This is a genomic window from Clostridium algidicarnis DSM 15099 (assembly GCF_002934235.1).
In the GTDB taxonomy this organism is placed as follows: Bacteria; Bacillota; Clostridia; order Clostridiales; family Clostridiaceae; genus Clostridium_L; species Clostridium_L algidicarnis.
Genome location: NZ_PTIS01000019.1, coordinates 1 through 52,085, shown reverse-complemented (window position 1 = coordinate 52,085; position 52,085 = coordinate 1). Strand labels below are relative to the sequence as shown.

The window sequence follows — 52,085 nt, the reverse complement described above, 5'->3', positions numbered from 1 at the left end:
ACTTTGAACCATTAAACCCCATCCCTGAGCTTGAAAGAATTTCTACCATGCCAGGAAAATGGCAAAAGTTAATTGAACTTTCACAACAACTTATAGTAAAAAATCAAGTTGTATAGATATAATCAAATTATTTTCACCTATCAGCATTTTGTTAAAAGTAAACAGTCTGAAAAGGTGTATTCTTGTTGCTCTTTTTTAATTTTCCAGAATAAATTTAAAAGTTCTGGTGAAAGAAAAAGTAATACCTCATTATTTTAGAGCACATTTTCACTTTTCAAAGTGTAATTTAAAACTAAAAAGTTTTAATCTGTTTTTTCATAGATTAGTTAACACTATCGTGGATTTACATCAACCCCATTATCTTTTCGAAAATCAACACCTTCTTTTAGGTTACCTTTTGTTTGTAAATCCTTATTTATAACACTATCATTTTGCTTTAACTTTTCACTTAATAGCTTTAATATAATAATAATAATAAGTTCCTTCTCTGTTATTATATTTGGATTTTTATGTTCTAAATTTTGATTTACACCTAGATTTCTAGCGTCTACATCTTTATACTTTCTTCGCCTTTCTCTTTTTCCCATATAATAATCTCCTTATTATTGATAATTACAATATATGAAATAGCTCCCCCGTCGTTCCACTTTCAACTTGAAAATAAGTGGAAAGACCTCAAAAGAATCTTCCCACTTATTGTAATATTAAATTTAATGTGATGATTTAGCTATAACTGAAAGTGAAGGATCACTTATTATTAACGTATCTCCATTTTCGTTTACAGCCTCTATTATCTTAACAGTGTATACACAACATCCTGGACAACTACCACATTCGCAATGACTAAAGCAAAATGCAGTTGTAAGTTCTTCATTAGCTTGATTGAATGCTATTGTATATTGCCAGGTTCCACAAGGTATTTCTTGTTTATCATCACAATTTTTAAATAATCCAAATAATAATGTTGTCGGTTCAGTGTTTGAGTTATCTTTATATTTAATAGTACTCGAAAAGTCTACCTTCACTACTGGATTCTTTAAGCAGCTTGTATCTATAGTAATGCATCCTAAAGATCTTGGTTGAAAGTTTTCATTAGTTTTACTTATTGAGGTACCTGTTCCTTGAGTGCATTCAAAAAGTATTGGATATGGGCATGGGCTCTTTGGACAGCAATGTGCATATTTATGCTTATCACAGCACTCATTGTTCTCATCGCATCTATTATCATCATGTCCTTTATTGCAATCGCATCTTTCTTCCTCTTCTTGTGATCCCTTATAGTATAATTTCATAAATAGTTTCCTCCCTTATTATCATAAACTTTAACTTTCTAGCCTTCTTACAGGATAAATCCATTACTGTAATATACAAGTATTAAAGTAACCCCTTGTAAACAATTAATAACGCTTTTGCCCTCGAAGTCTTCCTACAACACCCATTCCAGAATTACATCCTATTTCAATATCATCATTACACACATCGTATTGTTTTTGATTATTACAACTACATCTTTCAGCCTTATGGTGTTTTCCACATTTACAATTACAATCTTCTATCATATCAACCTTACATTCAGGTTCTCCTATATATACAGGTTGGTTTTGTAATAACTTAATGCGTAAATATACTACCATTTTCTCAGTTATATCTCTAAAACATCTCTCTTTACTAAAATCTCCACCACATCTTCTATCACCATGGAAGATATCTGTTTCTAGAATATTTGACCACTCTAACTCACAAAAAATACGCTCATAATAATCATTGTAATGTTGCCAGCTCTGTTCTTTATTACTTTCACAAAGCATACTTTTATCTAATACACTTGATTCTCTTTTACAATAGGATCCAAATATTGGTTCCTTATCAAATTTAACTGCTGTTACACACTTAAACGGAATATTAAATGTTGAGTGCAACACACTTCCACTTACACTTGTAGCATTGTCACAATCTACAGTAGAGTATTGAATATTTTTCTGTACATGTCCAGATATGAAAACCTTATTTGTATGAGGCACTAGATGACACTGAGTAATACATACATGCTTATCTATTGTCTTTACATCAAAGGCTTCCTTTTCTAGTCTAATATCAGACTCTATATCAATTTGTATTTTACAATCTGCTAACACTACGGGAACTTTAACCACCATAGGACCTGGTCTTCCAAATGGTGTATAACATTCATTACTACATTCACCTAAATGATTTGAACTCACTACTTTTGAATTATTGCAATTAGGAGATATATTTGGATCATTACATCCATTAATTAAATTACTTTCAAACATAAACTCATCCCCTTTATAGTCCTTTGTATATAAACTCTTAAGATCTTTTTATGAATTCTAAGATTTTATATCTAATAGCATATTATTCTTGAGAATATAAGTTGTTACATATTATTACTTAAATATACTAAATTCATTTTAATTCACTATAACCATTTGTCATTATTCATTCATTTTCGCCAAATGCTACAGTTACATTGCTTTTATCTTTATCATCATTTCTAGTATATTTATGAATAGAGTTATTGTTACAACTTTCTATAGCCATTACATCTCCATGGAATTCTGGTATAAAGACTTGTTGATTTTGAATTACTTTAAATCTTATAAATATAACCATTTTCTCTAGTATCTTTTTACACCCTTCCTTTTTATCTAAACACTTCATTCCATTATCTTTACTATCCAAGGCATCTATTTCTAATATCTTCGCATATTCACACTCACAATAAACCGGTTCATATAATTTACTGTAATGAATCCATGAATCTTCCTTATTATTTTTGCAAAGCGTATTTTTATCTAAACCATTTAATCTTTCTTTATAGCTTTCGCCATATAATGGGTTTCTAAAAAATTCAATTTCTGTTACACATTTAAATGGAGAATTAACTACTGTATATTCTATCTTGTTACCTTCACTTGCTTTATTAGTACAATCATTATTAGAAACTTGTATGTTCTTTTCCACATAGCCTTCTATAAATATCTTGTTTGTATAAGGAATAAGCTTACATTCCTTTACAAAAACCTCTTTATCAATATTTATTACATTTATATCTGTCTTTTCTAATTCTATTTCAGACTCTACATTGATCTCTACTTCTACATCAGATAAAATCACAGGAACTTTAGCTATTAGTGGCCCTGTAGAGCCCGTTAGAGCATGACACTTACTATTACATGTACTTAAAACTTCTGAATCTATAACCATTGAATCACACCTTTTTTTACCGTCAATGTTTTCTTTATCATTGCTACTAATATCTTTTTCCCCCATATATATCCCTCCATATTACTTCTAAAACATTATGTAATACTATATTATTCACAATGATTGCAATTGGCACTTATAGTAATGTTGCTATAAATTAAAAAAGGAACCACATTGAATGTAGTCCCTTTTAAATCTTATCCTTTATATCTTAATATTTATTCATACCTTCAAATCTTCCAATACATATATTAATTAAAAACCAGATCTTATTCATTAAATAGCCTCTTCTTCTAGCCTCGCACCTTTAAATTGACTATTGTAAAGATCTGCATAAAATCCATTATCTTCTAACAGTTCTTCATGACTTCCCTTTTCTATAATACTTCCATTATTCATAACAAGTATTAAATCTGCACCACGGATAGTTGATAATCTATGTGCTATAACAAAACTTGTTCGTCCTTGCATAAGCTTTGTCATGGCCTTTTGTATATATATTTCTGTTCTAGTATCTACGCTACTTGTAGCTTCATCTAATATCAATACAGATGGATCTAATAGTATTGCTCTTGCAATAGTTAATAGTTGCTTTTGTCCTTGAGATATATTAGACGCTTCTTCATTAAGAATAGTATCATAACCTTCTGGCAATGTCCTAATGAAATGATCTGCATGAGCTGCCTTTGCCGCTAAGATAATTTCATCTTCTGTAGCCCCAAGGCGTCCATACCCTATGTTATCTCTTATCGTTCCATTAAATAACCAGGTGTCTTGAAGCACCATTCCAAATATATTTCTTAAATTTCCTCGTTTTAAATCTCTTATATCAATTCCATCAATAGTTATTTTTCCTTCATCTATTTCATAAAAACGCATAAGTAAATTTACAATAGTTGTCTTACCTGCTCCTGTAGGCCCTACAATAGCAATGGTTTGCCCCGGTTTCACATCTATGTTCATATTCTCTATAAGCATAGCATCTTTTTCATATCCAAAGTTTACATTTTCAAATTTCACCTCACCTTTAGGTGACTCAATAACTTGTGTAATATCAGCATCTTGAATTTCTTCAACTTCATCTAAAACTTCAAAAACACGTTCTGCCGCAGCCACAGTAGATTGTAATATATTAACTATATTAGCTGTTTGAACTATTGGCTGACCAAATTGCCTTGAATATTGAATAAATGCTTGTATATCTCCTAGATTAATTCTCCCTTTTGTTACAAATATACCACCTACCACACATACAAGAACATATCCTATATTGTTTATAAAATTCATAAGTGGCATAATTATACCCGAAATAAATTGTGCCTTCCATCCTACATTATAAAGTTCCTCATTTATATCGTCAAATTCTCCTATGGATATTTGTTCATGTCCAAAAGCCTTTACTATCTTATGACCTGTATACATTTCTTCAACATGCCCATTAAGGCGTCCTAAAGCATTTTGTTGATCTGCAAAGTATTTTTGTGAACGCTTTGCTATATTTGTTGTTACAAAAATAGATAATGGTAAGGTTACAATTGTAACAAGAGTTAGTATAGGGCTTATAGTTAACATCATTACAATAATACCAATTATAGTAACTACCGATGTAATAAGTTGTGTTAAACTCTGTTGAAGCGTACTAGAAACAGTATCTATATCATTGGTTACACGACTTAATATTTCACCATGAGTGTGAGAATCAAAATACTTAAGGGGTAGACGTGAAAGCTTCTCATCTACGTCTTTTCTCATATTAAAAACAGTCTTTTGAGCAACCCCTGCCATTACATATTGTTGTACATATGCAAATATAGCACTAATAGCATAAAGACCTATTAATATAAAAACTATATGTGCAATATAATCGAAATCTATTTTTCCGCCATTTAAACTCATTATTTCAGATATCTTTTTATTAACTGCTGATATACTATTTGCCACATCTGGAGTAGCCGTTGCTGGATTCTTTGATAATTTAGTAAGTGTATCTAACTGTGGCAATAGCTTTTCTAGTGCCATTTTCCCCATAATTCCTTCAAATAGCTTAGTTGTAGCCTTTCCCATAACCTTTGGACTAACTATACTAAAAACTGTACTTAATATAGCAAATATAAAAACTACTATAAGACTTACTCTTCGAGGTCTTAAATAAGTAATAAGCCTCTTCATTGTACCTTTAAAATCTTTTGCCTTTTCTACTGGTCTACCCATGGCAGGCCCACCACCCATAGGTCCTTTAGCTTGAGTCTTATGTCTTTTTTGTCTATCTTCCATCATGCTATTTCCTCCTCTGAAAGTTGTGAGGATACAATCTCATGATATACATCACAACTAGTTAAAAGTTCTTTATGAGTACCCATACCTACTATGTTTCCCTCATCTAAAACTATAATTCTATCTGCATCTATAACAGTACTTACCCTTTGAGCTACAATTATTACTGTAGATTCTTTAGTTTCATCTTTTAGTACAGCTCTAAGCTTTGCATCTGTTTTAAAATCAAGAGCAGAAAAACTATCATCAAAGATGTATATTTCAGGTCTTCTAACCAAGGCACGAGCAATAGATAAACGTTGCTTTTGTCCACCAGAAACATTAGTACCTCCTTGAGCTATCACTGAATTAAATCCCTCTTCCATATTTGATATAAAATCTGTAGCTTGAGCTATATTAGCTGCTTTCTTTATTTCATCTTCTGTAGCATCCTCTTTACCATATCTTATATTATCTGAAATAGTACCTGTAAATAATACTGCTTTTTGAGGTACAAATCCTATTTTAGATCTAAGTTCGCCTTGAGACATATCTCTTAAATCTACTCCATTAATTAAGATACTTCCACTGTTAATATCATAAAATCTTGGTATAAGACTTACGATTGTAGATTTACCTGAACCAGTACCACCAATAATTGCAGTGGTTTCTCCAGGTGCCGCACTAAAAGAAATATCTCTTATAACAGAACTTTCTGATCCTGGATAATTGAAACTTACATTTTTAAATTCAACATAACCTTTCTTTGATACTGCCTTTTTAATATCTTTAGGATCATTTATCACTGGAACAATATCTAAAACTTCATTAATTCTTGATGCTGAAACTGAAGCTCTTGGTATCATAATAAACATCATAGAAACCATAATTAATGAAAACATTATTTGCATAACATATTGTATAAATGCCATCAAGTCTCCCACCTGCATATTCCCAGCATCAATACGTTTTGCTCCAAACCATATAATTGCAATTGTAGTAAAGTTCATTACCAGCATCATTAACGGCATTAATATAGACATAAGCTTATTTACCTTAATAGCTGTACTTGTAAGGTCATGGTTTGCTTCATTAAATCTCTCTCTTTCATGATCGTTACGGTTAAAAGCACGTATTACTCTAATACCTGTAAGACCTTCACGTAATACTAAATTTAGCTTATCAAGTTTTATTTGCATTGATTTAAAAAGTGGCAGTCCCTTTCTTGCTATAATAGTTATAATTCCAATTAATACTGGTATAACTACTACAATAATAATAGAAAGCTTCCTATCCTTTGAAACCGCCATAATAATACCACCAATGCACATCATAGGTGCACTTATCATCATACGCATAATAATTACAAGAACCTGTTGAACTTGAGTAATATCATTAGTAGTTCTAGTAATAAGCGATGATGTTCCAAGCTTATCGAACTCTTCTATGGAGAAACCTTCTACCTTAGTAAAAAGTCCTTTTCTAAGATCTCTACCAAATCCTGTAGCTACCTTTGATGATAAAAAGCTTGCAGTAATAGTACATATAGTTCCACCTAGTGCAACTAATAACATAAATCCCCCTATTTTTAATATATAGTCTGTATCTCCGTTTACTATCCCATTATTTACTATATCTGACATCAATGTAGGTAAATATAACTCAGAAAGGGACTGGAAAAATACCAATACAAGTACCAAAATTATGGGTACTTTGAATGGCTTTAAATTTTTAAATAACTTAATCATAAGTAATCATCTCCAACAATTTAAATTTTTGTATTATTAACATTTAGCTTTATATCACAGGAATCCATAAGATTATCCCTTACTTGCATTAATAACCGTCTTAGTAACATCTGCTCTTCTTGTGTAAAATTACTAAAACATTCTTTGTCTATGGTTCTCATAACTTCATGAACATCTTTCCAGGCTTCTTCCCCTTGCTCAGTTATATATACCCTTGATATTCTTTGATCTAATGAATCTTGACGACGTTCCACAAGTTTAGCTTTTTCCATTCTTTTAAGCATCACAGTAATAGTCGCAGGTTTAATATTAAGTTTCTTAGCTAATTCTTTTTGACTTTGGCCATTTTCCTTGGATAATGCTAATAACATTGGTGGTTGACCAGGATAAATTCCAATTTCATCAAGTAACATATGTGTACGATGATAGTGAAATCTTATGACTTGGTAAAATGTGTTGTATAAAGAATCGTGATCATAACTATCCATTTAACTCCTCCTAACTAGTTAGTCGACTAACCATAATAAATATTATCACCTATATATATATATTAGTCAATAACCTTTTATTATAAATCTTTTAACAAGTTATTACCATTAGTAATTTGTTATTAATGTATACGTAACCATTCTATGGCGCATTCTGCACACTTAGCTTTAACACTTACTTTCTTTTTATTATTGCAAATATTTATCTTTGTATTTTTGTATAGCCTTTAATTTAAAAGTTTCTCCCTAATCTTTGATTAGTCCCCTAACTATAAATTTATATTTTTATACTATATTAAGTTACCATAATTTATCCCCTGGTTGAGCTTTAATATTAATAAATGTACTCTGTAAAGCAAAGAACTCTGCTAATATAAAGACACTCCTAATCAAAATAGCCTTGCTATATAAATGATTAAAAAACTACAAAATAAAAAGAGAAAAGCCTAAACTTTTCTCTTAGTTCTTTCTTGTAATTTAGTTAAATACCTATCTTAAATCCCTCACCTATAGCTTCATGAACACTTCTAACTATTATAAAAGCATCCTTATCTATTCCTTTAATATATTTATTTAATTTTATTACCTCTCTTCTATCTAGAACTGTAGTTATAACCTCTTTTGTTTCTTCTGTATATCCACCATTTGCAGAATATATTGTAATTCCTCTTTCTAATTCATCCATAATATATTTTTTGACTTTATCACCACTTGAACTTATAACCACAACTTCTTTACATATATTAAAGCCTTCAATTACTGAGTCAATTACAAAGCTATTTATAATAACTCCAAGTAATGCATACATACCAATTCTTAAACCAAAGGTAGCCCCAGCCATAAGAGTTATTGTGAAATCTGATATTAATAAAGCTACCCCCATATTAATGTTAAAAATCTTATTTATTATTTTAGCAATTATATCAGTGCCCCCAGTAGATGCATTTTGATAAAATATGATGCCCATACCTATACCAGTCATTAATATACCAAATATTAATTCTATAATCATATCATTTACTAAAGACCCACTTAAAGGCCAAAGCTTTTCCATTATCCATATCATGCCTGAAAGTTCCAAACTTGTATATATAGTTTTTGCTCCAAAGGCCTTTCCTATGATTAAGAAACCTACGATAAATAAGATTAAATTCATCATCATCATCAAAGCACCAACAGGGAGCTTAGGTAAATAATAATTAATTATTAAACCAAGTCCATTAACTCCTCCAGTAGCTAAATTATTAGGCATAAGAAAAAAGTACATACCTGATGCCACCATTAAATTACCTATACTTATAAAAATTAATTCCTTTACCCTCTCTCTCATAATAACCCCCCTATAATTTTACTATATAACCGATCGTAAAAATCCATTTCCGTGAACATCTGCCGCTTCCGAAACTGAAATAAGAGCTGACTCATCTATTTCTTCTACTAATTTTTGGACCATATTTAATTCATTTTCACTAACTACACAGTATATTATCTTCCTTTTGACACCAGTATATGCACCCTCACCGTAAAGGAAGGTAGTGCCTCTTCCTATCTTTTTAATTATGCAATCTGATACCTCTTCTTCCTTAGACGTAACTATTAATAATATCTTTTTCTTATTAAAGCTATTTAAAACCTTATCTATAACCACTGATTTTATATACATCAATAATAAAGTATAAAGTGTTAATGTAAGATTTGTAACTAAGATTCCCATCATTGCAATTACACCATTTAAAGCAAAGTATAAAGTGGACATTTTCATTCCATTTCTTTTTCGAAGTATTATAGCTACTATGTCAGTCCCTCCTTGAGAGGCACCTTGTTTAAATATCATTCCCATTCCTACCCCACTCACAACGGCTCCTGCTAAAGTTGATATAAAAATATCCTCTATTTTAAGTACACTTACCATATCTTTTGTTAAAACTAAAAATATAGACATTGATACCATTCCAATAAAACTTAAAACTACAAACTCTCTATTTACTAACTTATACCCTATAATAAATACTGGTATATTAATAATAAAAACCCAATACCCTGAAGGTATATTTGATACATATTGTAAGATAAGAGATATTCCCGCAGCTCCTCCACTTAAAAGTCTATGAGGTATTATAAATGCATTGATTGCAATAGAATAAAGGAAACTTCCTATTAAAATATTAATTACCTTAACGTACCATTCCTTTTCCTTTTCTTTTTCTTTTCTGATTTCTCTGTGACTCTTGATTTTACTCATTTAGATATTCTCCCCACATATTTTTTTTACTAAGCTATAGTATCAAAAATTCCCATGATGCTAACATCTCCTAAAAGACATAACCTAATCTCTATACTTTCTTACCACTAATGCTTAAATTGAAAAAGTTATTAGTTACATTAATGATGATAGATACTGAATGACTCATAAAAATTAAATAAATAAAACCTCCGTAAAACGGAGGCATAAAGTATCTAATATTATGAATCAATAAGCTCAATAATTACACAACAAAAAAATCAGTATTATTAATACTTATTATTCATGGCTTTGCTTCCCTCCGAAGTTCCATACATTGTTTAAGGCAGGTCTCCTGACTCACGGGTCACCCTTCACCACCCTTCCCAGAGAAAGAGATAATCTCCAGTGGATTTGGTTTTGTCGCCGTATACAGTAGCGGGGGCTGTAGTGGATCTTCACCACTTTCCCTATTAAACCTAAAAAGGTACCTAAAACAATTATTATTTTATTATGCTACGCTTTAATTATATCAGTTATTTATGCTCTATTCAACAGGTTACAATCAGTGAAGTCTTTATATTTAATATCCTATTAACCCCCAAGAGTTATATCTTGAGCATCATACCAATTTATTGCATCATAAAAATGTTTTTCTTTAAAATTTGGCCAATAATCTTCTATTATATAAAAATCAGAATAAATAGACTGCACTGGAAGAAATCCACTTAATCTTCTTCGACCTCCCCATCTTATAATTAAATCCATTTTTGAAACATCGCAAGATTGAATTTGATTTGTAATGTTATTACTTACACTTTTAGACCTCTTTAGATGCTCAAGATCCCACTTCCAACTATAATTAACAAGAAAATTAACCTTCATTCCTCCCTTCCCAAAGACCCTCCTTGTAGTATAAGGAAGCAATTCTTTTGGAAACATTGGAGATTTAGTATTTCCTACTACAAGAAGTTCAGCATCCTCCTTTAAAAGTATGTTTACAGAATTAATACAAGCCTCTGTAAATGCCTTTATTTGTTCCCTTGGTCTTTTAGTATTATCTACTGTAAATCCATAATAGGTTATCTCTTTAATTCCTAGTTTTTCACATAACTTAAAAAGTAATAATCCAGGATCAATACCTGATTCATATCCGCTTTCTTTAGATAAGCCTTTATCTATAGCCCATCTTCTATTGCCATCTGGAATTATTCCTATGTGATTTGGTATTCTCATTGCTTTCACCTCAAATGTTCCATATATTACACAAGTATAAATTAATAGTTACTTTTTATAATAAATACTCTGCCTTTTATATTATTAACACCTATAGAAAATTTAACCACATAAGTTGTGTATTATTTAATATATTTTAGGGAAATCCATTAGTTTGTGTTATTATATTAAAGTCGTAAAATATTATCATCCTTATAAAAATACAAATATAAATATCTTTTACTATAATTAAATATTATGATTTTTAAAACTGTAAATTTTATTGATATTTATCAACAATAATATATACTAAAATACGTAATTAAAAAGGAGAAAAAATGTTATTTGAAAACTTAAATATTATAACCCCAATAAAAAAGGCTTTAAAACTTGAAGGATATGAAAAGCCAACCCCTATACAAGAGCAGTCTATTCCCCCTATACTTAATGGAAGAGACTTTCTAGGTTGTGCACAAACTGGTACTGGTAAAACAGCTGCCTTTGCTATACCTATACTTCAGCTTATGATTAATAAAGAAAACCCTAAGTCAAAATCCAACCATATTAAGGCACTTATACTTGCTCCTACTAGAGAACTTGCTATTCAAATTGGTGAAAGCTTTGAATCTTACGGGAAATATATAGACCTTAAAACCTTAGTTATCTTTGGTGGCGTATCTCAAAATCCACAAACTAATGCATTAAAATCTGGAGTAGATATTTTGGTTGCAACACCTGGAAGATTAATTGACCTGGTTAATCAAAAGTTTATTGATCTACATCGTGTAGAGTTCTTTGTCCTTGATGAGGCAGATTGCATGCTCGATATGGGTATGATACATGATGTAAAAAAAATCATAACAAGATTACCTGTAACTAGGCAAAACATGTTGTTTTCAGCAACTATGCCAAACGAGATTAAAAAATTAGTGGATTCCATCTTAAAGGATCCAGTTAAAGTTGCAGTAGCACCTGTTTCTTCTACTATTGATACTGTTGATCAATCAGTATACTTTGTTTCAAAAAAGAATAAAAGATCATTACTAATTCACTTATTGGAAGACAAATCTATTGTTTCTGCTCTAGTATTTTCAAGAACAAAGCACGGAGCAAATAAGATAACTGAAGACCTAGTTAAGGCAGGAATAAATGCTCAAGCTATACATGGAAATAAGTCACAATCTGCAAGGCAATTAGCTTTAAGCAATTTTAAAGAAGGCAAAACAAGAGTTTTAGTTGCAACAGATATAGCCGCAAGAGGCATTGATATAGACCATTTATCTCATGTTATTAACTTTGATTTAACTAATGTACCAGAAACCCATGTCCACAGAATCGGAAGAACTGGTAGAGCTGGTTTAAATGGAATAGCAATATCCTTTTGTGATGAGGAAGAATTTGCATATCTTAAAGATATAGAGCATCTTATAGAAAAATCTATCCCAGTTGTAAAAGACCATCCTTATGCTATAAATATAACAGCACCAATAATTAATAATGACATTAAAAAGAAGACCTCAAATAATAGGCCTTCCACTAAAAGATCTAATTCAAATAATAGCTTTAGAAAAAATACAAGAAAGCCAAGGCCTAAAAAATAAAGTTATATTAACATTATGCATCTAATTATAGTTTAACTTCTCTGGTAAATTATAATTAGATTTCATATATATCTTCTGCTATGTCATCTAAAGCCCCTCTATCCAATATAATTATAGAACCCTTCTGCTTCTTTATTATATTTTGTTCTTCAAGTTTATGAATAATCCTAATTAAATGTCTATAACTAGCTCCTAGAAGTTCTGCTACTTCTGTAAGCTTATCTGTATAAATTTCATGAACCTTTGAATAATCATTGTTTTCAGGGGTAGTGGCTAGAAGATAACTTGCAAATCTACTTTCCAAAGGATATAAGAGATTTATGGCACTATGTTTAGATATACTACTTAATTTATTTCCAAGCTCTTTACATATATATCTTAAAAACTTACAGTCATCTATAGCATACTTTCTTATGTTTTCCATAGTTATACCTATACATAAGCACTCCTCTATTGCTTGGATATTAGAATCAGCTTTATATTTATCAATAAACTCTACATCACCTACTATTATTAGAGGTTTATAGAACTTCAATAATAGGCTTTTGCCATTTTTAAGAAGATTGTAAACCTTAGTTTTACCCTTTACCAAAAAATAAAAATACGTCATATCATCTCCAGCCTTATAGATATGTTCATTTTTTTCAAATAAAACTAAATCCATATAAGGAACCATGTCTTTTTGAAAAATATCGTTTATGTTATATCTTTGTACATAGTAATTGAGCTTATATTTATCCTTTATTTTAACCATAATAAAATCACCCCTATCTCTTAATTATAATACATATTTTACACTCCTTGTGACATATGTCATATTACTTTTTGATGATTTTATGATATAAATTAGTTAAGAATATTAAAGATAGGAGATTAATTATGAATAATCTGTTAGCAATAGTAGTGGGTATCCTTATTTCTATAATGATTACCTTTAATGGAGGATTATCTACTTATTTAGGGTATTATATTTCAACCTTACTAGTTCATATAATAGGTTTAATATGTGTATTAATTGTATTAGCTATAACTAAAAATAAGATGAAGTTAAAAAAAGGCACTCCTCTTTATTTCTTCACCGGTGGAGCCATAGGTATATTTATTGTAATTTTCAATAGTATATGTTTCAAAAACTTAGGAGCTTCTTTAACTTTATCTCTGGCTCTATTTGGACAACTTGTGTTATCAATATTAATAGACCACTTTGGCTTATTTAATATGGCAGTTCATAAATTCAAAAGTAAAAAGCTTATAGGACTTTTATTTATTTCCTTTGGCATAGTTATTATGCTTATATACTAATTTAAAAGGAGGGATATTATGTTATATATAATTTTAGCATTTATAGGCGGAGCTCTAGTTACCTTAGCCTCTATAATAAATTCAAGACTAGGCAAAGAAATCGGCGTTATCCAGGGTACTGTTATAAACTATACCGTAGGTTTAATATGTATACTTTTAGTCTGTATATTTAATGGGTCGCTTTTTAAAATGTCGACTGAGGGCTTTTCAGGAATACCTTTATGGGCTTATTTAGGCGGTATGGTAGGCGTTGCTGTGGTAATACTTTCAAATGTAATAATACCTAAGATACCTGTAATATATTCCACATTATTAATTTTTATAGGACAAATTGTTACAGGCATAATTGTAGATTACATCTTTGGGAACCCTATTTCAAAGGGAAAATTTATAGGGTGTACATTTATCATATTAGGATTAGTATATAACTCTAATATAGATAGAAAATCTTTAAAGGTTAATGATACCAGCAATTTAGTTTAATATATATTACAAAATACATTTTAATGTTATTAAGTAACATCTACATAAAAGGCGCTAACTTTTCATCTAAAGTTAGCGCCTTTTTACTCAATATCAAAGTATGAAAGTTATATCTTCACTTATCTTATTTAAGTTTAATTTATTAAATTGAATTTAATAACAAGTCCGCTACAAATTTTGATGCCTTTTCAATTTTCTTTATATCTTCGTTCTTTGGTGAGAATCTTACCCTTATTGGAAATTCTATATCTGTCATCCCTGTTGACTTTATTATATTTGAAGTACTTAAAACATTCATATTCGTTTCATTTAAATAATCTTGAGCAACTTCAATTCCTTCTCCACTCCATCCATATGATCCAAATACCCCTGCAATTTTCCCTTGTAAGTTTATATCTTTAAGTTCTTTTATTGTATCCTCTAAACTTCCTATTGCATCTCCGTATTTTGTTGATGTACCAACTAATAACATATTTGTTCCTTCAATTGCCTTTAAAGCCTCTTCTTTAGATACCTTATTTATATCCATAATTTCAGTTACTATATTGTCTTTTTCAAGACTTTCTTTCATAATTAAAGCAATCTTTTTAGTATTGCTAGTCATTCCAGAGTATACGAACAACGCCTTTTTATTAGATTGTGTATTTTTACTCATATCGTCATATATGTTTATAAACTTTTTAACATCTTCTCTTAGAATAAACCCATGTGAGGGTGCTATAACTTTTATGTCTAAATCCTTTATCTTTTCTATCATATCTTGAACATATCTTCTATGTGGGTGCATTATTAACGTATAGTATCCAATGAAATCCGGTGTAATATCTTCCTTTGCTTCATCATTAAAATATTCATAATTAGCTACATGAGTACTGAATATATCGCAAGGGAATAAAATCTTATCTTCTTCGCAATAAGTTATCATTGTTTCTTCTGTATGAAGGTATGGTGTTTCTATAAACTTAAGTGTCTTTCCACCTATATCTAAACTATCTCCATCACCAACTACTAAAAATTCTCTAGTATGAAGCTTGTACATTTCTTTTAACTCTTCTACTGCGAATTTAGTACATACAATAACTGCATTTTTAGCCTTTGAAGCAAGACTTCCTAATGCTCCTGAGTGATCTGGCTCTGTATGATTTATTACAATGTATTTAATATCTTCTAAGTTTATTATGCTATTTAAGTTTTCAGTATACTCTCTTGCAAAAGCCATATCCACAGTATCAATTATTGTTGGCTTTTCTGTCATTAATAAATAACTATTATATGTTGTTCCCTTTGTTAGAGTTAATCTATGAAAAGGTACATCTCTATCATCCACTTTTCCTACCCAATAAGTTTTTTCATTAATCATTTTGAAATTTTCCATATTAAATACCTCCTAGTGTATTAGTTATTTATATTTATTTATCAAAATTCTTATTTATTTATCTTGTGTCTTACTATGTCTTAATTCTATATCTGTTATTGCTTTTAAAATATGATTCAAGTCACAGTTTTAAAAACTTAAAAAGCAGTCCACATAAATTGTATTTAAATACAATTTGCGTGGACTGCCTTTTAATATATCTCATTTTATTCTACGTATTCTCTAAGTGACTTCTCATCTTTTATTATTAAGATCTTATTCCCAATAAAATCTATTATATCTAATTCTTCAAATCCGCTAAGCTTTCTACTTATAGTTTCCCTTGTTATTCCACAGTAGTTTGCCATCTCTTCTCTATTTATAGGAAGTTCTATTTTTACTCCCTCTTTAGTGACTTTACCATATTTTTCACTAAACTCTAGTATCATATGAGCAATTCTTATTTCTGCGTCATTTGTAGCCAAGTTTTGAGCTAAGTTCTCTGCACTTGTTAGTTTTTTTGCGACTTCTTTTAATATTTTTAGAGAAATCTCAGGATTCCTTATTAAAATATAGTCCATATCCTTTTTTGAAAGAGTACAAATCTTTACATTAGAAATAGCGTATCCAGAGAAATTATACCTTTCTTCATCATTAAATAGGTTTAACTCTCCAAAAAAATCACCGCTAGAAAGTATATGAACTATTTGTTCCTTCCCATCTTTAGTCATCTTTGAAAGTTTCACCTTTCCTTCATTTATAATAAATAAAGTATCAGAACTTTCTCCTTCATAACAAAGGGCCTCACCTTTTTTAAACTGAAGATGACCTGTCATTGATATTATCTTTCTTAACTCATCATCGGATAAAAATGAAAATATAGGTACCTTTTTAGCACATAATTTACTCATGCAACTATCACAACTGTACTTACTCATTAAAGCATCTCCTACCCTTTTACATTCATTTCGTTTTATATATCACTTTCTATCCATTTAGTTAAACTGTCTGCTGATTTTCTACGTACCATGGCTTTCTTGGCGTCAGGATATCCTAAATATATTAAAGCTAACACTTCATCTTTAGATTTCAATCCAAAAAACTCTTTCATTTTATTGCTATAGCAAGCCTTTCCTGTTTTCCAGTAGGAAGAAAGACCTAATGAATGAGCTGCTAAAAGCATGTTTTGAATAGCAGCATAAGTAGCACCTAATTCCTCTAACCTGATTACCTTTTTATCTTCAGTAACTTCTGCTGCTACAGCAATAATTACTGGTGCTCTAAAGGGTTTATCTTTTTGCTTTTCTATGTTCTTTTTACCTTCCTCACTATTGGGATCAATGCCTGAATCTAATGCAATGTCTTCCATAAGCCTTGAAAGAGCTCGCCTTCCATCTCCACTTATAACAAAGAATCTCCAAGGTTCTGTAATATATCTATTAGGTGCAAAAGTTGCTGCTTCAATTACTTTTTCTATAAGCTCTTTTGGAACCTTTTCATCTTTAAACTTTCCTATAGATCTTCTAGTTTTAATTGCTTCCATTACATCCATAAAACTTCCTCCTTTGAACCTCTATTGTTGTTATCCTAAGCTTTATTATAATTGTATCTTAAGCTCTACAGGGCAGTGATCTGATCCTAAAACTTCACTGTGTATATCTGCTCCTACTAATCTTTCTTCAAGGCTTTTTGATACACAAAAGTAATCAATTCTCCATCCTGCATTATTTTCTCTAGCTTTAAATCTATAAGACCACCAAGAATATGCTCCTTCTTTATTTGGATAAAAGTATCTATAGGTATCTATAAATCCACTTCCAAGAAAACTTGTGAACTTACCTCTTTCTTCATCACTAAAACCTGGATTCTTACTATTATTTTTAGGATTCTTTAAATCTATTTCTTCATGTGCAACATTTAAATCACCACAAATTATAACGGGTTTATTTTCATCAAGATGCTTTATATATTCTCTAAAGTCATCCTCCCATTGCATTCTGTAATCAAGCCTTGCAAGTTCTGGCTTTGAATTTGGAGTATATACTGTTACCATATAAAAATCATCATATTCTAATGTTATGACCCTTCCTTCTGTATCGTGCTCTTCTATACCTAGTCCATAAAATACTGAAATAGGCTCTTCTTTAGTGAAGATAGCTGTCCCGGAATACCCCTTCTTTTCGGCGTAATTCCAATACTGATGATATCCTTCAAGATTTAAATCTATCTGACCTTCTTGAAGCTTACTTTCTTGTATACAAAATATATCTGCATCCATTGCATTAAAGTAATCTAAAAAACCTTTCTTAACACACGCTCTTATTCCATTAACGTTCCATGAAATTATTCTCTTCATTTAAGTTACCTCTCTTTTCTTAATACTACGCTATATTAACGCTTTACAACTATTAAATATATTGTACCATTAATCTTAAGTTCCACCTAGATAGTAATAATAATTTTTAAAAAGTAATTGATATTAATGTATTATTATCAATTTAAAAATATTAAAAAGAGACTATCGCCAAATAATATTTTGAGATAGTCTCTTAAATCAACTAAATTATTAATCCTATAATTATCTCATATATTAAATATGTTATAATTTCTAAAAGATAAGTTTTAATATAACACTAGCTAATATCATTATAAATGCTCCACCAAGTCTTGAGGATATCTGAGCAAAAGGCATAAGTTCCATTCTTTTTGAAGCAGATAGTACTGCTACATCCCCTGTTCCTCCCATGTTAGCCATGCAAAGTCCAGCAGTTATTGAAGCTTCTATTGGGTAGAACCCTACAAGCTTTCCAACAATTCCGGACCCTAGAGCGGCTCCAATAACTGTTACTCCTACAAGAAGTAAATATTGAAGTGTCATTGCATCTATTACTTGCGCTAAGTTAGTATATGCAACACCTATCCCTACTAAAAGTACCCCTGTAAGATTTCCCATTACAAATTGAAACCATTGGAAGCATGCAAGTTCATATTTTCTAGGCATAATACCAAGTGCTTTTACTGCAGCTACAGATATAATCATCCAAGCATAAGGATGAATAGCTGGGAAGAACTTGCCTATTATATTTCCCCATAGAAAGAATATACCAGATATTAAAAGTCCTATGGCCATAAGTTTATAATCTATAGGATTTTTCTCTTCCTTTTCTACGATAACGTCTTCATTTATACTCATAAGCTTACCATTTCCAGTAAGTGAAGGTTTGACTTTTCCAAGTTTATCAAGAAGACCACCAACAACTATTGCTAATGAGTTTCCAAGGGCTACAGCTGGAACCATAATGGATAGCATCTCCTTTGGATCCTTTTGAAGAGTTGATCCAAATATCTTTGCTAAAGGAACCGCACCCGCTCCCATACCGCCTCCCATTATTGGTATTCCTATATAAAGTATTGCTTCCTTTGCCCCATACCCTATAATCGCTCCTACAATACCTACAAAACTGATAGCAACCACTACACCACCTAAGATTGCTGGTAGATACCTTACTGCAGCCTTAATTAACAATTCTCTGTTCATGCCTAGTATGCTGCCTGTTATTAACGCTGCGATATAAAAATCAAGAAAACCTTCTCCTGTCATAAAGTTTGTCATAATATCCGTAGCATATTTCGGAAATACGCCATACATCACTAAAGCCGCTGATCCAAAAATTATTACAATTGGGCCCCCTCCAAAATAATCTTTAATGATAGGTAAATGATTACCTATCTCCCCAAGCAAAGCTCCTACTATTATCATTAATGGGAACGCCCCCACCATGCCTTTAGGCAATACTTCTAAGTAAGTAGCAATAAGTACAACCACCGATAGTAATAAAAATACAGGTACACTTAATCCCATAATCCTGTATTCTGATTTAAAGCTTGTAACTTTTTCTTTCATTTAGCATTCCTCCTGTTGTATATGTTTTCTTATTTTATTATAAAACATATCCTATCAAAAATGTACCTTTATAAATAAAATAATGACATATCATTTTAGTTTTCTTTCATTCCTAATTATAGTATACACTTCTAAAAAGTAAAGTTTTAATGTTTTACTCTTAGTTTAGTAAATTTATATAACCTTTTTTATAAATACATCCATCTTATTCTTTTTATCTTTAATTTATAGGATAAATTTATGTTATAATAAATATAATCTTCTGAAAATTTTTATAACTTTGGAGGTGCTTATATTGACGAAAAATATTCTAACAGGTAATGAAGCTATAAGTAGAGGATTCTATGAGGCTGGTGGCTTAGTTGCATCTAGTTACCCAGGTTCCCCTACAGTATCAATTTTAGACAGCATGAGATCTTACAATGAAATCTATGCCGAGTGGGGAACTAATGAAAAGGTAGCTATAGAGATATCCATGGGGGCAAGTATCGGTGGTGCAAGGTCAATAGTTTCTATGAAACACGTAGGGATAAATATCGCATCAGATCCTTTTATGACATTTACACAGATTAAAACTAAAGGTGGATTCTTACTAGTAGTTGGCGATGATCCTGGCCTTACCTCTTCTCAAAATGAGCAAGATAGTAGATTTTGGGGTAAATTTGCTAACATCCCAATCTTAGATCCATCTACACCACAAGAGGCTAAGGAAGCTGTGAAAGAAGGATTGAAGCTTAGTGAAGAGTTTAATACCCCTGTAATGATAAGGCTTACTAGTAGATTATGTCACGCAAGAGGTATCGTTGAATTAGAAGATAGAATAGAACATATACCAGAAGGGTTTGTTGAAGATCAATCAAGATACTGTATGCTACCACCCTTTGCAAATGCTGCTCAACACTTTATGAAAGAGCGCATGGTAAAGCTTGAACAATATAATAATATCAATATAAATAATAAATTAGAAAGTAAAGGATCCTCTACTTTAATAATTACAAGTAGCTTATGTTATGAAAATCTTAAGGAAATTGATACAAATGTTGATATCTTAAAATTAGCTATGGTATGGCCACTTCCTATTGACTATATAAAAACCTTATCTGAAAAATATGAAAGATTAGTTGTAATAGAAGAGACCTTAGGATTTATAGAAGACGAGCTTAAAATAAGAGGCTTAAATGTAGAAGGCAAAGTATATTTTCCTTTCACAGGCGAAATAACTGTAGAGTCTATTAAAATTGGACTTAAAGATGCTAATATTTTAGATATTGAAATGCCTCTTATAGAAAAAGAATATGCAGTTAGAAGAACTCCTATGCTTTGTTCTGGATGTCCTCATAGGCCTATATTTCATATATTAAAAATGGCTAAAGCTACTGTAATTGGTGATATAGGTTGTTACTCCCTAGGCATCCAAGAACCCTTTGAAGTTCATAAAACAAATATAAGCATGGGTGCATCTTTAGGCATGGCACTTGGAATCGTTAAGGCACAAAACCTTTCAGGAAATAAAAAGCCAATTGTAGCTACTATAGGTGATGGGACTTTCTTCCATTCAGGTATGACAGGCTTTTTACAGCTATCAAGTTCTAAAGAAAACATAACAGTAATAGTTATGGATAACAGAACTACTGCTATGACCGGAGGACAAATTACTCCAACCACTAGCGAATACTTTAAGGACCTTGGTACTCATAGTGTTAATATTCCTAAGGTATTGAATTCTTTTGGCATAGAAGATGTAACTGTAGTTGATCAGTTTAAATACAATGAAACAAAAAAAGAAATTTTAGATGCCATGAAAAGAGATGGACTATCAGTTATAGTAACTACAAGACCTTGTGCTCTAAACTTTAAAGTAAAAGAACCTCACTTTTATGTAGATTCTAGTGTCTGTATATCCTGTAGGAACTGTATAAAAACAAACTGCCCTCCTATATCTATGAAACTATATAAAGGTAAAGAAAAGAAAAATTCTTATATAGATCCGAGCAGTTGTGTTGGATGCTCTGTCTGTTCACAAGTATGTCCTGTTGGAGCCATAAAAAGAAGCAATATTGAAAAATAGGAGGTATTAGAATATGAGTACTACGAATATCTTAATTAGCGGTGTAGGTGGACAAGGCTTAATTTTAGCCACCAGTATATTAGCAGAAGTAGCCTTTAAAGAAGGCTTTGATGTTAAGACTAGTGATGTTATTGGACTATCTCAAAGAGGTGGAATGGTGTTTGGCAATGTTAGGTTTGGTGAAAAGGTCTATTCCGCCATGATACCTGAAGGTGAAACTGACATATTACTTGCAATGGAAGAATTAGAAGGATTAAGATGGTGTCATACGGTAGCACCAAAGGGCAAAGTTATAATAAATAATGAAGCTGTTTTCCCCAATAGGGTTTTAATCGAAAAAGAGGATTACCCTAAAGATATAAAAGATAAGATTGAAAAAAGAGGACTAGAAGTTATTTATGTAGATGCAAAGGAAAAATCTAAGTCTCTCGGAAACATAAAAGCTTCTAATATTTATCTTTTAGGATCCATCGCTAAATATTTACCTTTTAAAGACAGCACATGGGAAAGTGTTATTGAAAAGTACGTTCCATCAAAAACCTTAGAAGTTAATCTAAACGCATTTAATAGCGGAAAAATGGATTAAAGTTAAAAAATCTAATTTATATAAAATATACAAAGGAGAGATATAAATGAATAATGAAGAACTTAGTGTAATAAAACAAGCAATCATAAACGAAATAGAAGGTTATGAATTTTATAAGATGGCAGCTAATCAATCTAGCTCCCCTGAGGTAAAAAGTAGTTATCTAGAACTTGCAAAAGAGGAAGAAAATCATATAGAATGGCTAAACGATTTATTTGAAAAAATAACTACCAGTGATGAAGATAAAATGAATTTAGCTCTTTTAGATAAAGTTCCATCTCCAAATATCTTTTCTTTTAGTAACTTAGATAGAAAAGATGCAGCCATAGCAGTATCTGTATTTGGAATAGGTATCCAAATGGAAAGAGCCTCTGTAGAGTTTTATACTAATGCAGCATCTAAATGTACAAGTAAGGGTGCAAAAGATATATTTAACACATTAGTAAAGTGGGAAAAATCCCATCTTGATCAATTTTCCGCTCAATATGAAAAACTTAAAGAAGGTTGGTGGAATGACCAAGGTTATGCACCATTTTAACTAATATAGGTAATAAATGTGGTGACTATACTTATTAATTTAAGTATAGTCACCACATTTTTAATTTATACTCTTGACAAGTATGATGTTTATTGTTATAAATAGTATAACACATATAATTGTTTTGTCGCATATATAGTATACTATATACACTAATATGTTAGTTTAATATTTATTATACATTATTAATCATATAGGGGGAAGTAATATGTCTATAAAAGTCGCTATTAATGGTTTTGGTAGAATAGGAAGATCCGTGCTTAGAATTGCAGAGGATAGATTAAATAATGATGTTGAAATAGTTGCTATTAATGCAAGAGCTGATAGTGAAACCTTAGCTCATCTTTTTAAATATGATTCTTGTTATGGTAAGTTCAACGGAACTGTTGAAACTACAAAAGATATGTTAATTGTAAACGACAATCACATAAAGATATGTAGAGAAAATGATCCTGAAAACCTACCTTGGAAAGCCTTAGGTGTAGATATAGTAGTAGAATCCACTGGCATATTCAAAGAGAAAAAGGATCTTTTAAAGCATATAAAGGCTGGAGCTAAAAAAGTAATATTAACAGCACCAGGAAAAGATGAAGATATAACTATAGTTATGGGGGTTAACGAAGAAGACTTAAATATTAAAACTCATACTGTAATATCAAATGCTTCTTGTACTACAAATTGCCTTGCACCCTTTGCAAAAGTTTTAGATGATAACTTTGGTATTGTTAAAGGCCTAATGACAACTATTCATTCTTATACAAATGACCAGCAGTTACTAGATAAAACTCATAAGGATTTAAGAAGAGCAAGATCCGCAGGAGAATCCATAATTCCAACTACAACAGGTGCTGCAAAAGCTGTAGGGAAAGTACTCCCAAATCTTAAGGGTAAGTTAAATGGATTTTCATTAAGAGTACCTACTGTTACTGTTTCAATAACAGATCTTGTTTGTGAGCTTTCAAAAGATGTAACAGTTGAAGAGGTAAATAATGCATTAAAGAAAGCTTCAATGGATTCTATGAAAGGTATACTTGGATATTCAGACGAACCATTAGTATCTATTGATTATAGGCAAGATGATAGGTCCTCAATAATAGACGGGCTTTCCACCATGGTAATGGACGGTAACCTTGTGAAGGTTGTTTCATGGTATGACAACGAATGGGGATATTCTTGTAGAACAGTAGACTTAGTAAATTATACTGCAGCTAAAATGGAAAAAGCTAATGAAGATAATGTAGATATAGCAATTTAATATATAAAAATTAAATACCCTATTTAAAAACAAAATAGATAAGTCTAATTTTAGACTGTTCAATTTGTTACTATATTAAAATATTATATAAATCTTAAAATACCACCTTAACTTTGATTAGTCTAAGTTAAGGTGGTGTTTTAACGTCTTTTAAAAATTACTCTTTACTTATTGCTTTCTTTTTCTTTTTCTTATTTTTTCTTTGTATTGAATATCCAAAGCTTCCTAAAGGCTTATTATCAAGTGCAAAATATTCACCATGAGAATATGCTAAGAGGTTAGCTTTTTCAAGGCAAATCTTATCTGTAGTATCTATTACATCTTCATCAACAGAAATAGATACTACCTCTGCTAAAAACAAATCGTGACTTCCTAATGCTGTAATACTCCTAACCTTACACTCTATATTAACAGGACAATCTGATAGAGATGGTGCTAAAACCTTTTGAGATTCTTCTGTATTAAGATTAAGCTTATCTATCTTATCTACCTTACGTCCTGACGTAACCCCACAGTAATCAACTATTCTTGTCATTGAAACATTAGGTAGGTTAATTACAAACTCTTCAGTTTCTTTTATATAATCATAAGATAATCTTTCAGGTCTAATCGCAACGGTTACCATAGGCGGTCTAGTACATGCTGTACCTACCCATCCTACTGTAAAAACATTTGTCTTACCTTCTTTGTTTTGAGTAGTTATTAAAACTACTGGCACTGGATTTAATATAGCGCTGGCCTTAAATATCCTTTTTGTCATATTCCCTTTCCTTTCCCTTAACTTATTAAAAAAGCTTTGATTCTATATTAATTATTATAATATAGATTTTCTGTTGGATATTCTGCTTCACAGGTTATATCAATTCCAAGCTTTATAAATGTTTGCTCATCGCTCTTTCTTAAAATTGTGGTAGAGTGAGCTTGACATCCTTTTATCATGGTTAGCTTTTCCATAGCTGCTTGAGCTGTAGGATTGGTAGCAGCGCATATGCTAAGAGCTATTAACACCTCTTCACAGCTTAAGGCTGTATTTTTAGTATCTAAGGTTTTCATCTTTAAGTTTATAATAGGTTCTAGTATAACAGGGGAAATAAGATGAATACTATCAGATATATTTGCAAGGTACTTAACTGCATTTAATACAACAGCTGCCGTCGCATCCATTATCTCAGAGCTTCTTCCTGTTAATATGGTTGCATCATAAAGCTCAATGGTTACTACTGAACAAATTTCATTTTCTTCCGCCTTTTGCTTTAATTTAGTAGAATACTCTCTTGCAGGCATAACTACCTTTCTATCAGTATCTTTTAAATTAAGTTCTTCCATAATAAGTTTTACCCTTTGAAAGGTTTCCTTATCTACGTATCCTTTTTTATACTCACAACCAGTTTTAAAATATCTTCTTATGATTTCTTGTTTTGAAGCTTCTCTTACTACTTCATCATCAATAATTCCAAAGCCTACCCTATTAACTCCCATATCTGTTGGGGATTTATACACTGATTCTTCTCCTGTTATCTTTTCAATTATCCTTTTAAGTACAGGAAATGTTTCAATATCCCTATTGTAATTTATAGAAACTTTATTATATGCATCAAAATGGAAAGAATCTATCATGTTTACATCCTTAAGATCTGCTGTTGCTGCTTCATAGGCTATATTTAAAGGATGCTTTAATGGAACATTCCAAACAGGAAAAGTCTCAAATTTAGAGTATCCAGCGACCTTTCCTCTTTTATTTTCATGATAAAGCTGACTTAAACAAGTTGCAAGCTTACCACTACCAGGTCCTGGCGCTGTAACTACAACTATAGGCTTCGTAGTTTCTATGTATGGATTTTTGCCATAGCCTTCTTCACTTACAATTGTTTCAACATCAGTTGGGTATCCCTTAGTTGCCCTATGCTTATAAACTTTAATACCTCTACGCTCTAGCTTATTTATAAATACAGTAGTTGAAGGTTGATCGTCATATCTTGTTATTACAACGCTGTTTACTTCTAAATCATAACCTCTTAAGTCATCAATAAGCCTTAACACATCCATATCATAGGTGATTCCAAAATCACCTCTTATCTTATTTCTTTCTATATCTCCTGCATATACACATATAATTATTTCAACTTTTTCTTTTAACTTATGTAATAATTTAATCTTAGCATTTTCATCAAATCCTGGCAAAACCCTTTTTGCATGAAGATCAAATAAAAGTTTTCCACCAAATTCTAAATAAAGCTTATCATAATCATTAACTCTTTCTAATATATATTTAGATTGCTCCTCAAGATACTTTTTGTGATCAAATCCTATCTTCATTTTCTACGCCTCACTTAATTATAATAATTTTTCTTTTTGTTATTTATATTTAATAAATTGAATAAATTTAATAATACACATTTTTATATTATCACATAAAATTCTTTAAAAGTGAATTTTTTTAGGTAAATAATATACTCATTTTAAACCCTTAGTAATTTAACTATACAAGGAGGTGTTATATGATTAGTACTATAAATTCCCTTATAGTAGGTGCCATTTGTGGTTTAGGGCCAATTATACTTGGAACAATAAAAAAGCAAATGACTCTTGGCATTTGCGGGTTATTTGCATGTATACTCTCTGGTTTAGTTTTAAGCATTTTTTTAGCTGGTCCTATGTGTGTGTTTTTTATTTGGCTAATTACAAAAAAGTCTAATACTTAAAATAATAAAAAATTTTTTTATTACTTTTCTATAAATATTTAAGGGAGGTGATGTATAATTTTTATATCTTATAACTTAATTCATTAGTTCATTAACTACTAACTTAATTCTTTAACTACATCTCCTATTATCTTTATGCCCTTTTCTATATCTTCTTTAGTTACTCTTGAAAATCCTATTCTTATGGTTTCTGACCCATTATCCTCATTATAGAATATATCCCCTGGCATAAACACAACACCTTTATCATAACAATCTTTTAAGACCTTCCTTCCACTTACTCCTTTTAGCTTTATAAAAATATGAAGTCCACCTTCACCCCATATATACTCATAGGGTATATACCTTTTTACCTGCTTTAGTGTGAAATTATACTTATCTTTATAATGCTTTCTTATCTTTTTCATATATCTTGTAAAAGCGCCGCTTTCCATATAATTATAAAGTATTGCTTGATCTAAAAAAGAAGAATGAATAGTCCTTGCTCTCTTAACACTTTCTAAAGTATCTACAAGATTCTTATCAGCCAAAATCCATCCTATCCTAAGTCCCGGAAATAAAACTTTGGAAAAGCTACCTACATATATTACTCCATTTCCTTTTACACATAAAGATGCTATAGGAGCTACATGGGAACTAGAATATAAAAGTTCCTCATTAAACCCATCTTCTAATATAGGTACTTTATATCTTTCACAAAGCTTATATACCTTTTGCCTCTTCTCACCTCTCATTACAATACCCGTTGGATTGTGATAAGAAGGTATTAGATATAATAATTTTGGAGACTTCTCTTTAAGTGTCTTTTCTAATAAATCTATATCTATCCCATCAAAGTTCATAGGAACAGATGCTATATTTAGTCCATGTGACCTCATTATCTTTATAGCCGTATTGTGAGTTGGTTCTTCACAGGCTATAATATCTCCTCTTTTAGTTAATGTACTTAATAATATATCAAAGCCCTCTGTAAATCCATTAGTTATTAGTACATCTTTTTGATCTACATTTATGCCCTTATTTGCCATATACATTTTGATATACTCTATTAAAGGTTTGTATCCCTTAGCATAGCCGTAATTTAATAATTTATCACCCTCTGTAGAAAACACATTTAAGAAGGATCTTTTAAATTCTTCTATATCAAACAAACTTTCATCAGGAGCGATGCTTTTAAATGAAATCATACCTTTTTTCCAAGGTAACTCTGTCTTTATTATATCTAAATCTCTACAACTATTACCATAATCATTAACCATATGGCTCCAGCTAATGGTAAGGTCCCCATCTATAGTATTAGCTTCAGTTGCTACAAATGTACCCTTACCCCTTAAACTCTTTATAATTCCTAGGTTCTCTAAGTTCTCATAAGCTATAATCACAGAATTTCTGCTTACATTTAGTACTTTACTTATTTCTCTAGTTGAAGGTAGCTTATCGCCTTTTTGTAAGATCCCTTTTTCTATAGCTTCTTTTATATGATTTTCTATCTGTACATTTATCTTTTCTTCAGCACTAATCTCAAAGGATGAAAAGATCAAGAAATCACCTCCTACTATCTAGTCTCTGACATTTATAACTTCTCCATCTTTAATAAATACCCTGGATATGCTTTCTTTAATCATGCAAATTACCTCATAATTAATTGTTCCCATGATTTCTGCTATATAATTTGCATCTATATTTAAATTTCCCTGCTCACCAATTAGTATTACTTCATCTCCAATGTTTACATTACCTACATCAGTTACATCTATCATACACTGATTCATGCATATCCTTCCTACTACAGGTGCTAACTTTCCATTTATTATAACTTTAGCCTTACCACTTAAAAGCCTTGAATAACCATCTGAATATCCTATAGGTAAAGTTGCTATTATACTCTTCCTTTCAGTTTTAAAGGTCATACCATAGCTTATATACATATCTTCCTCCATCTCTTTAACATAAGCAACCTGAGTCTTTAATGTAAGAGCTGGTTTTAAAGATATCCTTTCTTTATTTACATAGGAGGATGGATAATATCCATATAATAATATACCTGTTCTAACAGCATCTAAGTAAGTTTCAGGTAAATCCATTATAGCTCCACTATTAGCTGCATGTTTTAAAGGTATATTTACACCCTTACTTGAAAGTTTATCACAAAACTCTTGTAACTTTCTAAATTGATTATAAGTATACTCTTTATCTTCCTCATCTGAAGTTGAAAAGTGAGTAAATATACCCTCTACTATAATTCCCTCTAATGAGAATATCTCTAAAACTTCTTTAAGGCTATCTTCATTAGGCAAGAATCCAAACCTACCCATTCCCGTATCAATAGCTATGTGTATCTTAGCTTTTTTCCCCATACTTATGGCAGTACTCGATAATTCCTTTGCATAATCTAATCCATATACTGTCTGTTCTATATTATTTTCTATAACCTTTGTTGCAAATGTTATAGGCATATATCCTAAAATTATTATAGGTGCTTTAATTCCTGCATCTTTAAGTTCCATAGCTTCTCTTATACTTGCCACCGCTAAGTGTGTTGCTCCATTTTCTAACAATGTAGGGGCCACATAGGTAGCACCATGTCCATAAGCATCTGCTTTTACTACTGCGATTATACTTTTATCTTTTAATAGTCCTTTAACTTGCCTCATATTATGCCCAATTGCATCTAAGTTTATTTCAGCCCAAACTGACCGAATATTTGAATCCATATTTACACCTCTAATTTAGTATCTTATTTAATTATACTATTATACAAAGAAACTTGCTATAAATGAAAGAGCCACCCTAGAGTTAAATTCATATTCTAGTGGTTCAAATACCTTTAACATCTATTGTTTATAAATATTTCATTGGAATATAACTAAATCTTCATGTATACTTATGTAATAAGTTTTGATCAGTTTAATTAATTAGCTAAAAAGCTATTAATTAAAACAATACACAATATACAAGGAGGACAAAACTTTGAATAAAAAAGTATTAATATCGCTTACTTCTATATTAATAGTGTGTAATAGTGTTATTACAACACATGTTGCGAGTGCTACTCCGGAAGAAAGTATTGAAAAAGGTACCATTCAAATTCAACAATTAGATAACCAGATTATTGATTTAAATAGCGAGATATCTAGCCTCAACTCAGAAATAAGTCAGTTAAATATTAAGCTTTTAGAAAACAAATCTGAAATTAGTAAAACTGAGGATAAGATCAAAAATACAGAAGTTGAAATTACAAAAAGCAAAAAAGTCTTAGAAGAAAAACAAGAGGTCTTAGGAAAAAGGCTTAGTGTTATGTATAAAAGTAACTTATCTTCTAATCCTTTATTTGTAATATTATCATCAGACAACTTTTCTGATGCGATATCCAATGCCCAAGCTGTGATTAAAGTAATATCTCTAGATAAAAAGTTAATAAGTGATATAGAGAAAGAAAAGGCAGCACTTGATTTAGATGTAAATAATTTGAATAATAAAAAAGATGAGCTTAAAACTTTAGAGTCTTCTACACAAGAGTCTCTTAAAGATATAAACACTAAAAAGGAATCTCAACAGATCGCTTTAGATAAACTAAGCGCTGAAAAGAAAAAAGCTGCATCTATTATAGAAGAAAATGAAAACTCTTTAATATCACATTCAGTTTCCGTAATTAAATCTTCTAGTTCTTCTGAAAGTGAAATTAAAGATGCAATATCTACGTTAAGGTCACTATTTCCACAACTAAATACATCCTCTGTAAAAAACAAGGCTCAAGATGCCATAAATGATGGTACAAGCTCCCTAAGATCAATGAAGGAAACCGCTTCTAATAAGGTAAGTAATACTAATATTGGAAGTATTGACCGGGGATCTAGCCCTGCTAAAAAGACTTATACTATGGAGGCAACAGCTTACTTTGATGGTCTTTTAACAGCTTCAGGATTAAAACCTATAAGAAATGCTTCTGGACTTAGTACCGTTGCAGTAGATCCTTCTGTTATTCCTTTAGGGTCAAAGCTATACATAGAAGGCTATGGATATGCCATCGCTGCAGATACTGGTTCTGCCATAAAGAATCTTAAAATAGATCTATATATGAATTCAAAATCAGAATGCTCTGCCTTTGGCCGAAGGAATGTTACAGTTAGCCTTATTGCTTATCCCAATGAATGGTAAGCTAAATTAAAAGGATTTAAGTTCAATACTCCAAATGAGATGAACTTAAATCCTTTTGCATTTATATTAAAAATATATTTATTTATAATAATGAATTTATTTTGATTTAAATCACATTATATTAAAGATTAATGTTTTATACTATAATCAAATACAATCCGTGTGACATATTACACGAGATATTAAAAGGGGTGTTTTAATATGAAAATAGAAAAAATAGCAGATAAAATGGTTTATTCCGATGATAATCTTACAAAAAAGATTATTTTCAATGAGAATAGAGTTCTTAACTTTGTTTTAAACTTTAAGCCAGGCCAAGGGGTTCCACCTCACAATCATGAACAAAGTGACCTTATTATTCACGTACTTGTAGGTAAGGGAGATATGACAGTAGACGGAACTAGCCATGAAATCTCTAAAGGTGATGTAATTCACTGTAAGGGTACTGAAATATTTAGCTTAAAAAATACTGGTAATGAAGATATGTCTTGCTTTGTAGTGCTCGCCCCAAATCCATCACCTGTATATTCAAAAGAAATATAAGTTAATAACCTTTAATATATAATTTCATATATAAGGATTAGGGAAAGTTAAACTTCCCCTAATCCCTTTTTTCGTAAATATCTGTTATATTATTCTTTGTATATATTTACATTTCATCTACCATTTATCCTCTGCTTTTAAGACTTGAAAAAAAGAATCTCATTAATTCAGAGTTTCGTCCCTCACCTCTCGGTCCTTCTAGAAAATATTATTCTCTAACAAAAGAAGGAATTTTAACTCTAAAAGAGTTCTATAAAAATTGGAATGAAGTTTCTCAATCTGTAAATACCATATTATCTATGGGGGGTATCAATAATGTTAAATGAGTTAAATTTATTAAGGAAGCAAAATCAAACTAATACCAAAGAACTAATTGATATAAATCAAGAATTTTTATCTCGTATTTTAAACTATGTACAAATATCTAAAATTGGAACCTTTGATAGAGAAATTATAAGAAAAGATTTGATTGGAATGGCCATAGAGGCTGAAAAACGCGGAAAAACTTTATCCGATATAATCGGTGCTGATGAAAAATCTTGGTGTGACTCTATTGTAGATAGCTATGGAAAAATTTCACCTATAGAATTAATTCTTTCAATACTAAAACAAGCATCAATTTACTGGTTTATATGGGGAATTGTTTTATTCACTATACCAAATTATATAATACATTCAGTGTTTAGTGTTACCTTGGTGGCATCTACATTTCTATACAATAATCTAATTCACAAACAAGCAAAGAAAATAAACTGGATGGAATAAAACATTTACGTTTAAAAATAAAGTCTTAATCACTACAACTATAGTAATTAAGACTTTTAGACTTTCCATTTTATTCTTATGTATATATTGAACTTTACTTACTAAAAAACAAGCATGCCTTTATCATCATATTCAAAGTTTGGGCCCCAAGCAACTTCCCAATAGTAACCATATAAATCAGAAAAATATCCATGATATCCACGCCAACATTTCCGACAAAACCCACGCTAAGGAATTAAATGGATAAATATTGTATAATTCGCCCACGATAATAAATAGTACATAGTAGTACAATTTACTTAAAGTTGTTGCGTAATTGTATTATCTTGCAAATTAGATACATTTCAAGATATCTGGAGTATAGATATATTTTCCAAATATCTTGAAATGTATTTTTTTTAGTGTTACTCTTACATTATCCCCAGTGGGGGGATAATGGGAGGGAATAACATGAGTTGGATAAGAAAAAATAAAGAGAATATTTCTATTATATTTGCTTTGGCAATTCCAATTATAATAGAAAATATTCTTCAAACACTTTTAGGAACAGTAGATACCTATTTTGCAGGTCAAATTAATGATAATGCAATTGCAGCAATTGGCGTAACAAACTTAATAATTAATATTTTTATCGCATTTTATACTGCTATAAGTATAGGTACAAGTGCAATTGTTTCAAGAAATTTCGGAAGAGTTGATTATACAGAAGCCAACAGTGCGATAAAGCAATCCAATATACTTGGAATTACACTGGGATTATTAGTTGGAATAATTAGTTTTGTATTTTATAAACCAATACTTATGGTATCAGGGGTGTCACCTGACCTTATAAACTACACATCACCATATTATATGATTGTGGTAGTTCCATCAGTATTTCTTTGTTTATCACTTATATTATCTAGTTGTTTAAGGTCAACAAAGGACACTAAGACACCCATGATAGCTACAGGAATTGCTAATGTACTAAATATTGTTTTAAATATGCTTTTTATAAAATTAGGCTTAGGCATCTTTGGATTAGGACTAGCAACAACTATTTCAAGAATTATAGGCGTTTTAATTCTTACAAGAAAACTAATGAAGGGTGAAGAAATTAAACTCGACTTTAAGAATATGAGGATTAAGAAAGATGTGATCAGCTCTATATTAAAAATTGGTATTCCTGCTGGTGTTGAAAAACTAGTTATGAGAATAGGACAGTTAGTGTATAACAGTATGATTATTTCTATTGGAATCTCAGCCTATGTAGCTCATAATATAGCGGGAAATATAGAAAGTTACACATATATACCTGCAATGGGATTTGGTGTTGCTACTGCTACTCTTGTTGGAATAAGCCTTGGGGAAAATAATATTAAAAAGGCTAAAAGTATAGTTTTCTTATCAGATATAATTGCAACTGCTTTTATGCTTTGCTTTGGAGTTATATTCTTTATATTTGCACGTACCCTTGCTAGCATTTTTACAGATACAAAAGAAGTTCAAGATATGGTTGTTATTGTTCTGAGACTGATTGCTATATTCCAACCTTTTGCAGCTATTACTCAAATATTCACTAGTGCATTACAAGGGGCTGGAGATACAAAGTTCCCTATGTATGCAACACTAATAGGTATTTGGTGTGGACGAGTTGGAGTTGGATATATATTAGGTGTGGTTTGTGGATTGGGCTTATTGGGCGTATGGATGGGATATGCATTAGATATAACATTTAGAGCAATTCTTCTGTTAATACGATTTTTAAATGGAAAATGGCAGGAAATATGTATATAATTAAAATAAAACCTTAAAAGGAGATAAAATAATGGGTGAGGAGCATAACCATAGTCATAGCCATAAAAGTACTAAAGCAGTAGTAAATAGACTTTCAAGAGCCATTGGGCATTTGGAGGCTGTAAAGAAGATGGTTGAAGAGGGCAGAGATTGCAGTGAGGTTTTGGTGCAAGTTTCAGCAGTAAAATCTGCAATTAACAATATTGGGAAAATAATTCTACAAGACCATATTGAAAACTGTGTTGTTGATGCGGTAGAAACGGGCGATAAGAAAGTTCTGACCGACCTAAATCAGGCAATAGACAAGTTTATGAAGTAAGGTTAATAGATTTTACTTTTACTTTTGTTGGATTTTCATTAATTGAAATGAAATTTATATAAGCTGTACTAATTCACAATCATAATAAAGGTTTATAAATAAGAGTTTAATTGGAATAGATGTTTATATGAAAAAGATGGGTCAATAAACCGCCACTATTATGAAATAGCAACACTTAGTGAACTTAAAAACAGAATACGGTCTGGAGATGTTTCTGTTGAAGGAAGCAAGAATTTCAAAGACTTTGAGGAATATCTTATACCATATAATGAATGAAACACTGTTAAAAAAGCAGGTACAAGACTTGCAGTAAATCTTGATGTGAGAGAATACCTACAAGAAAGAATTGAATCTTTAAATAGTAGATTAAAGTGGTTCTCAAAAAATATTGATACGTTAGATGGCGGTGTTTGTCAAGAGAGTTGTCGTATAGATTTTAAAAATTCTTGCGCGATAACTTCTTTTTATATTTATTGAAATTTTGTAATATTATTGAATTCAATATTAAAATGCTATCCCGTCAGAATATATGTAATTTTTTTACAAATTATATCGCTTCAGTTTTTAGTGTCTGTTTAATCTCATCAGTAGGATTTAATGCTACTGTCTCAGCAGGCTCCCAGTTTCTAATTCCCTTATTAAATCTAAGAGGATTAAGCTTTCTAGCTGATTCATAAACCTTTTTTCTGTTAGCTATTATTTTCATAGTTTGTCCACTATGTCTGCTACTTGGAGTCATAAATTTTATTCCACTATGATAGTGTTCATTATTATACCAATATACAAATGCAGATACCCATTCTCGTGCATCATCAATTGATTTAAACCCATCCTGCGGATATCCTGGCCTATATTTCATAGTCTTAAAGTGTGCTTCTGAATAAGGGTTATCGTTGCTTACTCTAGGTCTTGAATATGAAGATAATACCCCTAATCCCTCTAGTTTTGATTTAAGTGTATAGGACTTCATGGGCGCACCATTATCAGAGTGAAGAACAAGAGGTTTTCCTTTCGCTTTTTCTAATAGCAAAGTTCTCTCAACTAATTCCGAAGCCAGTTCACCAGTTTCTTCTGTCCATACTTCCCAGCCTACAATCTTCCTACTGTAGATATCTATAATAGTATATAATTTATAATAAATGCCTCTAGTATAAGTGTTTAACCAAGTTATATCCCAAGTCCAAACTTGATTTGGACCATCTGCGATATGAGTTGTTGGCATTTTAACTCTTTCAGGGGCCTTAGTGTTTCTACGATGATGTTGCATATTTTCAGCTCTTAATATTCGGTAGAATGTTGATTCCGATGCTATATAAATCCCTCTGTCTGCTAACGCAGGTACTATTTGTGATGGTGGTAAATCTGCAAATTCAGGCCTATTAACAGTATTTAAGACACTTTGATATTCAGATTTACTTAGTTTATTTTTAGGCTCAGGTCTTATACAACTTTTTCTCTTATCTTCATTTACAGTACCACCTTTACGCCATCTTTCAAATGTTCTTTTACTAATACCACAAACCTCACAAGATGGTATTAATCTTGCACCATTTTCATTTGCTTCTTTAATTAGCTCAACTATAGTCATGCGATGTTCTATGATAATTAGTCTTCCTCGGTTTCCCCGAAAAGGGTGCTTAATTTTTTTCTGAGTACCAATAAAGCTGTAGTCTCAGCTAACGCCTTATCCTTTAATCTTATTTCTCTTGCTAATTCTTTAGATTTCCTTTTTTCTTCCTTTAGTTCTTCTGATAAATTATTGTTACTATTCCTGACTACGTCATTTGCTCCTATGCAGCTAGAACGCCATTGTTTGACTTCTTCAACATACAAACCATGCTCTCTACAATATTTTGAAAGATCTATTTCTGATAAAGTATATGTTTCCATAACAATCATAAATTTATCTCTTGTGCCCATACTTCTTTTTGACTTACTTGCAGCCCCACCTGTAGCCTTGGACTTCCAAGTGGCTAATGTAGATTTACTTATGCCAGTCTCTATTGAAAGTAGGCTTGTAGAAATATTTTCAGGTGGTAACATTCTTCGCACTAAGGATTCCTTTTCTTCTTTAGTATATCTTTTATTATTCTTATTATCTCTTGTCATAGGTTACTCTCTCCTTATTATTATCTTTATTCGAGGATATCATCTTTTTCCTCCTACGACAACTATCTTACCACCTAGGGATGGTATAGCGATTGAAAATTCTAAGATATATATTGATAAATTAGAAAAGGATACTCCACCTGAAGCTGTTCTGTTAAGCCAAAAGTTATATAAAATTATACCTAGAATTAAACTTCCTGATTTGCTTTTAGAAGTATCAAAGTGGACTGAATTTGATAGAAATTTTCTTCATGCTTCAAGTGGTCATATTGCTAAAGGTGAAGAAAAAACCATACTAATGGCAGCTCTTATGGCCATGGGCACTAATATAGGATTGTCAAAAATGGCTGATTCAACTCCTGGTATATCTTATAGACAAATAGCTAATGCAGCACAAGGTAACTCCTTCTCACTTCGTTCGAATGAGTAAGTTCGCCTAACCAAATGTAAAATTTGGAGGCTATTAAGGAAACTCCTTCTCACATTCGTTCGAATGAGTAAGTTCGCCTAACCAAATGTAAAATTTGGAGGCTATTAAGGAAACTCCTTCTCACATTCGTTCGAATGAGTAAGTTCGCCTAACCAAATGTAAAATTTGGAGGCTATTAAGGAAACTCCTTCTCACATTCGTTCGAATGAGTAAGTTCGCCTAACCAAATGTAAAATTTGGAGGCTATTAAGGAAACTCCTTCTCACATTCGTTCGAATGAGTAAGTTCGCCTAACCAAATGTAAAATTTGGAGGCTATTAAGGAAACTCCTTCTCACATTCGTTCGAATGAGTAAGTTCGCCTAACCAAATGTAAAATTTGGAGGCTTACTTATGATAAGGTTCTCCCTTAATTATCCTAAATCCTCTATATATCTGTTCTAATAGCATGACTCTGAATAGCTGATGGGGGAAGGTCATTTTTGAAAAGCATAGCGTATAGTCTGCTCTTTCTAGAACCTTTTGTGATAGTCCAAGAGATCCTCCGATTATGAATACTAAATCACTCTTACCTTTTGTGCCAAGGTCTGATATAAAATTTGCTAGCTCTTCTGAGGATACTGTTTTACCTTTTAGATCTAATGCAATAACAAAGGCGTTATCTTTTATATACCTTAATATAGCCTCTCCTTCTTTTACCTTTATCTGAATTTCTTCCTTTTCAGATGCATTATCTGGGGTCTTCTCGTCGGAAACTTCTAATATTTCAAGCTTGCAGTATCTCTTTAATCTTTTTGAATATTCTTCTATGACGTCTCTTAAGTACTTTTCTTTTACTTTCCCTACGGATATTATAGTTATATTCATAAAAATTTTGAACCCTTTTTAAACAAAGGGTTTCGTGCCGCAAGAGTCATCACCCAGCACAAAGGGAACTATATTGCATTTTCTGAAAAAGGAAATTTCAATGGTAAATTGAGCGGTAAATTTATGTATAACGCAGATGTAAAAAAGGATTACCCTGCAATTGGTGATTGGGTTGCAATTAAAACAATTAATGATACTGAGGCTATTATATATACTGTGTTACCAATGAAAAGTTACTTTTCTCGTAAACTTGCTATATCAGGCGGAAGAAAAATGAAAAACGGTATGCTGGTTAGAGGAAATATAGATACTGAATTTATTGTAAGTGATCTAGATGATAATGTAGATTCTGATTTATTAAATTATTATAGGATTTCATCAAATGCAGTTTATTGGTGTAAGAATGAAGGTGAAACTTTTTTTCTTAGATTTGCACCTACTGAAGAAAAAAACAAAGAAAAAATACTTTCCGAACTTGAATTATTGAGCTATTTAAGAGGTAATGGTTATCCTGCTTTAGATACTATATTATCTAAAGCTGGCAATGAACTTGAAGTAGTAGACACACCTTAAGGAACATTCTATGCTGTTGCATTTAAAAAAGTACTTGGTAAACAAATAGCAGAAATGCCTTTGACAAAGGATATAATCTTCGGTCTAGGTAAAGCTTTAGGAAAATTTCATAAACTAAGCAGTGAATTTAGGCCAGTAAATAATAAACGTAATGACTGGAAAGAAATAGCGGACTGGATGGAAGATGTATTATCAACTTTTCCAAATGAAACTGTTGCCAAAAGTGAGCTAGCTATACTTACATCTTATCTTTCAAAACTACCAACTACAAAAGAAAACTTTGGACTTATCCATTATAACTTTGAAACTGACAACGTATTTTATGATGAAGTTACGAAAACCTATAATACTATTGATTTTGATGATGCAATGTATCATTGGTTTGCATTAGATATGGTGCAATCATTAGATAGTATAAAAGAGGATATGCAAGAAGAACAAGTAGAATTTTCGGTAAATGAATTTATTAATGGTTACTGCACTGAGTATGCTATTTCCGATGAAATGCTTAAATTTCTACCTATTTTTAGAAGGTATGATAATTTATATGGATATGTCCGTATACTTCACTCTGTAGAAGAAAAATGGAATAATGAACCTGATTGGATGATAAATTTGAGAATTAAATAAGAGATTTTAAATAAGAGAAAAGATACTTTTACAATGCCAATTTAATTTTAAAAAAAATGAGTGTAAATATATTATTATAAATTTAATCTATTTACACTCTATTCTTTTCAAAAATTCCGACTAAAAAATCTATATTACTTGTGATAGTCGAGTAGGGAAAGCCTTCACAGACTTTCCCCCTCACAGATTCCGTACGTGCCAAATTAAGGCATACGGCTCTTCATATTATTTTATAGAAATTGCTATTTATATACATTCACATAAATTTTAGGTTTAGGTAATGGATTATGCTTCATATACATTTTAAATTTGTCTAAATCAAAGCTTCGTCTTTGGCTTCTACGGTTTAACCACTTAAATAGTGCTTTCTTTATTTCCAAACAAAACTGACTTATCATATATGAATTATCTGTAATCCCATAGTATTGATAATGTCCATTAAGCTTTTGCTTTGTTAAATCAAATATATCTCCTATATGAAGCTTATTTCTAATCAATTTAACCCATTGATTAAATTCCTTTACCTTTGCTCTAAACTTCTTTTTACTTGTTTTTCGCTTAACTCTAAACTTTCCATTTCTACTTTTACCACAATAATGAGTGAATCCTAGGAAATCAAATGTTTCTGCTCTTTGGTATCCCATCTTCTTTCTGTTTTCTTCTGCAAACCTTCCAAACAGTATTAACTTAGATTTACTCTTTTCAATTTCAAGATTAAACTTTCTGAGTCTATATAGAAGAAACCTACAGAAATTTCTGGTTTCGCCTTAATATTGAAAGCAGCACACAAAATCATCAGCATATCTTACGATTTCAGCTTCACCTTTAAAAGCTCTCTTTATTATTTTCTCAAACCATAAATCTAGTGCATAATGCAAATATATATTTGCTAGAGTTGGTGAAAGTATTGAACCTTGGGGAGTTCCTAATTCGGTTGCTTCCGCAACACCATTCTCCATCATTCCTGATTTCAAGAATCTATTTATAAGCTTAATGATGTTTATGTCTCCTATCCTTAGTTCTAGAAATTTTATCATCCACTCATGATTCACATTATTAAAGAATCCTTTTATATCTGCATCTACCACGTAGCTTATTTTACCACTCTCAATAATATTGTTCAGTCTTTTAATTGCAGTATGACAATTCCTATTTGGTCTAAATCCATATGAAAACTCCATAAAATCTTCTTCATATATAGCTTGCAGTATTTTATTTAGTCCCATTTGCACTATTTTATCTTCATATGAAGGAATACCTAACGGTCTTTTTGACTTTCCATCACCCTTGGGAATATATACCCTCTTAACACCCTGTGGTTTGTAGTTATGATTCTTTAATTTCTTAATTAAATTCTCTATATTATCCTCTAAATTTTCGGCATACTGAACTTTTGTAACTTCATCTATACCTGTAGCCTTATTTCCACTAAGTTCTTTGTGGCATTTTAATAGCATTTCTTTATTTAGATAATGATATAAAGACGTAAATCTTTCCTTTGGTTTTTCCTTAGCAATTTCTGCTATCTTAACTAATTTCGTTTCCATCAATTGTTCTACTCCTGTGCGTAGTTAATGTGTCCTTAATTAAGGCAATAATACGTAATCTCCTTCCTTCCGTTGGCATTACCCTACTTCATTGGTACTATTAGATTATCCGACTTCCTACTAACGTTTTGACATTCTCCCTTATTATCAGTTGTTTGTCATACTCCTTCGTAGGAGAACAGCAGGGTCTCCTGAGTTGCTGTGTAATCATTGTATAGCATGCTTGGCTCTTTGACCCCGAGGAAGTTATAGTGAACTCGTCATTATCGCTTACTATAATATTGCTTTCCAGAGAACCGACACCGTCAGCCTTCCTAAATTTACACTTATTACGAGTCTCAATCACTTTCAAGCCTACTACCTAACTGTCAACGCTTAAAATAAATAGTTACCTATTTATCTCCATGACTCGCTACTGAATGATTTGACTCAATCTTTTCAGAATGGATTTCCACCATTTAAATTACCCAACCTTGCTCAGCCGCACCGGTTCTTCGTAACGGTTATAATGTATACTTTTTAATTTCATCATATATTAATATAGACTACTTATTGCTACTTAATTTTTAGTCAGTTACAAATACACTTCCCTTTTCAGATAAAGAAATTGAACGATCAACAACATAATCAATTATCTTGTTATTATCATTCCATTTGTATACATATCCCCTAGCATCGGGCATATATTGTCTTGCTATATCCTTTAATTGCTCAACATCAAAACTATTTAAAATCCCTCTAAGAACAACTTCTCCACTCTTTCTATAAATCTCTATAGGATTTATTTTAACTCCGTTAATATCTTTAGATTTTAGAGTTTCTGTTTTTTGATTTTTTTCAACGTCAGTAATAGATATATTTATATCTAATTGAATATAATTCAAAAATTGTTCATTATCTTTTACAAAATTAAGTATTTTTAGTGCTTGATCCAACTGCTGCTTTTTAAAAATAATCTTATTATCACCTAAAAGTTCCTTTTTATCTAAACTACCTTGTTCATTTAATAGTTTCTTTATCTCTTTAATATCTTTTTGCATTTGAACAATATCATCATCTTTTGTTTTGTTACTATCTAAACTTTTATCCTCTTTTTTATTGAACTTTCTTATAACTTCTTTAACATACTTTCTATTAAATCCTAATTCCAGTATATCATCTAATGTTTTTCCTTCCATAACTAATTTTAAGATTTCTTCTTTTTTTGTTGACATAGCAATGCCTCCTGTAATTGCTTATTTTACTCTTCGAATAAATTCATTTGTGATATTTTCATATGCATCATAAACCTCTTGACTGTATCCATATTTTTGTTTCAAAGTATTTATTTGAACATCTATATCTGTAGCTTCTGATATTCTAGTTGTTTCTTTTACATAAACTTTAAAAACTTGTGGAACACTTCTTTTATCTGTTTCTGCTAACTTACTTCTTAATATTAAGTCATCTCTTGTTTCTCTATGCATCCTACTCTGCATTCTATACTTAGTTATTACTATACCTAAAGGTTTAATATTATATGATCTATTAATGGATTTAATATTAACTGAAACTTTATTTATCCTATCTTTAATTTGAGGTATTCCATATGTAGATAGTATATCAGCAACAACTGGTATTAAATAATAATCACTTAAGTATATGCCGTTTAAAGTTATAACACCTAAATTAGGTGGACAATCTATGAGTATATAGTCATATTCATCTATAATTTGTTGAGTTAAATAATTTGCAAGAACCGTAATAGGACTTTGTGCAAAACTATTCATCTGATTAATCATAGGTATTCTATCTTGTACATCAAGTAAGTCAATACTTGATGGTAGTAAATGCAAATCAGGTATTCCGCCTCCTATACTTGATACACCTTTTATTATAGACTTATATATATCAAAATAATCAGTATCATTTAGTTTGTCCAAAAACATTTGATGGATTGTCCTTTTATTATCATTAGCCCTTTTCCATGCGTCTTGGTTTATTAACATTACTGTTGCATTAGTTTGTGGATCTAAATCAATTACTAAAACTTTTTTTCTCTTTTCCAAAGTTAAAAATTCCGCTAAAGCTACTGTTGTAGTTGTTTTACCTACCCCGCCTTTTAAATTAATTAAACTTATAACTTTCCCCATCTTTAAATCCCCCTTCATATCCTCATTGTATTTTTATCTCAATTTATAAACCAAAATTTTTTTGTATAGTATTTAGTATTCATTAAAACAATGATTCCTCAATATCCAATTAAATTTATATTATTAGATTTACGTACATTATACCCTAATTGTAAACAAAATAAAAGAATGGCAATCGCCATCATCTGGAGATTCCCCTTCTTTATTATTTATAAAATATTTCTGTACCTTTTCATCAAAGTGAAGCTCTATAAATTCTATATCTTTCTTATTTTTTATAGTTATCTTATTTATAATTAATTATAACAAAGATTTTTTTCTTCTGGAATTGTAATTTTAATTAGCGACTTGTTGTAAAATGAAATTGAATCAATAAAAAAATCCATAGTGGATTATTCTGTGTTATGATTTAATCGCAAAAGAAAAACATACACGGAATCACGCAAAATAAACACTTGAATTTTGAAGAGCGCATGACTATTTAACTTCGTCTTAAAGATGGGTTTTCAGCATATAGGATAGCTACAGAACTTAATCGTCCTATAAATACTGTTCTAAATGAAATACGACGTGGTACTACTACTCAAATTAAACAAGGAAAATGTATTGAGATTTACCTTGCAGATACAGGCGAAGCCGTTTATAAAAAACATCGTCTTAATTCATGTCGTACATTTAAGCGTTTAGAATGCTCTGAATTCATTAACTGCTGTAGCTAAGATAAAGCATGATTCATGGTCACCTGATGCTTGTGTAGGCAATGCGCTTCAAACTGATCAGTTTGAGCATTTTCAAATGGTCTGCACTAAAACTTTATATAACTATATTGTTCTTGGGTTACTGCTTGTTAAAAATGCAGACTTACCAATGAAGCTACGTAGGAATACTAAGCCAACAATGGTCAAAAGCATAAGAAAAAATTTGGTAAAAGTATTGAAGAACGTCCACGTCACATAAATAATCGTGAAGAATTTGGTTACTGGGAGATTGATAGTAGTGCCGATATTTTAATTTCTTAAGGTGTTTTTTCTTACCACAGTAATAGTTAAAAGACTTAATTACTGTTTCATTGGCAATTAAGGTTTATTAATCAATCATATGTTCTTTAAGATTTTGTGGTGTTAATTCAATTGGAATTATTAGTGATATACCTTAGTCATTACTGCAGACCACTAAGGAACTTGTGTAAGTTTCACCATTACAACAAACCTTTTTGTCTATATATTCAGCCATAACATCATCACAATCGAAGTAGATTTTATCCTTTATTTCTTTAAGCTCCTCTTTCCTTTCTACAACTATCACCTAGCCACCAGCATCCTCATATTTGTTTCTCTGTGATCCATATTCCGAATCTAGTATCTGCAATATCCCTTGTGTAGTTTCATGTACCTCCTGTGGTATAATTTTCAAAACTTGCTTTTCTGTTAAATATGCTGTTTCTATCATCTTAATCTCTCCTATAAAATATAAAATCTTCCATCTACACTTAAATATAAGTAGGAGATTCACTTCTTATTCTATAATATATATTTATAATCATATTAAGACACTCTTTTAGTTAAATCTATTATCCAATTAACCCACCCAGTGATTGTTGAAGCTCTTCTTTCATAAGTACTTTCAGCTTGTACATTATATACTTCTGATTCTTCCATTATCCTAATAACTTCTTTCTTATTAGGAATTTCACTAGTATGTAAGCATTTATTAAAACATCCTCTAAAAGGCTTATGTTTAAATATTAATTCTACATATTTTAACTGCCTATCTTTATATCTTAGTTTAAATAGTTTTTTACCTTCTGTTGTCAAAAAAAATTTAACAACTCCATCTTGCCTTTTTTTATCAATAAGTCCCAAATACCTTCCTGCATCAGTATAGTAATTTGTTTGCCTTGGATTAAAATCATAATTTACTGTTATTTCTTCTTTGCTCATTTCATTTTTATATAGCAACTCACATAAATTAATAACTCTACTAAAACTGTCTGCTTGAGGAAATGATATTTTAGGCTCGTCTACAATTTTTGTGTTGTTAAATATATCCAAGATATCTTGCAGTGATATATCTACATTTTCAATTATATAATTTTTTTGCTTTACAAGTTTTAATGAATTATAATTTTCACCATCTTCAAATTTATATTCATAAAAACTATATATACCATTTGAATATACCATAAATATCGGCTTTACTTTTTTCTCTATTTTACTACTCCATAATCTATATGGATAATATAATTGTCTTATAATAAAATCATCTGATATTGAATTTTTTGCTTCTATTAAACTTAATGTTTCAACACCTTCATACCCACCATCAATCTCTATCTGAGAATTTATAACTTCAATATCCATTTTATTATTCATATCAATATTTTTAATTTTGAATTTAAATCTATCTGAACTCATTCTTCCATTAACAGTCGGAACCAATTCTTCATCTTCTACAAAATCGTGTATTATTCCAGATACATAAGCACAATTAATAGCCATAGCTTCACTCGTTATATTTTCATAATCTATACTTGTAATATATTCCGGAAATTGTACTCTTACAATTTCCGAATTTATATTCTCAAATTTACTATATGCTTGAAATTTGGATATTACATAATTACCTCTTGTAATAGGTAAGATTGATAGCTTATTATCTGCGAATATTTTAGGTAAATTTACCTTGTGGTCAAACTTAGTCATTAATCTAGCTTCTCTTACCTCATTTATTTGCTTTGCTGATATTTCAAATTTTCCATTTTCATGAATTTCAGCAATTATATTATGCTGACTAAATAGTTTTTCCCATGCAATATCATTTTTACTTTTACTCATAATTTCTCACCAAAACCTCATCTACTTCCCCTCTTGAATTACCATTTGAATTTATGGCTCTCTTAGCTTTAACTATTTTTATATTATAATCTTTATATAACTCCTTAATAAAGTCCGTTGCAGAGTTTGATAATAAAAATTTAACTCCCTTTTTATCTAACTTATCACATAGTTTTTTTAATCTTATTTGTTCATCTCTATTAAATCCACCCTTATCATATCCTGTAAAATTCGCACTACTCGAAACTGGATCATATGGTGGGTCTAAATACACAAAAGACCCTTTTCTTATATTCTTTAAACTCTGTTCAAAATCACAATTTAAAATTTTTATATCTGATTTATTAAAATATTTACTTACAGCTCTAAGTGTTACTTCGTCAACTATATTTGGATTTTTATATTTACCAAATGGTGAATTAAATTCACCTGCCTTATTAACTCTAAATAAACCATTAAAACATGTCTTATTTAAATAAACTACTCTTGATGCTTTTTCAATTTTAGATAACTTTTCATACTCATTTCTATCTCTATCTTGTTCTCTAATTCTATAAAAATATTCTGATGTATTCTCATGCTTTCTTAAATCTTCTATTAATAATTCTACATCATCCTTAATTACATTATATAAATTTATTAATTCACCATTAACATCATTGATAACAGCTTTATTAGGTTGTAATTCAAATAATACTGCTCCACCACCTATAAAGGGTTCATAATATGTGGTGTATGTTTTTGGCAATATATTCTCTATCTCACTCATTAATTGTCTTTTTCCACCTACCCATTTTAACACAGGTGCTGCTAACACTATTTTATTCTTCCTCATATTATTCCTCCAAAGTATTATATATTTTAGTATAAATCAAATCCGCGCAAAAGAACATACGTTTTTAAAATTCTATTAAATATAAGTAACCTTTCAAAATCAAAGGTTACTTCATATTACCAAGTTTATTTTTCTATTTCACTGCATAATATTGAACTTGGGTAGCTAGATTTTTCAAATCTACAACTTTCACAGTGACTCTGTGGTCCATCTGGTCTATTACTTGATGCCCTCTTTGGCGTCGTCCCAAAATCTTCAGGATATGAATAATACACATGTTCTTCTCCATTTGCTGTTGAACAATTAGGACAAGATTTAAACGCTCCATCCTTACTATATTGAGAGCGATTTAACAATTTACCACATACCTTACATAATTCCCCCATATAATAACACCTCTCATTAATTATATTACAATAAGCATTATTTTTAAACATATATAATTTAACTTATTATATATATTACAATGTATTAAATCCTATTGTCCGAATAATACATATATCAATTTACTTATCCAATTTTAATAAAAGCCTCACCCTTAAAGGTAACTCCTTCTCACTTCGCTTAAATGAGTAAGTGCGCCTAACCAAATGTGAAATTTGGAGGCTATTAAGGTAACTCCTTCTCACTTCGTTCGAATGAGTAAGTGCGCCTAACCAAATGTGAAATTTGGAGGCTATTAAGGTAACTCCTTCTCACTTCGTTCGAATGAGTAAGTGCGCCTAACCAAATGTGAAATTTGGAGGCTATTAAGGTAACTCCTTCTCACTTCGTTCGAATGAGTAAGTTCGCCTAACCAAATGTAAAATTTGGAGGCTATTAAGGAAACTCCTTCTCACATTCGTTCGAATGAGTAAGTTCGCCTAACCAAATGTAAAATTTGGAGGCTATTAAGGAAACTCCTTCTCACATTCGTTCGAATGAGTAAGTTCGCCTAACCAAATGTAAAATTTGGAGGCTTACTTATGGTACGGTTCTCCCTTAATTATCCTAAATCCTCTATATATCTGCTCTAATAACATAACTCTGAATAGTTGGTGGGGGAAGGTCATCTTTGAGAAGCATAGCTTATAGTCTGCTCTTTCTAGAACCTTTTGTGATAGTCCAAGAGATCCTCCGATTATGAATACTAAATCACTCTTACCTTTTGTGCCAAGGTCTGATATAAAATTTGCTAGCTCTTCTGAGGATACTGTTTTACCTTTTAGATCTAATGCAATAACAAAGGCGTTATCTTTTATATACCTTAATATAGCCTCTCCTTCTTTTACCTTTATCTGAATTTCTTCCTTTTCAGATGCATTATCTGGGGTCTTCTCGTCGGAAACTTCTAATATTTCAAGCTTACAGTACCTTTTTAATCTTTTTGAGTATTCTTCTATGGCGTCTCTTAAATACTTTTCTTTTACTTTTCCTACAGATATTATAGTTATATTCATAAGTTTTTTCCTACCTTAACATTTTATATTCATTTTCAAGTACTATCATTATTATAAATCTTTCTTATGTCACTTAAAAAAAGGCTTTCAAAGTTTACTCGAAAGCCTCTTATATCTACTAATTATATTATTTAATGCTACCTTTTACTATTTACCACAGCACTTCTTATATTTTTTTCCGCTTCCACAGGTACAGGGATCATTTCTTCCTACTTTGTTTTCATTAACTACTGTTTTAGATGATTTCCAGGCTTTATGTATTTCAGTTCTCTTTTCTTTTGAGAATATACCTTCCCATTGTGAAAGTTCATAAAGATAATCCGCTTTTGCATCTAACATGTTGAAGTATAACTTTTCAAAATCTATTTTGAATTCAATTTCACTGTCTTCACTTATAGTCTCTAAATCTATTGATTGTACTAAACTTTCATTTATTCCGTCTACAAATCCCATTACAAATTCTGGAGTTGTTTCAAACTCCTTTGCTAAATCAGAAATAGTAGTACTTAAGGTATCTTTGTGACTTGCTAGTATTTTTATGTAAATACGTCTTTCAATATCGCTATATTTATCCCAAAACGCCTCTTCTCCGTGATGTTTAACATACTCTACAACCATATCTGTCCATCTTTTATATAAATTCATTTTATTATCTCCTTCTTTTTACAAATCATATTTGCCCTATAGGATTTAGTTATAATTTATATTGTTTTGTAACTTTTATTTTACTTTATTTCAAATTCATAGTAAATGTTATTTTTAGTTTAATTGTACTCTAAATTTTTAGAATAAATTTTAATATTACTCTATTATCTTTTAAGAAGACCTATTTCATCTCTTTTAAAAGGTTTTGAAATATCAAAATTTCCTCCTAATGTTTCAACATCTTTGCTTTCTATAAGTATCTTTACTTTAGATACAGATGGAATTTGCTCAAGAGATGCCACTATGCTTGTTAAAACTGATTCCTCTTTTGCAGGTGTCATAGTTATTAAAGCCTCTTTGCTAAGATTTACAAAGGCTATGTTATCTTTAATTGAAAAGCTTAAAAGCCTAGTTTCTTTAGGTAATACAGGTTTTAACTTACCATTAATAGAAGGTCCTTTTACTAAAGAATCTATTATTAACTGCCCTATTACTTCTTCCTTTGGAATTAAAACCTCTTCTTTGGCTATTTCTATCTTTGAAGCATCTTTAGATGCATCAAAATAAATATCCAACTCAATATTGTCTTGTTTTTCTGCTGGTAGCTGAATGTTTTTAAACTTTTCTTTATTGTTTATGCTTATTTTATCTTTCTTAGAACAAGCTACTGTAGTCAAAGCTAAAAAGCAAAGCCCTATGCTTAAAGCACTTTTAAATCTTTTATCCATATATACCTTCCTCTAAATATTAATAAGACTAGTGTTTGTCGAATCATACTTTCATATAGCTGCTTGGACCTTTTCTACTTGCCATTTGTACAGCTATATCCTTTTTAAGCTCAATATTATTTTCTCTTAAAACACTTATGACAGTTTCATATGCTAACTCTGGATAGTTATTAGTATTGCTTAAATGACCTAATATTATTCTTTTATATTTATCGTTCATCATGTCTACTATAGCAGTTCCACAATCATCGTTGGACAAATGTCCTATATCACTTAAAATCCTGCGCTTTAAGCTATAAGGATAGGGTCCAAACTTTAACATTTCTACATCATGATTACTTTCTAATAATATAACATCCGAATCTTCTATATTTCTTTTTATATCAGCTGTAAGATACCCAAAATCAGTAGTAATACTAACTTTTTTCCCTAATGAATAAATTGAATATCCTAAAGGACTTGCAGCATCATGAGGTATAGGATAGTTTATAATATCCATATCCTTTATATTTGTTACACTACTATCAATAACTTTAATGTTACAGTCTTTTATCTTTCCTACAGTTTTGGCCATACCTTCCCATGTGTCTTTATTTGCATATATTGGTATATCGTATTTTCTTGACATAACCCCAATACCTTTTACATGATCTAAATGTTCATGTGTAACAAATATAGCATCTAATTCTGTTGGGCTTTCATCTATCTCTTTTAGTGCGGCATCTATACTTTTACCTGGTAACCCCGCATCTATAAGTATCTTTGACTTTTCTGATGACACAAATATACTGTTCCCGCTGCTTCCACTATATAAGGAACAAAATATCATATATATTCCTCCAAACTACCTTATAGAGATATTTATTATTCCTTTATACTTTCTCTATATATTTTTGCACCTAATTTTTGAAATTTAACTTCTATATCAGGATATCCCCTATCTATATGTTCTATGCTATGTATCTCAGTTCTTCCTTCAGCAAGTAATCCCGCTATAACCATAGCTGCTCCAGCTCTTAAATCTGTAGCCTTAACTATAGCTCCTGTAAGTTTTTCCTTACCTTCTATTATAGCTGTCCGACCTTCAACCTTTACATCTGCACCCATCTTTTTAAGCTCATCTACATGTTTGAATCTACTCTCCCAAATGCTTTCATTAACTATGCTTCTTCCTTCAGCAACACAAAGTAATGTACTCATAGGTTGTTGAACATCTGTTGGAAACCCTGGGTATGGATTAGTTTTAATGTTTACACCCTTTAATCTCCCAGTGGATCTTACTGTTACAGAATCATCTTGTTCTATAACTTCTGCTCCCATTTCTATTAGTTTTGCTGATATGGATTCTAGATGTTTCGGTATAACATTTTTAACTGTTATCTCCCCACCAGTTGCTGCAGCTGCAATCATAAATGTTCCAGCTTCTATCTGGTCTGGAATAACACTATAGCTACATCCATATAACTTCTCTACTCCAGTAATTCTTATTATATCTGTCCCCGCTCCCTTAACGTTTGCACCCATAGAGTTTAAAAAGTTGGCTACATCTACTACATGAGGCTCTCTTGCGGCATTTTCAAGTGTTGTTACTCCCTCTGCCAGTGTAGCTGCTAACATAACATTTATAGTAGCCCCAACACTTACAACGTCAAAAAATATATTTGTGCCTATTAGCCTATCTGCTTTTATATTTACAGCCCCATGTTCTATCTTAACCGTAGCTCCAAGAGCCTCAAATCCTTTTATATGCTGGTCTATAGGCCTCACGCCTATAGGACAGCCGCCTGGAAGTTCTACTCTTGCTTTTTTGAACCTTCCAAGTAATGCCCCAATAAAGTAATAAGATGCTCTCATCCTTCTTACATCTTCAGTACAAGCATCTAAATTAGTTATTTCCGAACTATCTATATCTAATGAGTTAACATTAGTTTTTATCTTACATCCTAAAGACTTTGTTATTCTCTCTAAACAGTGGACATCCTCAATACTAGGTATATTATCAATGTGGCAAGTTCCCTCGCTAGCCATTAAAGCCGCTGGTATTATTGCTACTGCTGCATTCTTTGCTCCGCTTATGTCAATATCTCCAAAAAGCCTATTTCCTCCGTGTACTACTAATTTTTCCATATATTTCACCCTTATTTATCATTTTTATATGAACTTCTCGCAAAATTCTAAATTTATTTTTAATAAGTTAATTTCAATTAATATAATCCTATTTTCATCACTAAATTTTTATAAGTCTTAATTTTTAAGTTATATAATGACATTTATTATTTATGGTCTAATTTATCTCCAAAATTCAACTAAATTTATGCTCTAAATGTCTATAAAAATCTATTTAATTTCACTTAAATATCTATATTATATTTATTATGTCGTATTTAAATTTATTTTAATTTCATAACTTTTATTATAGCATAAGTTGTTATAAGATTAATACCCTTTTCGAAATGATATAAAAATAGTATCACCTTAGTTTAAATTTATATAAAATATATTTTACCTATAACTATTGAATAATACAAGCACATTTTACAAGTTGTTTGAGTCAAGTAAAAGTGGGCAACTATTTTATTTAATTTATCATCCATTATTTTACATGAGGTATTTATAATTTACCCTACCCATTTTTATTCTTAATTGTAACTAAGATCTCTAAATCCTTTTAATCCACAAAGTTTTTGTATTACTTTTCTTCCCAAGGTAACCGCAGCTCCACTATAAGGAATAGGTGCGGTATGTATCTTATATTCTTTAGATTTCGTACCCTTTTTATTAACCGCGGAAGCGGATAAAGGTATTTCACG

The 52,085-nt window shown here is 30.8% G+C and carries 51 protein-coding genes, 3 pseudogenes and 1 riboswitch; of the genes and pseudogenes, 18 read left to right on the top strand and 36 right to left on the bottom strand.

Features of this window, described 5'->3' with window-relative positions; genetic code table 11:
- Positions 1-332 precede the first annotated feature (332 nt).
- The 10 genes from BD821_RS11525 to BD821_RS11480 all read right to left on the bottom strand — a co-directional run bounded on the left by BD821_RS11525 (position 333) and on the right by BD821_RS11480 (position 11,174).
- Entirely contained in the window at positions 333-587 is a 255-nt protein-coding gene (locus tag BD821_RS11525) for a hypothetical protein (protein WP_104410602.1), read from the bottom strand.
- A gap of 123 nt (positions 588-710) precedes the next feature.
- Positions 711-1,292 carry a DUF4489 domain-containing protein gene (locus BD821_RS11520; protein ID WP_104410601.1) on the bottom strand — a complete coding sequence of 194 codons (582 nt, stop codon included), beginning with the start codon at positions 1,290-1,292 and terminating at the stop codon, positions 711-713.
- A gap of 105 nt (positions 1,293-1,397) precedes the next feature.
- Positions 1,398-2,294, bottom strand: coding sequence for a CsxC family protein (locus tag BD821_RS11515; RefSeq protein ID WP_104410600.1), 897 nt, complete (start codon positions 2,292-2,294; stop codon positions 1,398-1,400).
- 166 nt (positions 2,295-2,460) lie between these two features.
- Entirely contained in the window at positions 2,461-3,294 is an 834-nt protein-coding gene (locus BD821_RS11510; RefSeq protein ID WP_104410599.1) for a CsxC family protein, read from the bottom strand.
- 210 nt (positions 3,295-3,504) lie between these two features.
- Positions 3,505-5,505, bottom strand: coding sequence for an ABC transporter ATP-binding protein (locus tag BD821_RS11505; protein WP_104410598.1), 2,001 nt, complete (start codon positions 5,503-5,505; stop codon positions 3,505-3,507).
- The gene (locus BD821_RS11500; protein ID WP_104410597.1) at positions 5,502-7,229 is read right to left on the bottom strand and encodes an ABC transporter ATP-binding protein; all 1,728 of its coding nucleotides are present in this window, start codon (positions 7,227-7,229) and stop codon (positions 5,502-5,504) included. Before BD821_RS11500 ends, BD821_RS11505 begins: the two co-directional genes overlap by 4 nt.
- A 20-nt stretch (positions 7,230-7,249) precedes the next feature.
- A complete protein-coding gene (locus tag BD821_RS11495) occupies positions 7,250-7,717 on the bottom strand; it encodes a MarR family winged helix-turn-helix transcriptional regulator (protein WP_029451629.1) in 468 nt (155 codons plus the stop codon).
- A 481-nt stretch (positions 7,718-8,198) separates the two neighbouring features.
- Positions 8,199-9,047: a YitT family protein gene (locus BD821_RS11490; RefSeq protein WP_104410596.1), complete on the bottom strand. Its 849-nt coding sequence runs from the start codon at positions 9,045-9,047 to the stop codon at positions 8,199-8,201.
- Between the two features lie 21 nt (positions 9,048-9,068).
- On the bottom strand, positions 9,069-9,959 hold the full coding sequence (locus BD821_RS11485) for a YitT family protein (protein ID WP_104410595.1): 891 nt from the start codon (positions 9,957-9,959) through the stop codon (positions 9,069-9,071).
- A 307-nt stretch (positions 9,960-10,266) separates the two neighbouring features.
- Positions 10,267-10,448: riboswitch (cobalamin riboswitch) on the bottom strand.
- Positions 10,449-10,532: 84 nt separating this feature from the next.
- A complete protein-coding gene (locus BD821_RS11480) occupies positions 10,533-11,174 on the bottom strand; it encodes an undecaprenyl diphosphate synthase family protein (protein ID WP_104410594.1) in 642 nt (213 codons plus the stop codon).
- 317 nt (positions 11,175-11,491) lie between these two features.
- Here BD821_RS11480 and BD821_RS11475 point away from each other — a divergent pair, with 317 nt between their 5' ends.
- Positions 11,492-12,754, top strand: coding sequence for a DEAD/DEAH box helicase (locus tag BD821_RS11475; RefSeq protein ID WP_029451633.1), 1,263 nt, complete (start codon positions 11,492-11,494; stop codon positions 12,752-12,754).
- 55 nt (positions 12,755-12,809) lie between these two features.
- Here BD821_RS11475 and BD821_RS11470 read toward each other — a convergent pair whose 3' ends face one another.
- On the bottom strand, positions 12,810-13,508 hold the full coding sequence (locus BD821_RS11470; protein ID WP_104410593.1) for a cyclic nucleotide-binding domain-containing protein: 699 nt from the start codon (positions 13,506-13,508) through the stop codon (positions 12,810-12,812).
- Between the two features lie 125 nt (positions 13,509-13,633).
- Between BD821_RS11470 and BD821_RS11465 the strand changes: the two genes are divergently transcribed.
- Both BD821_RS11465 and BD821_RS11460 read left to right on the top strand, forming a co-directional pair.
- Complete coding sequence (locus BD821_RS11465; protein ID WP_104410592.1) at positions 13,634-14,056, top strand: DMT family transporter; 423 nt, start codon at positions 13,634-13,636, stop codon at positions 14,054-14,056.
- A gap of 18 nt (positions 14,057-14,074) precedes the next feature.
- On the top strand, positions 14,075-14,539 hold the full coding sequence (locus BD821_RS11460) for a DMT family transporter (RefSeq protein WP_104410591.1): 465 nt from the start codon (positions 14,075-14,077) through the stop codon (positions 14,537-14,539).
- 142 nt (positions 14,540-14,681) lie between these two features.
- On the opposite strand, the gene BD821_RS11455 is transcribed toward BD821_RS11460, so the two are convergent.
- From BD821_RS11455 to BD821_RS11435, 5 genes are all read right to left on the bottom strand, one after another.
- Positions 14,682-15,914: an FprA family A-type flavoprotein gene (locus BD821_RS11455; protein ID WP_104410590.1), complete on the bottom strand. Its 1,233-nt coding sequence runs from the start codon at positions 15,912-15,914 to the stop codon at positions 14,682-14,684.
- A 206-nt stretch (positions 15,915-16,120) separates the two neighbouring features.
- Positions 16,121-16,831 carry a Crp/Fnr family transcriptional regulator gene (locus tag BD821_RS11450; protein WP_104410589.1) on the bottom strand — a complete coding sequence of 237 codons (711 nt, stop codon included), beginning with the start codon at positions 16,829-16,831 and terminating at the stop codon, positions 16,121-16,123.
- Between the two features lie 35 nt (positions 16,832-16,866).
- The gene (locus BD821_RS11445) at positions 16,867-17,445 is read right to left on the bottom strand and encodes a nitroreductase family protein (protein WP_104410588.1); all 579 of its coding nucleotides are present in this window, start codon (positions 17,443-17,445) and stop codon (positions 16,867-16,869) included.
- Between the two features lie 45 nt (positions 17,446-17,490).
- The gene (locus BD821_RS11440) at positions 17,491-18,249 is read right to left on the bottom strand and encodes an exodeoxyribonuclease III (RefSeq protein WP_104410587.1); all 759 of its coding nucleotides are present in this window, start codon (positions 18,247-18,249) and stop codon (positions 17,491-17,493) included.
- Positions 18,250-18,501: 252 nt separating this feature from the next.
- Positions 18,502-19,797 carry a 2-hydroxycarboxylate transporter family protein gene (locus tag BD821_RS11435; protein ID WP_104410586.1) on the bottom strand — a complete coding sequence of 432 codons (1,296 nt, stop codon included), beginning with the start codon at positions 19,795-19,797 and terminating at the stop codon, positions 18,502-18,504.
- A 286-nt stretch (positions 19,798-20,083) separates the two neighbouring features.
- Between BD821_RS11435 and BD821_RS11430 the strand changes: the two genes are divergently transcribed.
- From BD821_RS11430 to gap, 4 genes are all read left to right on the top strand, one after another.
- The gene (locus BD821_RS11430) at positions 20,084-21,865 is read left to right on the top strand and encodes a thiamine pyrophosphate-dependent enzyme (protein WP_308165770.1); all 1,782 of its coding nucleotides are present in this window, start codon (positions 20,084-20,086) and stop codon (positions 21,863-21,865) included.
- Between the two features lie 13 nt (positions 21,866-21,878).
- Positions 21,879-22,451: an indolepyruvate oxidoreductase subunit beta gene (locus tag BD821_RS11425; RefSeq protein ID WP_104410585.1), complete on the top strand. Its 573-nt coding sequence runs from the start codon at positions 21,879-21,881 to the stop codon at positions 22,449-22,451.
- Between the two features lie 46 nt (positions 22,452-22,497).
- Complete coding sequence (locus BD821_RS11420; RefSeq protein ID WP_104410584.1) at positions 22,498-22,989, top strand: ferritin family protein; 492 nt, start codon at positions 22,498-22,500, stop codon at positions 22,987-22,989.
- Positions 22,990-23,197: 208 nt separating this feature from the next.
- Positions 23,198-24,244 (top strand): type I glyceraldehyde-3-phosphate dehydrogenase, encoded by a 1,047-nt coding sequence (gene gap, locus BD821_RS11415; protein WP_104410583.1) that lies wholly within the window; start codon positions 23,198-23,200, stop codon positions 24,242-24,244.
- Positions 24,245-24,401: 157 nt separating this feature from the next.
- Here gap and BD821_RS11410 read toward each other — a convergent pair whose 3' ends face one another.
- Together BD821_RS11410 and BD821_RS11405 are read right to left on the bottom strand one after the other, a co-directional pair.
- Complete coding sequence (locus BD821_RS11410; RefSeq protein ID WP_029451656.1) at positions 24,402-25,004, bottom strand: flavin reductase family protein; 603 nt, start codon at positions 25,002-25,004, stop codon at positions 24,402-24,404.
- Between the two features lie 47 nt (positions 25,005-25,051).
- Positions 25,052-26,560, bottom strand: a complete 1,509-nt coding sequence (locus BD821_RS11405; RefSeq protein ID WP_104410582.1) for a DUF1846 domain-containing protein — start codon at positions 26,558-26,560, stop codon at positions 25,052-25,054.
- 182 nt (positions 26,561-26,742) lie between these two features.
- On the opposite strand from BD821_RS11405, the gene BD821_RS11400 reads away from it, so the two are divergent.
- Positions 26,743-26,946 (top strand): hypothetical protein, encoded by a 204-nt coding sequence (locus BD821_RS11400; RefSeq protein WP_029451658.1) that lies wholly within the window; start codon positions 26,743-26,745, stop codon positions 26,944-26,946.
- Between the two features lie 98 nt (positions 26,947-27,044).
- On the opposite strand, the gene pdxR is transcribed toward BD821_RS11400, so the two are convergent.
- Together pdxR and alr are read right to left on the bottom strand one after the other, a co-directional pair.
- A complete protein-coding gene (gene pdxR / locus BD821_RS11395) occupies positions 27,045-28,487 on the bottom strand; it encodes a MocR-like pyridoxine biosynthesis transcription factor PdxR (protein ID WP_104410581.1) in 1,443 nt (480 codons plus the stop codon).
- An 18-nt stretch (positions 28,488-28,505) separates the two neighbouring features.
- Positions 28,506-29,660 carry an alanine racemase gene (alr, locus tag BD821_RS11390; protein WP_104410580.1) on the bottom strand — a complete coding sequence of 385 codons (1,155 nt, stop codon included), beginning with the start codon at positions 29,658-29,660 and terminating at the stop codon, positions 28,506-28,508.
- A 256-nt stretch (positions 29,661-29,916) separates the two neighbouring features.
- On the opposite strand from alr, the gene BD821_RS11385 reads away from it, so the two are divergent.
- The 6 genes from BD821_RS11385 to BD821_RS11355 all read left to right on the top strand — a co-directional run bounded on the left by BD821_RS11385 (position 29,917) and on the right by BD821_RS11355 (position 34,507).
- On the top strand, positions 29,917-31,104 hold the full coding sequence (locus BD821_RS11385; RefSeq protein WP_104410579.1) for a 3D domain-containing protein: 1,188 nt from the start codon (positions 29,917-29,919) through the stop codon (positions 31,102-31,104).
- A 201-nt stretch (positions 31,105-31,305) separates the two neighbouring features.
- Positions 31,306-31,647, top strand: coding sequence for a cupin domain-containing protein (locus BD821_RS11380; protein ID WP_104410578.1), 342 nt, complete (start codon positions 31,306-31,308; stop codon positions 31,645-31,647).
- A gap of 77 nt (positions 31,648-31,724) precedes the next feature.
- On the top strand, positions 31,725-31,973 hold the full coding sequence (locus BD821_RS11375) for a helix-turn-helix transcriptional regulator (protein ID WP_104410603.1): 249 nt from the start codon (positions 31,725-31,727) through the stop codon (positions 31,971-31,973).
- Positions 31,963-32,412, top strand: a complete 450-nt coding sequence (locus BD821_RS11370; RefSeq protein ID WP_104410577.1) for a DUF1129 domain-containing protein — start codon at positions 31,963-31,965, stop codon at positions 32,410-32,412. The genes BD821_RS11375 and BD821_RS11370 overlap by 11 nt, the downstream gene beginning before the upstream one ends.
- Positions 32,413-32,862: 450 nt before the next feature.
- Entirely contained in the window at positions 32,863-34,188 is a 1,326-nt protein-coding gene (locus tag BD821_RS11360; RefSeq protein WP_104410576.1) for an MATE family efflux transporter, read from the top strand.
- 31 nt (positions 34,189-34,219) lie between these two features.
- Positions 34,220-34,507, top strand: coding sequence for a metal-sensing transcriptional repressor (locus tag BD821_RS11355; RefSeq protein ID WP_104410575.1), 288 nt, complete (start codon positions 34,220-34,222; stop codon positions 34,505-34,507).
- 547 nt (positions 34,508-35,054) lie between these two features.
- Here the strand turns inward: BD821_RS11355 and BD821_RS11350 are convergent.
- Positions 35,055-36,616 (bottom strand): IS3 family transposase gene (locus tag BD821_RS11350; RefSeq protein WP_104410574.1). Its coding sequence is split into 2 segments (ribosomal slippage): positions 35,055-36,136 and positions 36,136-36,616, totalling 1,563 coding nucleotides; the frame shifts between segments, so codons are not numbered across the junction.
- 79 nt (positions 36,617-36,695) lie between these two features.
- Here BD821_RS11350 and BD821_RS13855 point away from each other — a divergent pair.
- A pseudogene (locus BD821_RS13855) lies at positions 36,696-37,013 on the top strand (Tn3 family transposase); the annotation flags it as partial.
- Between the two features lie 419 nt (positions 37,014-37,432).
- Here BD821_RS13855 and rlmH (BD821_RS11340) read toward each other — a convergent pair.
- Positions 37,433-37,912: a 23S rRNA (pseudouridine(1915)-N(3))-methyltransferase RlmH gene (gene rlmH / locus BD821_RS11340; RefSeq protein ID WP_104410573.1), complete on the bottom strand. Its 480-nt coding sequence runs from the start codon at positions 37,910-37,912 to the stop codon at positions 37,433-37,435.
- A 123-nt stretch (positions 37,913-38,035) separates the two neighbouring features.
- Here rlmH (BD821_RS11340) and BD821_RS11335 point away from each other — a divergent pair, with 123 nt between their 5' ends.
- Both BD821_RS11335 and BD821_RS11330 read left to right on the top strand, forming a co-directional pair.
- On the top strand, positions 38,036-38,485 hold the full coding sequence (locus tag BD821_RS11335) for a hypothetical protein (protein WP_104410572.1): 450 nt from the start codon (positions 38,036-38,038) through the stop codon (positions 38,483-38,485).
- 24 nt (positions 38,486-38,509) lie between these two features.
- Positions 38,510-39,115, top strand: a pseudogene (locus BD821_RS11330) (phosphotransferase enzyme family protein); the annotation flags it as partial.
- A 242-nt stretch (positions 39,116-39,357) separates the two neighbouring features.
- On the opposite strand, the gene BD821_RS13825 reads toward BD821_RS11330, so the two are convergent.
- From BD821_RS13825 to BD821_RS11315, 4 genes are all read right to left on the bottom strand, one after another.
- Positions 39,358-39,759 (bottom strand): RNA-dependent RNA polymerase family protein, encoded by a 402-nt coding sequence (locus tag BD821_RS13825; RefSeq protein WP_341456786.1) that lies wholly within the window; start codon positions 39,757-39,759, stop codon positions 39,358-39,360.
- A gap of 123 nt (positions 39,760-39,882) precedes the next feature.
- Complete coding sequence (locus tag BD821_RS13820; protein WP_341456787.1) at positions 39,883-40,662, bottom strand: reverse transcriptase domain-containing protein; 780 nt, start codon at positions 40,660-40,662, stop codon at positions 39,883-39,885.
- A gap of 566 nt (positions 40,663-41,228) precedes the next feature.
- Complete coding sequence (locus BD821_RS11320; protein ID WP_104410570.1) at positions 41,229-41,876, bottom strand: hypothetical protein; 648 nt, start codon at positions 41,874-41,876, stop codon at positions 41,229-41,231.
- 21 nt (positions 41,877-41,897) lie between these two features.
- Positions 41,898-42,794: a ParA family protein gene (locus tag BD821_RS11315; protein ID WP_104410569.1), complete on the bottom strand. Its 897-nt coding sequence runs from the start codon at positions 42,792-42,794 to the stop codon at positions 41,898-41,900.
- Positions 42,795-43,222: 428 nt separating this feature from the next.
- Here BD821_RS11315 and BD821_RS13690 point away from each other — a divergent pair.
- Positions 43,223-43,789 (top strand): annotated as a pseudogene (locus BD821_RS13690) (IS30 family transposase); the annotation flags it as partial.
- Positions 43,790-43,946: 157 nt separating this feature from the next.
- On the opposite strand, the gene BD821_RS13685 reads toward BD821_RS13690, so the two are convergent.
- The 10 genes from BD821_RS13685 to BD821_RS11265 form a co-directional block, all read right to left on the bottom strand.
- The gene (locus BD821_RS13685) at positions 43,947-44,099 is read right to left on the bottom strand and encodes a hypothetical protein (protein ID WP_242971496.1); all 153 of its coding nucleotides are present in this window, start codon (positions 44,097-44,099) and stop codon (positions 43,947-43,949) included.
- Positions 44,100-44,243 carry a hypothetical protein gene (locus BD821_RS13680; RefSeq protein ID WP_242971495.1) on the bottom strand — a complete coding sequence of 48 codons (144 nt, stop codon included), beginning with the start codon at positions 44,241-44,243 and terminating at the stop codon, positions 44,100-44,102.
- 95 nt (positions 44,244-44,338) lie between these two features.
- Positions 44,339-45,628, bottom strand: coding sequence for a type II restriction enzyme (locus BD821_RS11300; RefSeq protein WP_104410568.1), 1,290 nt, complete (start codon positions 45,626-45,628; stop codon positions 44,339-44,341).
- Entirely contained in the window at positions 45,621-46,463 is an 843-nt protein-coding gene (locus BD821_RS11295) for a DNA adenine methylase (protein WP_104410567.1), read from the bottom strand. The genes BD821_RS11300 and BD821_RS11295 overlap by 8 nt, the downstream gene beginning before the upstream one ends.
- 125 nt (positions 46,464-46,588) lie before the next feature.
- Positions 46,589-46,849: a hypothetical protein gene (locus BD821_RS11290; protein ID WP_104410566.1), complete on the bottom strand. Its 261-nt coding sequence runs from the start codon at positions 46,847-46,849 to the stop codon at positions 46,589-46,591.
- 573 nt (positions 46,850-47,422) lie between these two features.
- The gene (rlmH, locus tag BD821_RS11285) at positions 47,423-47,902 is read right to left on the bottom strand and encodes a 23S rRNA (pseudouridine(1915)-N(3))-methyltransferase RlmH (protein WP_104410565.1); all 480 of its coding nucleotides are present in this window, start codon (positions 47,900-47,902) and stop codon (positions 47,423-47,425) included.
- 147 nt (positions 47,903-48,049) lie between these two features.
- Complete coding sequence (locus BD821_RS11280) at positions 48,050-48,547, bottom strand: SEC-C metal-binding domain-containing protein (RefSeq protein ID WP_104410564.1); 498 nt, start codon at positions 48,545-48,547, stop codon at positions 48,050-48,052.
- Positions 48,548-48,711: 164 nt separating this feature from the next.
- Entirely contained in the window at positions 48,712-49,275 is a 564-nt protein-coding gene (locus BD821_RS11275) for a GerMN domain-containing protein (RefSeq protein ID WP_029451675.1), read from the bottom strand.
- Positions 49,276-49,318: 43 nt separating this feature from the next.
- Positions 49,319-50,104 (bottom strand): MBL fold metallo-hydrolase, encoded by a 786-nt coding sequence (locus tag BD821_RS11270; protein ID WP_104410563.1) that lies wholly within the window; start codon positions 50,102-50,104, stop codon positions 49,319-49,321.
- Positions 50,105-50,139: 35 nt separating this feature from the next.
- Positions 50,140-51,402, bottom strand: a complete 1,263-nt coding sequence (locus BD821_RS11265; protein ID WP_104410562.1) for a UDP-N-acetylglucosamine 1-carboxyvinyltransferase — start codon at positions 51,400-51,402, stop codon at positions 50,140-50,142.
- Between the last annotated feature and the right edge of the window lie 683 nt (positions 51,403-52,085).

Bases quoted from the DNA above. Each gene is read 5' to 3' on its own strand.
- BD821_RS11525 (WP_104410602.1), bottom strand. From the start codon at position 587: ATGGGAAAAAGAGAAAGGCGAAGAAAGTATAAAGATGTAGACGCTAGA.
- BD821_RS11520 (WP_104410601.1), bottom strand. From the start codon at position 1,292: ATGAAATTATACTATAAGGGATCACAAGAAGAGGAAGAAAGATGCGAT.
- BD821_RS11515 (WP_104410600.1), bottom strand. From the start codon at position 2,294: ATGTTTGAAAGTAATTTAATTAATGGATGTAATGATCCAAATATATCT.
- BD821_RS11510 (WP_104410599.1), bottom strand. From the start codon at position 3,294: ATGGGGGAAAAAGATATTAGTAGCAATGATAAAGAAAACATTGACGGT.
- BD821_RS11505 (WP_104410598.1), bottom strand. From the start codon at position 5,505: ATGATGGAAGATAGACAAAAAAGACATAAGACTCAAGCTAAAGGACCT.
- BD821_RS11500 (WP_104410597.1), bottom strand. From the start codon at position 7,229: ATGATTAAGTTATTTAAAAATTTAAAGCCATTCAAAGTACCCATAATT.
- BD821_RS11495 (WP_029451629.1), bottom strand. From the start codon at position 7,717: ATGGATAGTTATGATCACGATTCTTTATACAACACATTTTACCAAGTC.
- BD821_RS11490 (WP_104410596.1), bottom strand. From the start codon at position 9,047: ATGAGAGAGAGGGTAAAGGAATTAATTTTTATAAGTATAGGTAATTTA.
- BD821_RS11485 (WP_104410595.1), bottom strand. From the start codon at position 9,959: ATGAGTAAAATCAAGAGTCACAGAGAAATCAGAAAAGAAAAAGAAAAG.
- BD821_RS11480 (WP_104410594.1), bottom strand. From the start codon at position 11,174: ATGAGAATACCAAATCACATAGGAATAATTCCAGATGGCAATAGAAGA.
- BD821_RS11475 (WP_029451633.1), top strand. From the start codon at position 11,492: ATGTTATTTGAAAACTTAAATATTATAACCCCAATAAAAAAGGCTTTA.
- BD821_RS11470 (WP_104410593.1), bottom strand. From the start codon at position 13,508: ATGGTTAAAATAAAGGATAAATATAAGCTCAATTACTATGTACAAAGA.
- BD821_RS11465 (WP_104410592.1), top strand. From the start codon at position 13,634: ATGAATAATCTGTTAGCAATAGTAGTGGGTATCCTTATTTCTATAATG.
- BD821_RS11460 (WP_104410591.1), top strand. From the start codon at position 14,075: ATGTTATATATAATTTTAGCATTTATAGGCGGAGCTCTAGTTACCTTA.
- BD821_RS11455 (WP_104410590.1), bottom strand. From the start codon at position 15,914: ATGGAAAATTTCAAAATGATTAATGAAAAAACTTATTGGGTAGGAAAA.
- BD821_RS11450 (WP_104410589.1), bottom strand. From the start codon at position 16,831: ATGAGTAAGTACAGTTGTGATAGTTGCATGAGTAAATTATGTGCTAAA.
- BD821_RS11445 (WP_104410588.1), bottom strand. From the start codon at position 17,445: ATGGATGTAATGGAAGCAATTAAAACTAGAAGATCTATAGGAAAGTTT.
- BD821_RS11440 (WP_104410587.1), bottom strand. From the start codon at position 18,249: ATGAAGAGAATAATTTCATGGAACGTTAATGGAATAAGAGCGTGTGTT.
- BD821_RS11435 (WP_104410586.1), bottom strand. From the start codon at position 19,797: ATGAAAGAAAAAGTTACAAGCTTTAAATCAGAATACAGGATTATGGGA.
- BD821_RS11425 (WP_104410585.1), top strand. From the start codon at position 21,879: ATGAGTACTACGAATATCTTAATTAGCGGTGTAGGTGGACAAGGCTTA.
- BD821_RS11420 (WP_104410584.1), top strand. From the start codon at position 22,498: ATGAATAATGAAGAACTTAGTGTAATAAAACAAGCAATCATAAACGAA.
- gap (WP_104410583.1), top strand. From the start codon at position 23,198: ATGTCTATAAAAGTCGCTATTAATGGTTTTGGTAGAATAGGAAGATCC.
- BD821_RS11410 (WP_029451656.1), bottom strand. From the start codon at position 25,004: ATGACAAAAAGGATATTTAAGGCCAGCGCTATATTAAATCCAGTGCCA.
- BD821_RS11405 (WP_104410582.1), bottom strand. From the start codon at position 26,560: ATGAAGATAGGATTTGATCACAAAAAGTATCTTGAGGAGCAATCTAAA.
- BD821_RS11400 (WP_029451658.1), top strand. From the start codon at position 26,743: ATGATTAGTACTATAAATTCCCTTATAGTAGGTGCCATTTGTGGTTTA.
- alr (WP_104410580.1), bottom strand. From the start codon at position 29,660: ATGGATTCAAATATTCGGTCAGTTTGGGCTGAAATAAACTTAGATGCA.
- BD821_RS11380 (WP_104410578.1), top strand. From the start codon at position 31,306: ATGAAAATAGAAAAAATAGCAGATAAAATGGTTTATTCCGATGATAAT.
- BD821_RS11370 (WP_104410577.1), top strand. From the start codon at position 31,963: ATGTTAAATGAGTTAAATTTATTAAGGAAGCAAAATCAAACTAATACC.
- BD821_RS11360 (WP_104410576.1), top strand. From the start codon at position 32,863: ATGAGTTGGATAAGAAAAAATAAAGAGAATATTTCTATTATATTTGCT.
- BD821_RS11355 (WP_104410575.1), top strand. From the start codon at position 34,220: ATGGGTGAGGAGCATAACCATAGTCATAGCCATAAAAGTACTAAAGCA.
- rlmH (WP_104410573.1), bottom strand. From the start codon at position 37,912: ATGAATATAACTATAATATCCGTAGGGAAAGTAAAAGAAAAGTACTTA.
- BD821_RS11335 (WP_104410572.1), top strand. From the start codon at position 38,036: ATGTATAACGCAGATGTAAAAAAGGATTACCCTGCAATTGGTGATTGG.
- BD821_RS13825 (WP_341456786.1), bottom strand. From the start codon at position 39,759: ATGGGATACCAAAGAGCAGAAACATTTGATTTCCTAGGATTCACTCAT.
- BD821_RS13820 (WP_341456787.1), bottom strand. From the start codon at position 40,662: ATGGAAACGAAATTAGTTAAGATAGCAGAAATTGCTAAGGAAAAACCA.
- BD821_RS11320 (WP_104410570.1), bottom strand. From the start codon at position 41,876: ATGTCAACAAAAAAAGAAGAAATCTTAAAATTAGTTATGGAAGGAAAA.
- BD821_RS11315 (WP_104410569.1), bottom strand. From the start codon at position 42,794: ATGGGGAAAGTTATAAGTTTAATTAATTTAAAAGGCGGGGTAGGTAAA.
- BD821_RS13680 (WP_242971495.1), bottom strand. From the start codon at position 44,243: ATGATAGAAACAGCATATTTAACAGAAAAGCAAGTTTTGAAAATTATA.
- BD821_RS11300 (WP_104410568.1), bottom strand. From the start codon at position 45,628: ATGAGTAAAAGTAAAAATGATATTGCATGGGAAAAACTATTTAGTCAG.
- BD821_RS11295 (WP_104410567.1), bottom strand. From the start codon at position 46,463: ATGAGGAAGAATAAAATAGTGTTAGCAGCACCTGTGTTAAAATGGGTA.
- BD821_RS11290 (WP_104410566.1), bottom strand. From the start codon at position 46,849: ATGGGGGAATTATGTAAGGTATGTGGTAAATTGTTAAATCGCTCTCAA.
- rlmH (WP_104410565.1), bottom strand. From the start codon at position 47,902: ATGAATATAACTATAATATCTGTAGGAAAAGTAAAAGAAAAGTATTTA.
- BD821_RS11280 (WP_104410564.1), bottom strand. From the start codon at position 48,547: ATGAATTTATATAAAAGATGGACAGATATGGTTGTAGAGTATGTTAAA.
- BD821_RS11275 (WP_029451675.1), bottom strand. From the start codon at position 49,275: ATGGATAAAAGATTTAAAAGTGCTTTAAGCATAGGGCTTTGCTTTTTA.
- BD821_RS11270 (WP_104410563.1), bottom strand. From the start codon at position 50,104: ATGATATTTTGTTCCTTATATAGTGGAAGCAGCGGGAACAGTATATTT.
- BD821_RS11265 (WP_104410562.1), bottom strand. From the start codon at position 51,402: ATGGAAAAATTAGTAGTACACGGAGGAAATAGGCTTTTTGGAGATATT.